Origin of the sequence: Streptomyces sp. NRRL B-1140 (assembly GCF_001280065.1) — a bacterium.
In the GTDB taxonomy this organism is placed as follows: domain Bacteria; phylum Actinomycetota; class Actinomycetes; order Streptomycetales; family Streptomycetaceae; genus Streptomyces.
In genome coordinates this window covers 223,802-281,472 of the sequence record NZ_LGEA01000125.1, presented here as the reverse complement: position 1 = coordinate 281,472, position 57,671 = coordinate 223,802, and the positions used below count along the sequence as shown (strand labels likewise).

41 protein-coding genes (2 of these 41 running past the window's edge) are annotated in these 57,671 nt (G+C 71.8%); 16 read left to right on the top strand and 25 right to left on the bottom strand.

Translation table 11 applies throughout. The annotated features are described in order from the left end of the window. A protein-coding gene (locus ADK65_RS31240) for a family 43 glycosylhydrolase (RefSeq protein WP_053674342.1) crosses the window boundary here: on the bottom strand, positions 1-3,707 show its 5' portion. The gene continues 1,510 nt to the left of window position 1, outside the view; only the first 3,707 of its 5,217 coding nucleotides appear in the window; its start codon is at positions 3,705-3,707; the stop codon falls past the left edge of the window. Between the two features lie 267 nt (positions 3,708-3,974). On the opposite strand from ADK65_RS31240, the gene ADK65_RS31235 reads away from it, so the two are divergent. Beyond that, positions 3,975-5,879, top strand: coding sequence for an SMI1/KNR4 family protein (locus ADK65_RS31235; protein WP_053674369.1), 1,905 nt, complete (start codon positions 3,975-3,977; stop codon positions 5,877-5,879). Between the two features lie 48 nt (positions 5,880-5,927). Here ADK65_RS31235 and ADK65_RS31230 read toward each other — a convergent pair whose 3' ends face one another. Then, positions 5,928-6,710, bottom strand: coding sequence for a class I SAM-dependent methyltransferase (locus ADK65_RS31230; RefSeq protein ID WP_053674341.1), 783 nt, complete (start codon positions 6,708-6,710; stop codon positions 5,928-5,930). 265 nt (positions 6,711-6,975) lie between these two features. On the opposite strand from ADK65_RS31230, the gene ADK65_RS31225 reads away from it, so the two are divergent. After that, positions 6,976-7,200 carry a hypothetical protein gene (locus ADK65_RS31225; protein WP_053674340.1) on the top strand — a complete coding sequence of 75 codons (225 nt, stop codon included), beginning with the start codon at positions 6,976-6,978 and terminating at the stop codon, positions 7,198-7,200. A 171-nt stretch (positions 7,201-7,371) separates the two neighbouring features. Here the strand turns inward: ADK65_RS31225 and ADK65_RS31220 are convergent, their stop codons facing one another. From ADK65_RS31220 to ADK65_RS31205, 4 genes are all read right to left on the bottom strand, one after another. Then, the gene (locus ADK65_RS31220; protein WP_078956233.1) at positions 7,372-8,355 is read right to left on the bottom strand and encodes a BtrH N-terminal domain-containing protein; all 984 of its coding nucleotides are present in this window, start codon (positions 8,353-8,355) and stop codon (positions 7,372-7,374) included. 50 nt (positions 8,356-8,405) lie between these two features. Further along, entirely contained in the window at positions 8,406-9,164 is a 759-nt protein-coding gene (locus ADK65_RS31215; RefSeq protein WP_053674339.1) for a DNA alkylation repair protein, read from the bottom strand. Between the two features lie 175 nt (positions 9,165-9,339). Beyond that, entirely contained in the window at positions 9,340-10,368 is a 1,029-nt protein-coding gene (locus ADK65_RS31210; protein WP_078956232.1) for a helix-turn-helix domain-containing protein, read from the bottom strand. 110 nt (positions 10,369-10,478) lie between these two features. Further along, positions 10,479-11,315 (bottom strand): alpha/beta fold hydrolase, encoded by an 837-nt coding sequence (locus ADK65_RS31205; protein WP_053674338.1) that lies wholly within the window; start codon positions 11,313-11,315, stop codon positions 10,479-10,481. A gap of 182 nt (positions 11,316-11,497) precedes the next feature. Between ADK65_RS31205 and ADK65_RS31200 the strand changes: the two genes are divergently transcribed. After that, a complete protein-coding gene (locus ADK65_RS31200) occupies positions 11,498-12,436 on the top strand; it encodes a phosphotransferase (protein ID WP_234353011.1) in 939 nt (312 codons plus the stop codon). A gap of 24 nt (positions 12,437-12,460) precedes the next feature. Here the strand turns inward: ADK65_RS31200 and ADK65_RS31195 are convergent, their stop codons facing one another. Then, positions 12,461-12,913, bottom strand: coding sequence for an Lrp/AsnC family transcriptional regulator (locus tag ADK65_RS31195; RefSeq protein WP_053674366.1), 453 nt, complete (start codon positions 12,911-12,913; stop codon positions 12,461-12,463). A 110-nt stretch (positions 12,914-13,023) separates the two neighbouring features. On the opposite strand from ADK65_RS31195, the gene ADK65_RS31190 reads away from it, so the two are divergent. The 3 genes from ADK65_RS31190 (at position 13,024) to ADK65_RS31185 (ending at position 16,540) form a co-directional block, all read left to right on the top strand. Further along, complete coding sequence (locus tag ADK65_RS31190) at positions 13,024-13,650, top strand: LysE family translocator (RefSeq protein WP_053674337.1); 627 nt, start codon at positions 13,024-13,026, stop codon at positions 13,648-13,650. A gap of 258 nt (positions 13,651-13,908) precedes the next feature. Beyond that, positions 13,909-14,088, top strand: a complete 180-nt coding sequence (locus tag ADK65_RS38715) for a hypothetical protein (RefSeq protein WP_159038845.1) — start codon at positions 13,909-13,911, stop codon at positions 14,086-14,088. Between the two features lie 55 nt (positions 14,089-14,143). Beyond that, on the top strand, positions 14,144-16,540 hold the full coding sequence (locus ADK65_RS31185) for a SpoIIE family protein phosphatase (protein ID WP_053674336.1): 2,397 nt from the start codon (positions 14,144-14,146) through the stop codon (positions 16,538-16,540). Between the two features lie 6 nt (positions 16,541-16,546). On the opposite strand, the gene ADK65_RS31180 is transcribed toward ADK65_RS31185, so the two are convergent. Continuing rightward, positions 16,547-16,855, bottom strand: a complete 309-nt coding sequence (locus ADK65_RS31180) for an SDR family oxidoreductase (RefSeq protein WP_053674335.1) — start codon at positions 16,853-16,855, stop codon at positions 16,547-16,549. Positions 16,856-16,915: 60 nt separating this feature from the next. Then, positions 16,916-17,059, bottom strand: coding sequence for a hypothetical protein (locus ADK65_RS38710; RefSeq protein WP_159038844.1), 144 nt, complete (start codon positions 17,057-17,059; stop codon positions 16,916-16,918). A 62-nt stretch (positions 17,060-17,121) separates the two neighbouring features. Here ADK65_RS38710 and ADK65_RS31175 point away from each other — a divergent pair, with 62 nt between their 5' ends. Both ADK65_RS31175 and ADK65_RS31170 read left to right on the top strand, forming a co-directional pair. Then, complete coding sequence (locus ADK65_RS31175; RefSeq protein WP_053674334.1) at positions 17,122-18,435, top strand: ATP-grasp domain-containing protein; 1,314 nt, start codon at positions 17,122-17,124, stop codon at positions 18,433-18,435. A gap of 16 nt (positions 18,436-18,451) precedes the next feature. After that, a complete protein-coding gene (locus ADK65_RS31170) occupies positions 18,452-20,491 on the top strand; it encodes a CocE/NonD family hydrolase (protein ID WP_053674333.1) in 2,040 nt (679 codons plus the stop codon). A gap of 6 nt (positions 20,492-20,497) precedes the next feature. On the opposite strand, the gene ADK65_RS31165 is transcribed toward ADK65_RS31170, so the two are convergent. Beyond that, positions 20,498-21,433, bottom strand: a complete 936-nt coding sequence (locus ADK65_RS31165; RefSeq protein WP_053674332.1) for a phosphotransferase family protein — start codon at positions 21,431-21,433, stop codon at positions 20,498-20,500. A gap of 88 nt (positions 21,434-21,521) precedes the next feature. Further along, positions 21,522-24,224, bottom strand: coding sequence for a phosphatidylinositol-specific phospholipase C domain-containing protein (locus ADK65_RS31160; protein ID WP_053674331.1), 2,703 nt, complete (start codon positions 24,222-24,224; stop codon positions 21,522-21,524). 234 nt (positions 24,225-24,458) lie between these two features. Here ADK65_RS31160 and ADK65_RS39850 point away from each other — a divergent pair, with 234 nt between their 5' ends. The 4 genes from ADK65_RS39850 to ADK65_RS31140 all read left to right on the top strand — a co-directional run bounded on the left by ADK65_RS39850 (position 24,459) and on the right by ADK65_RS31140 (position 31,401). Beyond that, positions 24,459-25,421, top strand: a complete 963-nt coding sequence (locus tag ADK65_RS39850) for a helix-turn-helix domain-containing protein (RefSeq protein ID WP_053674330.1) — start codon at positions 24,459-24,461, stop codon at positions 25,419-25,421. 410 nt (positions 25,422-25,831) lie between these two features. Next, positions 25,832-27,307, top strand: coding sequence for a cytochrome P450 (locus tag ADK65_RS31150; protein ID WP_078956231.1), 1,476 nt, complete (start codon positions 25,832-25,834; stop codon positions 27,305-27,307). Beyond that, entirely contained in the window at positions 27,291-28,295 is a 1,005-nt protein-coding gene (locus ADK65_RS31145) for a (-)-alpha-amorphene synthase (RefSeq protein WP_053674329.1), read from the top strand. Before ADK65_RS31150 ends, ADK65_RS31145 begins: the two co-directional genes overlap by 17 nt. Positions 28,296-28,488: 193 nt before the next feature. Next, complete coding sequence (locus ADK65_RS31140; RefSeq protein ID WP_053674328.1) at positions 28,489-31,401, top strand: ATP-binding protein; 2,913 nt, start codon at positions 28,489-28,491, stop codon at positions 31,399-31,401. Between the two features lie 67 nt (positions 31,402-31,468). Here ADK65_RS31140 and ADK65_RS31135 read toward each other — a convergent pair whose 3' ends face one another. Further along, positions 31,469-34,897: an NACHT domain-containing protein gene (locus ADK65_RS31135; RefSeq protein WP_234353009.1), complete on the bottom strand. Its 3,429-nt coding sequence runs from the start codon at positions 34,895-34,897 to the stop codon at positions 31,469-31,471. Between the two features lie 244 nt (positions 34,898-35,141). On the opposite strand from ADK65_RS31135, the gene ADK65_RS31130 reads away from it, so the two are divergent. Further along, on the top strand, positions 35,142-36,233 hold the full coding sequence (locus ADK65_RS31130) for an SGNH/GDSL hydrolase family protein (protein ID WP_234353008.1): 1,092 nt from the start codon (positions 35,142-35,144) through the stop codon (positions 36,231-36,233). 26 nt (positions 36,234-36,259) lie between these two features. Here ADK65_RS31130 and ADK65_RS31125 read toward each other — a convergent pair whose 3' ends face one another. From ADK65_RS31125 to ADK65_RS31090, 8 genes are all read right to left on the bottom strand, one after another. Further along, entirely contained in the window at positions 36,260-37,741 is a 1,482-nt protein-coding gene (locus ADK65_RS31125; protein WP_053674327.1) for an MFS transporter, read from the bottom strand. A 374-nt stretch (positions 37,742-38,115) separates the two neighbouring features. Continuing rightward, positions 38,116-39,519, bottom strand: coding sequence for a cytochrome P450 (locus ADK65_RS31120; protein WP_053674326.1), 1,404 nt, complete (start codon positions 39,517-39,519; stop codon positions 38,116-38,118). A gap of 131 nt (positions 39,520-39,650) precedes the next feature. Beyond that, on the bottom strand, positions 39,651-40,757 hold the full coding sequence (locus ADK65_RS31115) for an NAD(P)/FAD-dependent oxidoreductase (protein ID WP_053674325.1): 1,107 nt from the start codon (positions 40,755-40,757) through the stop codon (positions 39,651-39,653). 166 nt (positions 40,758-40,923) lie between these two features. Continuing rightward, positions 40,924-42,087: a substrate-binding domain-containing protein gene (locus ADK65_RS31110; RefSeq protein WP_053674324.1), complete on the bottom strand. Its 1,164-nt coding sequence runs from the start codon at positions 42,085-42,087 to the stop codon at positions 40,924-40,926. 47 nt (positions 42,088-42,134) lie between these two features. Further along, the gene (locus ADK65_RS31105; RefSeq protein WP_053674323.1) at positions 42,135-43,187 is read right to left on the bottom strand and encodes an ABC transporter permease; all 1,053 of its coding nucleotides are present in this window, start codon (positions 43,185-43,187) and stop codon (positions 42,135-42,137) included. After that, positions 43,184-44,737, bottom strand: coding sequence for a sugar ABC transporter ATP-binding protein (locus ADK65_RS31100; RefSeq protein WP_053674322.1), 1,554 nt, complete (start codon positions 44,735-44,737; stop codon positions 43,184-43,186). The genes ADK65_RS31105 and ADK65_RS31100 overlap by 4 nt, the downstream gene beginning before the upstream one ends. An 89-nt stretch (positions 44,738-44,826) precedes the next feature. After that, complete coding sequence (locus ADK65_RS31095; protein ID WP_053674321.1) at positions 44,827-47,892, bottom strand: SpoIIE family protein phosphatase; 3,066 nt, start codon at positions 47,890-47,892, stop codon at positions 44,827-44,829. A gap of 144 nt (positions 47,893-48,036) precedes the next feature. Beyond that, on the bottom strand, positions 48,037-48,459 hold the full coding sequence (locus ADK65_RS31090) for a YjbQ family protein (RefSeq protein ID WP_053674320.1): 423 nt from the start codon (positions 48,457-48,459) through the stop codon (positions 48,037-48,039). A gap of 169 nt (positions 48,460-48,628) precedes the next feature. On the opposite strand from ADK65_RS31090, the gene ADK65_RS31085 reads away from it, so the two are divergent. Next, entirely contained in the window at positions 48,629-49,705 is a 1,077-nt protein-coding gene (locus tag ADK65_RS31085) for an NAD(P)-binding domain-containing protein (RefSeq protein ID WP_053674319.1), read from the top strand. A 21-nt stretch (positions 49,706-49,726) separates the two neighbouring features. Here the strand turns inward: ADK65_RS31085 and mltG are convergent, their stop codons facing one another. Next, positions 49,727-50,578 carry an endolytic transglycosylase MltG gene (gene mltG / locus ADK65_RS31080; RefSeq protein ID WP_053674318.1) on the bottom strand — a complete coding sequence of 284 codons (852 nt, stop codon included), beginning with the start codon at positions 50,576-50,578 and terminating at the stop codon, positions 49,727-49,729. Positions 50,579-50,621: 43 nt separating this feature from the next. Then, positions 50,622-52,424: an ABC transporter ATP-binding protein gene (locus ADK65_RS31075; protein ID WP_053674317.1), complete on the bottom strand. Its 1,803-nt coding sequence runs from the start codon at positions 52,422-52,424 to the stop codon at positions 50,622-50,624. An 86-nt stretch (positions 52,425-52,510) separates the two neighbouring features. On the opposite strand from ADK65_RS31075, the gene ADK65_RS31070 reads away from it, so the two are divergent. Next, complete coding sequence (locus ADK65_RS31070) at positions 52,511-52,960, top strand: MarR family winged helix-turn-helix transcriptional regulator (protein WP_053674316.1); 450 nt, start codon at positions 52,511-52,513, stop codon at positions 52,958-52,960. A 249-nt stretch (positions 52,961-53,209) separates the two neighbouring features. Here the strand turns inward: ADK65_RS31070 and ADK65_RS31065 are convergent, their stop codons facing one another. The 3 genes from ADK65_RS31065 to ADK65_RS31055 form a co-directional block, all read right to left on the bottom strand. Then, positions 53,210-54,682 carry a cation:dicarboxylate symporter family transporter gene (locus tag ADK65_RS31065; protein ID WP_053674315.1) on the bottom strand — a complete coding sequence of 491 codons (1,473 nt, stop codon included), beginning with the start codon at positions 54,680-54,682 and terminating at the stop codon, positions 53,210-53,212. 173 nt (positions 54,683-54,855) lie between these two features. Further along, positions 54,856-56,460 carry a peptide-N4-asparagine amidase gene (locus ADK65_RS31060; protein WP_053674314.1) on the bottom strand — a complete coding sequence of 535 codons (1,605 nt, stop codon included), beginning with the start codon at positions 56,458-56,460 and terminating at the stop codon, positions 54,856-54,858. Positions 56,461-56,502: 42 nt separating this feature from the next. Next, the gene (locus tag ADK65_RS31055; RefSeq protein WP_053674313.1) at positions 56,503-57,234 is read right to left on the bottom strand and encodes a L,D-transpeptidase family protein; all 732 of its coding nucleotides are present in this window, start codon (positions 57,232-57,234) and stop codon (positions 56,503-56,505) included. 337 nt (positions 57,235-57,571) lie between these two features. Here ADK65_RS31055 and ADK65_RS31050 point away from each other — a divergent pair, with 337 nt between their 5' ends. Next, a protein-coding gene (locus ADK65_RS31050) for an ABC transporter transmembrane domain-containing protein (RefSeq protein ID WP_053674312.1) crosses the window boundary here: on the top strand, positions 57,572-57,671 show its beginning. The gene runs 1,706 nt beyond the window's last position; 100 of the gene's 1,806 nt are visible here — the first part of the coding sequence; the start codon lies at positions 57,572-57,574; its stop codon lies beyond the right edge, outside the window.

Sequence of the window (57,671 nt, the reverse complement as noted above, 5' to 3'; positions counted from 1 at the left end):
ATGTTGGCGTCGGCGCAGAAGTAGAAGTAGTACTTCCCGTCCTTCTCGGTCATGGCCGGCGCCCAGGCCCTGCTGTCCGCCCAGTCGACGTCCGGGCCCAGGTCGAGGATGACGCCGTGGTCCTTCCAGTGGACCAGGTCCTTCGAGGAGTAGGCCTTGAACTGCGTGCCGCTCCAGCCCTCGAAGCCGTCGGTCGTCGGGTAGAGGTAGAAGGTGTCGCCGAAGCGCACGATGTTCGGGTCGGCGTTCAGACCCGGCAGGACCGGGGTCTTCATGATCAGCGCCGAGACCTTCCAGGTGCGCTTCCTGCCGTCCGAGCCGGTGACCTCGTACGTCACCGGCTCGGTGAAGTCACGCACACTGCCGGAGGCGGGGCTGATCATCGCGCCCTCGGCGAGCGTGAACTCCGGTGCCAGGGTGGTGAGGTCGGTGTCCGCCTTCATGGGCAGGGTGATCGTGCCGGCCGCGTTGTCGACGAGCGCGTCGACCTTGAGCGCCGGGTGCGTCACCTTGGCGATGCCCGCGGTGTTGCCGCTGAGTCGCATGACCTCGGTGCCCGTGAGGGCACGGTCGTAGATGCGGAAGTCGTCGACCTCGCCGCCGAAGTAGGGGTCGGCCGCGTACAGGGAGCGGCCGATGTAGCCGCTGTGGTCCTTGGCCGCGCTGTACAGCTCGGACGGCTTGACGGTGGTCGTCGTGCGGGCCGCCTCGATGCCGTCGGCGTACAGGACCATCGTGCCGGTGGCGCCGTCCAGCGTCACCGTGACGTGCCGCCACTGGCCGGGGGTGAGCTGCGAGCCGGCCGTGAGCTTCGACTCCGCCGACCAACTCGCCTTCGTGATGGCCGAGTAGAGGCTGGAGCCGCCGTTGGACGGGGTGGCGAACAGGTACGTGTCGCTGTCGGGTCCGAGTCCGAACAGCCACTGGAAGCTGCTGCCGCCCTTCCACTTGGCGTACGTCGACACCGTCACGCTGCCGGCGTTCTTCAGCACGCCGTTGGGAATCCTGACGTAAGGCGAGTCGGAGCCGCCGGACATCCTGAACGAGCCGCCCTCGACACCGGTGCCGAAGTCGGGCGTGCGGACGTACGTGCCGTGGTTTCCGTGCCCGCTGGAGTCACGGGCGATGGTGCCGCCCGTTTCGTCGAAGTCGTAGTGCAGCAGGAGGTCGGCCGGGACGTCCGGTCCCTCGTCGGACACGGTGACCTCCGCCCGGACCGGGATCGCGGCGCCGCCGGGCAGGCTGCCGGTGACGGTGAAGGTGCCGGGCTGGGCGTACTTCGACGCCGGCACGTCCTCCCAGTCGACGGAGACGGGCCGCATGGCGCCGTCGGCGTACTCGGCGATCACCGTGGCCGGCAGGACCGGGGCGTCGCCGACCCGGGTCTTCACCGACACGTCCTCGACGCTCTTCACGATCTGGTCGGGCTGGTAGGCGCGCAGCAGCCGGTCGTACTCGGCCTGGGTCACCGGCAGCACGGTGCCGTGGCGGGGCTTGGCCGGCAGGTCGTAGCCGGTGGAGGGGGTCCAGGTGCCGGAGTCGAGGTCGGTCGTCTCGAAGGGGATGTAGCCGCGGCCGCCGAACTCGTCGAGGAACGCGTACCACTTCTCCTCGGTGTTGGACTTGAACACCAGTGGCCCCTCGGCGGCGTTCATCGCGCCCTTGCCGATGCCCTCGGCGACCGGGGTCCAGGACGGGTCCAGGATCGAGTCGCTCTTCTCCTGGAAGATGAACTTGCTGTTGGGGGTCGAGGAGGTGTTGTTCCGCTCGTCCTTGGACAGGCGGTAGTACGTGCCGTCGTGCCGGATCATCGTGGAGTCGATGACCGAGTAGCCGCGGTCGATCCAGACCTTGGGCTCGCTGAAGGTGTAGAAGTCGCGGGTGGTGGCGTACATCATGCGGTTGTACGTGTCACCGGAGTGCTCGGCGTTGTCGTACAGCTTCGACGCCCAGAAGACGACGTACTCGCCTCGCTCGGCGTCGTAGAACGCCTCCGGCGCCCAGGTGTTGCCGGCGCTGTCGGGCGAGACCCTGACCAGGCGCTGGTTCGTCCAGTGCACCAGGTCGGTGGACTCCCAGACCATGATGGATTTGCTGCCGGTGCGCTGGGAGGCGTTCCAGTCGCCGTTGCCGTAGATCCTCAGGTCGGTGGCGATCTGGTAGAACTTGTCGCCCTCCGGGGAGCGGATGATGAACGGGTCGCGCAGGCCCTTCTCGCCGAGGGTGGAGGTGAGGACCGGTTTGCCGTCGTTCAGCTCGCGCCAGTGCAGCGGGTCGTCGCCCTTGCTGAGGGCGGCGTAGAGCTGCTCGCCGTCGGCGGTGCCCTCACCCGTGAAGTAGCTGAACATGTAGCCCTTGAGGGGCGCCGCGGCGGGCAGTTCGGGCACCTTGGCCGTCAGCACGCGCGTCGCCCGGGCCTCGCCCTTGGTGACGGTGGCGGTCAGTTCGACGGTGGTGGCGCCGTCGCCGTGCGCGGGTCGGTGGACCTCGCCGTCGGCGGAGACGACGCCCGGCTTCGCGGAGGACCAGGTGACGGCCGTGCCGTACGTGCCGCTCTCGGGCAGGGTGAGGTTGCCGCGGGCGTCGTCGAGGTTGTGGACCGTGAGGTCCTCGGCGGCCTGGCGGGTGGCGGCGTCGTCGTCCAGTGCGGGGCGGACCGTGACGTCGAAGGTCTTGGTGGCCGTCACGGTGCCCTTCTTCAGGGTCGCCGTGAGCGTGGCCCGGCCGTCCGGTGAGCCTGCCCCGGGGCGGGTCACCTTGCCGGCGGCGGACACCACCGACGGGTTGTCGCTGGTCCAGCTGATGGCGGAGCCGCCGGCCGTGCCCGTCCTGGGCAGGTCGAGGTCGGACGTGACGCCGCTGATGTCACCGAGGCTCAGGGCCTCCTTGTCGGCGGCGACGCCCTGCGTGGCGACGGGGAGGGAGAGCTGCTCGACCTCGGAGCCGGCCAAGGCCCGGTCGTAGACACGGAAGTCGCGGATCCGGCCCTTGAAGAGTTTGTCGGCGTCGTAGACGGACTTGCCGATGTAGTTGGCCTTGGTGATGCCGGATCCGATGGCCCCCGGCGTGGTGGTCACCGACGTGTTGCGGCCCACCTCGACGCCGTCCTCGTAGAGCACGCCGCTGGAGCCGGTCTGGGTGTAGGTGATGTGCTTCCACACGCCGCGGGCGAGGTTGTGGGAGTCGGAGGGCTTGGTGGTCTGCTCGGTCGACCAGTTGCCCGTCGCGACGGAGGTGCGGAAGGAGTTGCCCGTCGTGAACAGGTAGCCGTTGCCGCTGCCCGCGCTGGTGTTGCCGAAGCCGTAGAGGAAGTAGGGGGTGCTCTGGGCGGAGTCGATCAGCACGTCCAGGGAGACGGTGATCGCGTTCATGCCCTTCATGACGTCGTCCGGCACCTTGATGTAGGTGTCCGATCCGTTGAAGGCGAGACCCTGACCGGATGCCGACCAGTCGGCGGTTCCGCTGAGCGTGCCGTCGCGGCCGTGACCGGAGGCGTCGGTCACGGTGGCGCCGGTGCCGGCGTCGAGCTTGTACCACAGGGCCAGTCCCTCGGCGGGATCCGCCGCTTCGGGCGCCGGTGCCCCCGGGGCCGCCTGCGCGGAGACGGCGGGGCCGGCGAGGGCGAGCAGCATCGACGCGGCGGTCAGCCCGGCGAGGGGGCCCGCCAGGCGTCTCGCGCGGCTGCGAAGTCGTGCGACGTGCGTCATGTCGTGTGGGGTCCTCTGCTGAGGCATGGCTGATGACGGACAGGGCGGAGCGGTGCGCGTGGGGATGGCGAGACGACGGCAACTGATTGCCGTGGGCCTGGTGTTACGCGCAGATGAACGCGTGTTGCGAGAGTCTCAGCCGACGGTCCGGGCAGCGTCAAGAGGTTCCGAACAATGTCCGACAGGCCGAACAACTCCTCCGTGGTGATCCACCGCCGGGCGGCGGGTGGCGAGGCGTTGTCAGTGGCGGGTGGCAGCATCGGGCCCATGACCGACACCACGGCATTCGACTGGCGGTCCTTCCTGCTCCGGTGGAGTGGGGAGTGGGCGGATTCCCTGCCGGAGGACGAGACGCGGACAGCGGACGACGAGGCCGCACTGCAGGCACGCTGGCTGGGTTTCCCGCCCGCGTCCGAGGAGCGGATCGCGGCCATGGAGCAGCGCCTGGGCCGACGAATGCCGCCGTCGTACCGTGAGTTCCTCGCGGTCACCGACGGGTGGCGGCACGCCGGCGGGTTCGTGTGGCTGCTGGCGGGGACCGAGTCCGCGCGCTGGCACGACGACGCGTCCGGTCTCGCATGCACGTTCGAGGAGTATCTGGACGAGGATGCCGAGCCCGAGGAGCGGCGGGAGGCGGACATCTGGCGGCGCGGGCTGCAGCTCGACGTCGAGTCCGACGCCACCTACGTCCTCATGGACCCCGAGGACGTGGACGAGGACGGCGAGTGGGCCGTGTACACGTGGGCGAGCTGGCGTGCCGAGCCGCCCGAGCGGCACGCCGGCTTCGCCGCCTTCATGCTCGACGTGTACCGGGAGTTCCACAGCCTGCGGTCGCACGGGGGCGCGCAGGCACCGGTGTTCGAGAACGACACGACACGTGCGCTGGACGCGCAGGTGGCAGAGGCCCGGATCGAGGCGCTGCGCGGCGGCTGGGAGCGGGCCTTGGAGAGGCTGGACGAGGCCAAGGGGTACGGCAGACCGCGGGCCGCCGGGCTGGGGGACCAGATCCGCCGCCTGCTCGGGCAGACCTCCATGATTTCCTTCGACGATCTGGTGACGGATCAGCGGTACGTGTCCGAGCTGCTGCCGCCACTGGTCGCCGAGCACGCGGCGCACTCGTACCGGGGCGACTCCGGCTTGATGTTCCCTCTGCGGGGCGCGGACGAGGACGTGGTGTCACTGGCTCACGCGACGCTGGACCAGATGCGCGGCGGCACCTACCGGTACACGGCGGCCGGGCCGTTCGGGGAGGCGGTCGATCGGGCCCGGGAGTCGGCGCGCTGGGGCGACACCGACGGGGCGTGGCGGACACTGATCGACGCGGTGCCCCTGTGGGAGCCGCTGGGGCCGGATCACCTGGCGCCCCTGGGCTGGCTCGCCGACCCCGTGCTGAGGCCGCTGCTCACCCAGGAGCGGGGCCGGGAGCTGCTGTCCACGCCGAGGGGCGGGCAGTCGGGTGACACGCCGGCTCCGTCGGCCGGGCTCGACCCGGGCGGCCTGGCGTGGCTCGCGGAGCCCGACCCCGGCAACAACCGCACGTCCTACCGGTTCGTGCTGGTGGAGGGGGTGGAGCCGGAGGAGTTGGCCGGGCGTCTCGCCGACAGGGACGGGGGCGGGGAGGGCAGCCTGCTGAGCGCACCCATGACCTGGTGGGAGGCACACACCGCATGGCTGCGCGGCCGCAGGGAGTTCACCTCCTACGACGACAGGGCTCTCATGGCGGTCGGCCGCGCCGGCGCCGGCTGGAGCTTCGCCTTCGACGGCGATCCGGCCCCGTTCGACCACCGGCGGCTGGTCTCCCCGGCCGCGTCCGCCGCAGTGGGAACCCGCGCCGTGGTGGTGTGGAGTGGCCTGAGGGAGGGGCACAGAGAGCCGTTCTTCCACCTTTCGGTGGCGCGGGACGGCGCCGAGCAGTACTCCTTCACGTACACGGACGGAGAGATCCGTTCGAGCGGGGAGATACCGGCGGCGCTGGACCCGAACCGGTTCTTCGGTGCCCAGGAGGACGGGGCCGGAGTGGAGCGGTCGCTGCTGGCGGCGGTGGCCGGGGAGTTCGGCGTCCGTCTGCCGCGCCATGCCCTGGTGAACGGACGGCTGCACACGTTCGTCACCCGTTCATGGACGCGCCCGCCCGGGGACGGTGAGACGTACGCGGTGATCCGGGTGGGCTGAGGAGACGCTCCCCGGCAACCTGCGAGCCGGGGCGACCGCTGAGTGTGCTCAGCCGTCGCCCCTCGTGGCCACAACGGCCCAGGTGCGGTGCGGGACGTGGATCACGTCTCCGGGGAAACGCTCGTGCAGCACCCGGCCGAGGGCGTCGTCGAAGCGTTCCACCTCGTCCGGCGGCAGAGTGGCGCCGACTCCGGCACTGGCCCGGATCCGGCCCCGCCACGCCTCGGGCGGGTACGGCACGGTCAGATCGAAGGAGAAGGTCTCGATGCCGGTGAAGCCCGCGGTGGCCAGGTCGGTCAGCCAGCGCGGGTACAGGCCGGTGCCGCCGCCCAGGGTCCAGGAGGGGTTGAACGAGAGGATCAGCTCCTCGGTCGCCTCGACCACGTTGCCCGGCAGGGGCAGCCAGTCGAAGTGGGCGATGACCACCCGGCCACCGGGACGCAACAACCGCGTGATCTCGGCCGCGGCCTTCGGCGCGTCGAACCAGTGCCAGCACTGGCCGGCCGCCACCACGTCGTACGCCCCGTCCGGCAGCCCCGTCGACTCCGCCGAGCCCACCCGGTAGTCGGTCCGCACCCCGGCCTCCCTGTCGAGCTCCCGGGCCCGCTCGAGCAGCGGTGCCGCCGGGTCCACACCGGTCACCCGTGCCCCCGCCTGCGCGAACAGCCGGGCCAGGGTGCCGGTGCCGGTCCCGATGTCGAGCACGTCCTTGCCGGGGAAGGCGATGCCGTGCCGGTACAGGTGCGTGACGATCTGCGGTGGGAATCCGGCGCGGTGGCGGCCGTAGTCCTGCGCGGTGAGCCCGAAGTCAGGACGGAAACCGCTGGTCATGGGGGGCTCCTCAAAGGCTGTGCGTCGACGGGCACGGTCCACCCTGTCATGCCGGCGATCGTGGAGGGGAACGGACTTCTCCCGAAAGGCAGCCGCCCGTGTTCGCCCTCTGACGTGCCCGAAGCGGCGAACGGCCCGGCGCAGCGAGCAGGCGGGCGGGCAAGGGGGCCAACGCGGTGTTCCCCGGCTGTGTCGAGCGGCCGGGCCGTAGCGGTTCGGCCATGCTGGGCAGGTCGCGCCCGCTCTCCATCACAAGGAGCCCCGTATGCCCACGGACCCGCTCGGACGATTCCTGGCAGCTCTGGACCCGGAGCACCGCGAATCGATCGGCGCCAGGCCACGCCAGGAGCAGGAACGCCTCGCCGCGGCCTGGGAACGGGAGCTGGAAGCGGACGACGAGCTCGACACCCTCGACGAACTGTCGCCCGCGGCGGCGGAGGCCGAGGCAGCCCGCCGCGTCCTGGAACGCGGCGGCGACCGGATGGATTGATCACTAACGCCCTCTCCTCGGGCCCCTACCGGCCTTCGGGGGAATCCCGGGTCCGCTCCGCGGATCGGCGGCCGGTGGGTGGCACGGGGATGAGGTGCTGACGCCCTCCGATCCACCCGACTCGGCGCTGCCGCGCCTGGACGACGCCGCGTCGGTGTCGGCCGCCAGGGCTCAGGCAGGATCCGAGAGCCGCCGCATCAGGCGGTGTTCCTCCTCCGCGAGTTCATGCACCAGCGTCGACGCGCGTTCGACGGGGGCCCGGTCCCGGGTGGCTCCCGCCTCACGGAGGAGTGCCGCCACACGGGTCCATTTCCTCGACACCACGCGGTATGCGTCCGAAAGGTCGCCGTACTCCCCCGCACCGGTGAGCTCTGCGGTCTCGGCCAGGAAGTCCGCCCACAGGGTGCGGAAGAAACCGCCGCCGGTTCCGCCCTCCTCCATGATCGTGGAGATCTCGACGAGCGCCTCTTCCGGGGATTCGAGGCCGTCGATCCAGCCGGGCATGAGGTCGGCCGCTTTGTGCATCCCCTTGAATCCCAGATTGGAGATCGGTGGGTTCAGGAAGCTTTCCGCCGCCGCCTTGACGGACCGGCGGGCGGCCTCGCCGAGATCGGGCAGGGGGCCGTTCGGAGGGGCGATGGTGAACGAGAGGCTGCGTGAGCTCATCGGTCCCCGGGCGCTGCGCGCACGCGCCAGGGACGCGCCGGAGGCCCACTTCAGCCCCAGCGGCCTGGTCTCGACGAGGGCGAAGCGGTCGTCGTCGTAGCCGACGCAGGCCACGTAGTGGGCGGCGAACCGGTAGTCGTCCGTGGAGTAGTCGAGGTCGAAGCGGTCGAGCTTCAGACCGACCACGGTCCCCGCGTCGAGGTCCCGGAGCAGTTGCTCGCGGGCGCGCCTCGGTGAGGAGGTCTCCCTGACGGTCAGTCGAAGGCCGAGCGCCTCGGTGAGATGGGCGGTCAGTCGATCCGGCTTGATCCGGCCGCCGAGGAACGGCGTCGGCATCTGCTTGGTACGCCAGTAGGTGAAGGACAAGCCTCTGCCGAGGCCGAAGACGAGCGACTCCGGCAAGTCGATCCCGTGCTGCCGGAGAAGGTTGACCAGGGATGTCGATTCGCAGTGATGACCGACGTAGGGCTGCGCTTCGAGGAGTAACACGACGAACTTCTTTCTCTCTGGACGGTGGTCACCAACCGGTTTCGCCGACCTCACCCGTGGGTCCGCTTGCCCAGCGCCATCAGGGAAGCCCGCGTTTCCGGATCCATGTTCTCGACCGCGTAGCGGAAGGTATCGCGGGCCATTCGGGTGTGCCACGTGCTCAGGAACGCGGCCACTTCGTCCTGATGGACCTCGGCGGTGACCTTGAGCAGCCATCCGCAGCCCTTCCGCACGTACACGTCGCCGTCGTCCATGAGCCGGACGCAGTTGTCGAAGACGTGCGACAGGGGCAGTTCGAACACCGTCCGCCCCACGGTTCGCCGGACGAATTTCACGACGGCCACGTTCGCGGCGCGTCTCGCCCAGGGGGACCGGGACGCGACCCAGCGCCGCGTCCGCGGGATCCGGTCGAGGTGCCCGCGGAAGAACGGGTAGAGCAGCTTGAGACACAGGTCGTCGCACTGCGCCCAGTTGCAGACATACGTTTCGAGCCAGTACTCACAGCGGTCGAGGAGTTCGTCGCCCAGCCCGGCCCTCGCGACCTTGTGCAGCAGCGCGAACCCCAGCAGGACCTCCTCGTGGTGAGCCGCGCGTGACAGCACCTCTTCCGTCAGGGCCAGACAGGTCACCGGGGAGATGTCCGGCCGCTCACGGAGGTGGTCGTACGCGAGCTCGGCGACGGAGGCGTTGCTCACGCCCAGGGCGCGGATCTCCTGAGGGAAGTAGCGCTGTGTCCTTGCCGCGCGATCCGCGTCACCGCGCGCTGCCAGAGACGCCAGAAGGTCCCCGGCGGCGACTGCCACGTCCATTACCTCGATCCCTCCCTCACGGCGCTCCCTCCTCCACTGGCCGTATCATCGCGTGTCCGCTGACCAGGCCGTCGCCGGGTTCCTGGGCGCGTGGGGCGTGGGAGACGCCGAGCCGATCCAGTCAGGCCGCTGATGTCGCGTGCGGGGAGGCTGCTCAACCCGGGCCTCGGCGGACTCATGGGCAACGGGCAGGCGCGCCGGGACGTTCCCGCCCCGCAGCGTCCGGCAGTCCTTCGTCTCCCGCCTCCTCGCCGGGCAGCCCGTGGAGCTGCCACTCGCGGGGCGTCGTCCCGTAGGCCGCGCGGAAGGCACGGCTGAAGTGGCTGGGGCTCGTGAAACCCCAGCGTCTGGCGACGGCCGCGACCCCCTGCCCCCGGGCCGGTGAGCGCAGGAGATCGCGGCGGCACCGCTCCAGCCGCTGCGTCCGGATCCACTCCCCCACCGTCACGCCCTCCGACTCGAACAGCTTGTGCAGGTAGCGGACCGACATGAAGTGCGCCGCGGCGATCCCGGGCGGTGCCAGGCCGGGATCGGCGAGGTGGCGCGCGATGTGGTCCTTGACGCGCACGAGGGTGGCGGCGGCGGTCTCCGGGGCCTGGGGAACGAGGCGGCCACTCAGCTCGTCGATCAGCAGCGCCAGCAGGTCGAGCGCCGTGACCGCGAACTGGCGCCCGGCGATGGCGTCGAGATGCGCCGCTTCGCGTCCCAGCCGGGCGAAGTAGGCCCCCACCAGGGCGGCGCTGCCCTCCCGGGCGGAAAACGCCGTGGCGGTCAGCGCCCGCAGGTCCTCGTCACGTACCCGGAGATCATCGCGGGGGAAGTGGAAGGAGGTGAAGCAGAACGCGTTCTGCATCTTCTTCCGGAACATCCGGGAGGAGTCGGAGAGGGAGAAGTCGCCCGGCCCGATCCGGGCCTCCCGCCCGTCCTGCTCCTTGAGGGCGCTGCCCCGCCGCTGCAGGGTGAGGATGAGGAACTCCTTGCCGTCCTGGGCGATCAGCCGCCTGCTGCGGGTCACGACCTGCGGGCCCGCCTGCACCTGCGAGACCGCTAAGGAACCCAGCCGGTGGCTGACGATGCTGCCGGGCGACGGATCGCCCTCCAGGAGTCGCACATCGAGCGGGATGAAGGTCCGGGACACCGCGTGATGCCAGCGCTCCCCCCGGTCGGCCGCCGGCAGCGACGCGGTGGACAGGACGACGGACACTGAATTCCCCCCTGGACATCGTCAAGGCCGGCAGCGGATCCGCTGCCGGCCTTGACGATGTCACCACGCCGTCCCGGCGGGGTCCAGGAAGAATCGGAGAAAGAATCCGGTCACTTGGCCAGGAAGGCGAGCAGCGCCGCGTTGACCTCCTCGGCGTGGGTCCAGAGCAGACCGTGCGGTGCGCCCTCGATCTCCACGTAGTCCGCGGCCGGAAGGGCCTTGCGGAACGGGCGAGCGGTCCCCTCGACGGGCAGGATGCGGTCGCCCGTGCCGTGCAGGATCAGGGCCGGCACGTCGATCGCCGGGATGTCGGCGCGGAAGTCGGTGTACCAGGTCGCGGGCGCGGCGGCCGCGGCGAAGAAGCCGCCGCCCGCGGCGACGTCCCAGCTGTGCCGGACGGCCTCCTCGCTGATCCGCGTGCCGAGGTTCTCGTCCAGGTTGTAGAAGTCCTTGTAGAAATCCGTGTAGTAGGCGTACCGGTCGGCCTTCACCGCGGCGACGACCCCGTCGAAGAACTCCTTCGGAGCGACGCCGTCGGGGTTGTCGTCGGACTTGAGCAGGCAGGGCTCCAGGGAGGCGAGGAAGGCGACCTTGGCGACCCGGTCCGTGCCGTGGCGGGACACGTACCGGGCGACCTCGCCGGTTCCCATCGAGAACCCCACGAGGACGGCGTCCCGCAGGTCGAGGGTCTCCATCACGGAGTTCAGGTCGGCCGCGAAGGTGTCGTAGTCGAAGCCGGTGGTCGGCTGGGAGGACTGCCCGAAACCACGCCGGTCGTAGGTGATCACGCGGTAGCCGGCCTCGAGCAGGACGGCGCTCTGCCGTTCCCAGGAGTGCCCGTCGAGCGGGAATCCGTGGATGAGGACGACCGGCTGACCGGAGCCGTGGTCCTCGTAGTACAGGTCGATGGCGGTGGAGTTCTCCTGGCCCACGGTGATGTACGGCATGTGCTGCTTCCTCGTTTCCGAGCGGCTGGTGCAAGGGACACGGCCACGCTACGACCGGCCCGTACCCGCCAATTGCCTGACGGCGCACGGGCGTTTGACCTGTGGCGCACACGCGGGCCGCGCACCATGTCCGGGTGCCCTTCCGGGGCCGGCGTGACACCATCGGCGCCATGGAAGGGTTCATGACACCTGATCAGATGTCCGTCCGAACGTCCCGTGCCCTCGCCGCCGCCGTCGCCGCGGGGCGTGATCTGGGGCTCGACGTCGCCGACGCGAGGGTGATCTACGACGTGTTCTCCGTCGTGGTGCACCTGGCTCCGTCACCGGTGGTGGTCAGGGTGCCGACCGTGCTGCCGTCGTATGCCGACGCCGACTCCCAGTCCGCGCGGCAGCGGCAGGAGCTGGACGTGGTGGGGTGGCTCGCGGATCAGGGGCATCCGGTGATTCCGCCGAGTCCGCTCGTGCCGCGGGAGCCCGTGCGGTGCGACGGTCTCTCGATGACGTTCTGGCAGTTCGTCGAGCTGGACCAGAGCCACGAGCCCGACTACGCGCACCACGCCGGGCTGGTCGCCGACCTGCACGCCGCGCTGCGCGCCTACCCCGGCGAACTGCCGTTCCTGACGGCGGCCGAACCGCGCTTCGTCACCGAGGGACTCGCCGTGCTGGAAGGGCGCCCCGATCTCCTGGAGCCGGCCGATCTCGACCGGGCCCGGCGCGAGTGGGAGGTGCTGGAGCCGGTGGTCGCCTCACGTGCGGGGTTCGAGGCGGTGTTCCCCGGGATCGAGTTCCAGCCGATCCACGGGGACGCCCCGGCCGCCAACATCGTCTCCGGCCCGGGCGGCGCGCTGTACTCCGACTTCGAACTGACCACTCTCGGGCCGGTCGAGTGGGACCTGTCGGCCTTCGGCCCCGAGTGCGAGGCCGCGTACGACGCCGCCGCCGGGCGCCTCGGTCTGCGGCGGCTGGACCCGGACGTGCTGCGGGTCGTCAACGCGGTGGGCATGTCCCGCGCGGTGGCCTGTCTCGCTCTCGCGCCGCAATTGCCCCTGCTGGTCGACGCACTCCGGCCGGCCGTGGAGAAGTGGCGGTCCATGCCGTTCGCCGGAGGGCTGGGCGGCTGAGTCCTGCTTCCCGCAGGGGTGCCCTCACCCGGGCAGCGGGCGGTCGTCGACGACGTGCTTCATGACGAGGGTGGAGTTGAGGCGCTGGACGCCCGGGAGCCGGGCGAGCTGCTGATCGTAGAGCTGCTGGAAGGCGGTCAGATCGGTGGCGGCGACGCGCAGGAGGTAGTCGGGGTCGCCGAACAGGCGCTGGGCCTGGAGCACGTGCGGGACGGCGGCCACCGCCTCTTCGAACGCGGAAACCGTGTCGGCGTCCTCCAGGCGCATGGTGACGAAGACGAGGGCTTCGAAGTTCAGGCCCACGGCGGCCGGATCCACCACCGCGCGGTAGCCCCGGATCGCACCGTCGCGTTCGAGGTCGCGCAGCCTGCGGTGGCAGGGCGAGACGCTCAATTGCACGCGCGCCGCCAGCTCGGTGACCGTGAGACGGCCGTCCAGCTGCAGCTCGGTAAGAATTTTCCGGTCCATGGCATCCATGAAGAAGATTCTGCCCCAGATCACACGATCAAGGAGAAAAGAAGGGAACACTTCCGGGCAGATCCGCCCTAGCCTTCCTCTCGCACACAGCACGTGAGAGGGAACGATCGATGGACACGACCACGCTGGCGGCCTTCCTGGCGGTGGATCTCCTGCTGGTATTCACCCCCGGCGCGGACTGGGCCTACGCGATCACAGCCGGTCTGCGGGACCGGTCGGTCGTGCCGGCCGTGGCCGGGCTGGTCGCCGGGTACGCGGGCTACACACTGCTCGCCGTGGCGGGACTGGTGGTGATCGTGGCGAGCTCGGGGACGCTGCTCACCGGGCTGACCGTGGCAGGCGCCTGCTATCTGGTGTGGCTCGGCTGGGGGGTGCTGCGGCAGCCCGCGGCCCTGACGGCCCCCGCGGAGGCGGTGGGCGCCGAGGGCACCTCCCGTGCCCGGGTCCTGCTCCGAGGGATCGGGATCAGCGGCCTCAACCCCAAGGCGCTGCTGCTCTACTTCTCCCTGTTCCCGCAGTTCATCGACCCCGCGGGCGCCTGGCCGGTCGCAGGCCAGACCGGCCTGCTCGGCTCGCTGCACATGACCGCCTGCGCCGTCGTCTACCTCACCGTCGGTGTCCTGGCCCGCACGGTTCTGAGAACCCGGCCCTCCGCGGCCCGGGCGGTGACCCGGGCGTCCGGGGCGATGATGATCGCCATCGGCGGGTTCCTGCTGGTGGAACGCCTGGCAGGCTGAGGGGCCCGCCGCCGCCCTCACCGGGGCGGCTCTCCACAGATCGGAAGTGCGCCCGGCATCTCGGAAGTGCGCCCGGCTGGAGCCCCCGGGGCAGTCCGGGCCGCGCGCCGCGCCCGGCGGCCGACCGGGAGGCCCTGACGGCGCGGCGGCGGGAGCCGGAGGGCACGGACCCCGCCGGGCAGACGCCACCCGCCCTGACGGCGCGGCGGCGGGAGCCGGAGGGCGTGGCCCCCGCCGGGCAGACGCCACCGGCCTTGCGTGCACCTGGGACCTCCGGGTCCACCGCCCGGTCCGCGGACCGAGGCGATCGTCGCGGGCGAGCCGGAGCGGGCCGTGCGCCTCGCCCGGGGCCGCGTCGAGGGGTTCGAGCAGCCGGTCCGGCCGTACGCGCTGGTCACAGTGGCGCCCGTCCGCAGACGAGCCGCAGCGAGCCGGTAGCGGGACAATCGGGTGCAGGGACCGAGTAGGCAGGTGCGGTACACGCGGAGGCACCGTGCAGGGACGCGTACCGGAGGACCTGGCGGTCGTCGTCGACGCCGGCGGGGTGATCATGGTGTGGAGCGACGGTGCCCGCCGCCTGCTCGGACACGAACCCGCCGAACTCGTGGGCCGGCCCGTCACCGACCTGCTCACCACCGACCTCCCCGAATCGACGCGGCGGCATGTGGCCGAGGGCCGGCCGTGGTCCGGCGAGGTGGCGCTGCTGCACCGGGACGGCGACCGGGTCGTGGTCCGGCTGCGGGGGACGCCGCTGCGGGACGCGGAGGGCCGTCGGCTCTGGCTCGTGACCGGCACCGTACCGGCGTATCCGCGGGCCGGGTACGGAACCCTGCCGCTGTGGGACCTCACGCTCGCCCAGCTCCCCGTGCCGGTGGCGGTCTACGACCGGGAGGCCCGGCTGGTCGGCGCCAACGACGTCATGACGGAGGTGATGGGCAGGTCCGTGGAGGAGATGCAGGGCCTGACCCTGTGGGAGATCGAGCCGAACCCGCCCTTCGACACCTATGACCGCCTCCAGCGGGAGGTCCTGCGCACCGGCGAGATGATCCTCCACGAGGAGCACGGCACGGCCCCGGGCGAGATCCGGCCGCACGCCTGGTCGATGTTCCTCTCACCGCTCAAGGACGAGTCCGGCATGGTCCAGGGCGTGTCGGCCACCGTGTTCGACACCACGGAGCAGTCCTGGGCCCGACGGCGGCTGGCGGTGATCAACGAGGCGAGTCTGCGGATCGGGAGCACCCTGGATGTGACCCGGACGGCCGAGGAGATGGCGGAGGTGGCCGTCACCGCGGGGTTCGCGGACTTCGTCACCGTGGATCTGCTGGAATCGGTGGCCAAGGGTGACGAGCCGGGACCTCTGCCGCCGGACACCCCGGTCGTGCTGAGGCGCAGCGCGCAGCGGTCGGTGCTGGAAGGCTGCCCGGAGTCGGTGGTGGCGCCGGGCGGCGTGATCCGCTACCCGGTGGGGACGCTGCCGTTGCGGACCCTGGCCGCCGAGCGGGGCGCACGGCACAGGCCGGGCGATCCGGATCTCCTGGAGTGGCTCGAGTCCTCCCCCGCCCGCGCCGCGACCGTGTCCAGGTATCTGATCCACTCCGTCATGATGGTGCCGCTGCGCGCCCGGGGCGTGACCCTGGGCATGGTGCACTTCCTGCGCCATCGCAACCCGGACGCGTTCAGCGAGGACGACCTGCTGCTCGCCGAGGACATCGTCGCCCGGGCCGCGGTGAGCGTGGACAACGCCCGCCGCTTCACCCGGGAGCGCCGCATGGCGCTGGCGCTCCAGCGCAGCCTGCTGCCCGAACGGCTTCCGGACCTGGCGGCGATGGACATCGCCTACCGCTATCTGCCGACCGGGGCCGGTGCGGACATCGGGGGCGACTGGTTCGACGTGATCCCGCTGTCCGGCACCCGCGTGGCCCTGGTGGTGGGCGACGTGGTCGGCCACGGCATCCACGCGTCGGCCACGATGGGCCGCCTGCGGACCGCGGTACGGACGCTCGCCGATGTCGATCTCGCCCCGGACGAGCTGCTCACCCAGCTGGACGACCTCGTCATCCGGCTCGACCGGGAGGAGGGCCCGCAGGCGCGCGGGGCGGAGGAGACGCCGGGGCAGGTCGGCGCCACCTGCCTCTACGCCGTGTACGACCCGGTGTCCCGTCGCTGCACCATGGCTCGCGCCGGGCATCCGCCGCCCGCGCTGGTCACGCCCGACGGCGGCGTACGGTTCCTGGACCTGCCGGCCGGGCCGCCGCTGGGCCTGGGCGGCCTGCCGTTCGAGGCCTCCGAGATCCAGCTGGAGGAGAACAGCCTGCTCGCCCTCTACACCGACGGACTGCTCGAGGCGCCCGGGCACGACATCGAGGCCGGTACCGCCCTGCTGCGGCAGGCGCTGAGCAGCCCCGCGGAGGCGTTGGAGGAGACCTGCGAGCGGGTGCTGCGCACGCTGCTGACCGGCCGGCCCGCCGACGACGTCGTGCTGATGCTGGCGCGGACGACCGTGCTCGACGCAGGGAAGGTCCGCACCTGGCAGCTGCCACCGGATCCCGCGGCCGTGGCCCGGGCACGCAAGATGGCGAGCGAGCAGCTGGCCGAATGGGGGCTCACGGAGGCCGAGTTCGCCACCGAACTGATCGTCAGCGAACTGGTCACCAACGCGCTGCGGTACGGCGGCGCACCCATCGAGCTGCGGCTGATCCGCGACGCGACCCTCATCTGCGAGGTGTCCGACGGCAGCAGCACCGCGCCGCATCTGCGCCGGGCGAGGGTCTTCGACGAGGGCGGGCGGGGGCTGCTGCTCGTCGCCCAGCTCGCCGAGCGGTGGGGCAGCCGCCAGACGGCCACGGGCAAGACCATCTGGGCGGAACAGCCCCTGCCCGCCGGGGTGTGAGCCGGGCTACCGCGTGTCCCCGATGCCGCCGGTCACCGCGATGACCTCGCCGACGGTGTAGCCGGAGTCGGCGTCGGAGGTGAGGTAGACGTGCGTAGGCGCGATCTCCTCGGGCTGGGCCGCGCGTTCCAGCGGGGCCTCGCCGCCGATGTGGGCGAGCCCGTCCGGCGGCACGTGCGGATCCGCTTCGTTGAGGGGCGTCCAGGTGGAACCCGGCGCGACCACGTTGGCCCGCGCCCCCCGCTTGGCCAGGTGCGTCGCGACGGACTTGGTCAAGGTGATCAGCGCCGCCTCGGACGCGGTGTGGTCGATCACCGTGGTGCTGCCCTTGAGGGCCTCCTCGGTCGTGGTAGGCGGCGTTGCTCACCAGGATGTTCAGGCCCCGAGTACCGCCACCGTCCGTTCGACGGCCGCTCGGCAGAAGCCCGGGTCGGTGAGGTCGCCGGGCAGCAGCAGACAGCGCCTGCCCTGCTCCTCCACCTCGCCGCGCGGTGCCCGAAGCGGAATGCCGGACGACACGAGGGGTACTCCGACGATCTTGCAAGCCGGCCTTCGGGCCGTTCGTCGTCGGAAGGAGAGCCGTGTCTGACGAGACGGTGAAGAACGTCTTCGTGATCGGGCTCGACGAGGCCAACCTGCCCACGCTCCAGCAGGTCCCAGGAGCCGACCAGCTGCGTTTTCACCAGCTGCTGACGATCGAGGAGCTCCAGGTCGGTGAGGTGGACCTGCCGGCACTGCTCGACAAGGCCCAGGGCGTGCTCGACGCGTTCGACGGCAGCATCGACGCGATCGTCGGCTACTGGGACTTCCCGGTCAGCACGCTCGTCCCGATGCTGAGCGAACGCTACGGCACGCGCAGCACCAGCCTGGAGTCCGTGGTCAAGTGCGAGCACAAGTACTGGAGCCGGCTGGAGCAGCGGAAGGCCACCGACCGGCATCCGCGGTTCGGACAGGTCGATCTGTCCGCCGAGCCGCCGCGCCCACCGGAGGGCGTGACCTACCCGATGTGGCTCAAGCCCGCCCTCTCGTATTCCTCCGAACTCGCTTTCGGAGTCGATGACGAGGAGCAGTTCGGAAGGGCGGTCGCCGAGATCCGCGACGGCATCTCCCGCATCGGCCGCCCCTTCGAGCACATCCTCGAACGCATCGACCTGCCGCCCGAGATGGACGGCGTGGGCGGCCGGGTGTGCCTCGCGGAGGAATCGATGTCCGGCGTCCAGGTCGCCGTCGAGGGCTACGTCCACCAGGGCGAGGTGACCGTCTACGGGGTCCTGGACTCCATCCAGTACCCGGACTCCTCCTGCTTCCTGCGCCACCAGTACCCCTCGATGCTGCCGCCCCCGGCCATCGCACAACTGCATGACGTCAGCGAGCGCGTGATGCGGCAGATCGGGATGGACTCGGCCACCTTCAGCATCGAGTACTTCTACGACCCGCGGACCCGGGAGATCAGCCTGCTGGAGATCAACCCGCGGCACTCCCAGTCGCACGCGGAGCTGTTCCGGTACGTCGACGGTGTGCCCAATCACCACTGCATGGTCCGTCTCGCCCTCGGCGAGGACCCGCACATGCCGCACGGCGAGGGCCAGTACACGATGGCCGCGAAGTGGTACCACCGCTGGTTCACCGACGGTGTGGTGCGCCGGGTGCCGGGCCCCGAGGAGATCGCCCGCATCGAGCGGGAGACCCCCGGCGTGCGCATCGAGGTGATCCCGGAACAGGGCGACAGGCTCTCGGAACTGCCCGGGCAGGACAGCTACAGCTACGAGCTGGCGCACATCTACACCGGCGGGGCCGACGAGGCCGAGCTGCGGAAGAAGTTCGACCACTGCGTGGCCGCCCTGGGCCTGGCCTTCGAGGACACCCCGGCCGAGAACGACGCCGCGCGAAAGTGAGGAGCACGACACTTCCATGCGTTACGTGACCAACCTGCCGTACGAGACGAAGGAAGAAGAGCACGTCACGATCCCGATGTCGGACGGGGTCCGGCTCTCCGCGCACATCTGGCGCCCCACCTCCTCGGACCAGGAGCCGGTGCCGGCGGTGCTGGAGTACATCCCCTACCGCAAGCGGGATCTGACGGCCGTACGGGACTCGATCCACCACCCCTACCTCGCCGGGCACGGCTACGCGTGTGTCCGCGTCGACCTGCGCGGCACCGGTGACTCCGAGGGTGTGCTGCGCGACGAGTACCTGGAACGGGAGCAGGCGGACGCCGAGGAGGTCCTGGCCTGGCTGGCGGAGCAGCCCTGGTGCGACGGCGGCACGGGCATGATGGGCATCTCCTGGGGCGCGTTCGCGGCGCTGCAGGTGGCGGCTCGCCGGCCGGCGAGCCTGAAGGCCATCGCCATCGCGTCCTTCACGGACGACCGGCACTCCGACGACATGCACTACATGGGCGGCGCCCTGCTGTCGGACAACCTGGCCGAGGCGGGCACCATGTTCGCCTACGGCACCTGCCCGCCCGACCCGGCCGTGGTGGGTGAGCGCTGGCGCGAGATGTGGCACGAACGGCTGGAGAACACCGAGCCCTGGGTGCTGGAGTGGCTGCGGCACCAGCGCCGCGACGACTACTGGCGGCACGCCTCGGTGTGCGAGGACTACACGAGCGTGCAGTGTCCGGTCCTGGCCTCCAGCGGCTGGGCGGACGGCTACTCCAATGCGGTGACCCGCTTGCTCGGGAACCTGGACGTGCCCCGTAAGGGGCTGATCGGCCCCTGGTCGCACAAGTTCCCCCACCTCGGGGAGCCCGGCCCGGCGATCGGCTACCTCCAGGAACTCGTGCGGTGGTGGGACCACTGGCTCAAGGGCGTCGACAACGGCGTCATGGACGGGCCGATGCTCCAGGCGTGGATGCAGGACAGCGTGCCGCCCTCCACCTCCTACGAGGAGCGGCCGGGCCGCTGGGTGGGCGAGCCGGACTGGCCGTCCCCGCACATCCGGCCCGTCACACACCCGCTCACGCGGCACACGATCGGGCCCGCGCAGGACGCGAACGCGCAGGCGTCCGAGGGCGGTGCGGCGATGACCGTGCGCTCGCCGCTGTCCGTGGGCCAGTTCGCGGGCAAGTGGGCCTCCTACAACGCGCCCCCGGACCTGCCCTACGACCAGCGCGAGGAGGACGGCGGTTCCCTCGTCTTCGACACCGAGCCGCTGACCGAGCCGGTGGAGATCCTCGGCTCGCCGAGCGTGGAGCTCGACCTGTCGGTGAGCGAGCCGGTCGCCATGGTGGCCGCACGGCTGTCCGACGTGAGCCCCGACGGCGCCGCCACGCGCGTCTCCTACGGCATCCTGAACCTGACGCGCCGTGACAGCACGGAGGAGCCGGAACCGTTGGAGCCGGGGCGGCGCTACCGGGCCACCATTCCCCTGAACGGTGTGGCGCAGGCGTTCCCGCCCGGCCACCGCATCCGGCTGTCCCTGTCGACGTCCTACTGGCCGCTGGCCTGGCCGGCACCGAAGCCGGCCCTGCTCAGCGTGCACGAGCACTCCAGCACCCTCACCCTGCCGGTGCGGCCGGTGGAGGAGCCCGACGAGGTGCCGTCGTCGCCCTTCGGCGAACCCGAGGGCACCGTCCCGCAGGCCACGACTCAGGTGACGCCGCGGGAGCAGCGCTGGGAGGTCAAGCGGGACCTGGTCGACTACCGCTCCGAGCTGGACATCGTGAAGGACCAGGGCACGGTCCGCTTCGAGGACATCGGTCTGGAGGCCGGCCGCCGCGCCCACGAGCGCTACACGGCGGTCGCCGACGACTTCACCTCGGTCGGCGGCGAGACCACGTGGACCATGAGGTTCACGCGGGACGACTGGGACGTCAAGGTGGTCACCGGCACCCGGCTCACATGCGACGAGACGGACTTCTTCGTCGACGCGACACTCGACGCGTACGAGGGCGACCGCCGGGTGTTCTCCCGCACCTGGAACGAGAAGGTCCCCCGCGACCTGCTGTAGCCGGCCTCACCGCAGCTGGGCGGCACACCAGCGGAAGTGCCCGTCGTGCGGCCCCCCGCCGAAGAGGTCGTACGTGATCAGCGCGTAGGCCTTCCGGTACAGGATCAGCTCCTCTTCGGCATGGCCCAGTTCCCGGGCGAAGAGACGGGTCAGCTCGGCGGTGTGGTGAGCGGCGTCGGGTCCGTACATGTCCCAGACGGCGGCCGTGACGGCGGCCTCGAAGGCGGGGTCGCCGGCGGTGGTGCAGAAGCCGAAGTCGAGGACGGCGACCGGGCGTCCGGCCTCGTCCATGTGGATGTTGGACGGCACCAGGTCGCCATGGATGACGCTGTCGGCCCGGTCGGGCAGCACCCGCAGCGCGGCGGCCGTGCGGGACACGACGTCCGCGAGTGCGGGCACGTGCGCGGCGAGGGCGTCCCCGTTCCGGCCGACGGCCCGTTCCACAAGGGCGGCGAGCGCGTCGGGGAAGCGGGAGTGGCCCTGCCACAGCGGCCGGTCGTCCCCCTGGACCACCAGGCGCCGCATGGCCTCGCTGCCCGGGACGGAGGCCAGGGCGCGCAGGACGGTGAGCAGGGCGTCGGTCTCGCTGCGGGGCAGGTCACGGGCGGGCGGCTCGCCGCCGTCCTGGTCCGAGCGCAACGGGCGCCCTCCCAGCTCGCGTTCGTAGCTGACGAGCACTCCGTCGTGCTCCTCGACATCGAGGATCTCCGGAGTTCCGAAGGGCAGGGCATGCGCGGCGACATCGGCGTAGAGCCGTCGGGTGAGGCCGAAGTCCTCCGGGGGGCGCCCATTCCAGACCTTGGCCACGGTCCCGTCACGGAGCCGGTAGACGGTCCCCTCCATTCCGGCGGCGAGCCGCCGGGCACGGGGATACCCGCGCCCGGCGAAGTACCGGACCCAGCGGTCGGACCGGTGCATGTCGGTGTCGGTCACGCCCGGCATTCAACCAGTGCCCCCCATCGGGTCGCCACGCCGATTCGGCGGCTTGTTCCACCGGTCCGGCGGCTCAACACGCCGTTCGGTTGCGGTTCTAGCCCGGGACCACCGTGTCGCTCATGCTCGGCTTCCCCTCACCCGACGCGTTCCAGGCGCAGACCAGGATCACGTACTCGTGACCCGCCGTGACCCCCGTGATCCTGGCGGAGCGGGCGGAGGCCGGGTAACCGATGATCCGGGAGTGGTTCTTCGGGGTGCTCTTGTCGTACACCCACACCGCGTACCGGACGATCGAGCCGCTGTGCGAGCCGGTAGGCGCCGACCAACGCACGTCGATCGAGCCCGCGCCGGCCGTCGCGGTCAACCCCGGCGGCCGCCCCGCCGTCGTCGGCGCCGCCTTGCCCCGGACCGCCGAGGACCACGAGGAACGGTTGGCCGCGCCGTCACCGGCGACCGCGCGGACCCGCACCTCGTAGGTGTGGCCGTCGTAGGGCTGGTCGGTGAACTGCCAGGACATGTCGTAGCGCGGAGCGCTCACACCGGGCACCACGTCCTGCCAGTCCGCGTTCGTGTCCGTAGTGACGTCACGCCACTGAACGTCGTAGGTGTGCGCGCCGAAGACCTTGTCCCAGGTGGCGGTGACACCCTGCTGGGTGCCGTCGAACTTCATGCCGGACGGCGTGGCGAGCGACCGGCCGGGTGCGCTGCCCGGTGCGTCGGGCGCGGCGGTACCGATGCCGAACTCCTTGTGCAGCACGGTGCCGAACGCCTGGGCGATGCGGTACTCGCCGAGGGCGTTGGGGTGCAGCCCGTCGTAGGTGGTGGCGCAGTCAGTGGCCTTCGGGTCGCAGCCCATCGCCTTGTTCAGGTCGGCCAGCTCCACCGGCGAGGCGCTGGTGCTCCAGCCGGGGGCCGCCTTGGCGAGGGCCGCGTTGTAGTCGCTGATGCGCTGAGGGAGGCCCGGGTTCGCGTCACCCAGGGTGGTCCGCTGGGGGACGTTGGCCAGGACGATCCGCACGTCCGGGTTGACCGCCCGCGCGTTGTCCACGAACTTCTTCATGGTGCCGACCAGATCGGCACCCGCCCCGTACCAGCCGATGTCGTTGAAGCCCAGCTCGACCAGGAGCAGGTCGGGCGTGCGTCCCTTGGCCTTCATCTCCTGCATCACCGGCTTGATGGTCGGCACGGTCCGGGTCAGTGAACGGCCCCAGAGGGCGTAGTGAGCCGAGCCGCCGGCGGAGAACCCGGCATGCACGTCCCCGGCGTACTCGCCCTGCACGCGCGGGTCGCCCGGAAGGGGCTCCGTGGGCTCGCCGCCGCCGCTCTCGCCCGGCACCGGCGGCCGCGGCGGCTGCGCGTCGGCCTGCTGCACGGTGCCCCGGTACGGTCCGACGAAGGTGACCGGCCACTTCTTGCTCCTGGCCCAGTCCCACAGCCGGTAGCGCCAGGTGTGGTCGCCCTCGTACCCGTGGCTGATGGAATCGCCGACCACCATGACGTCGCGGATGGCGGTGTGCGTCACGGAGTTGCGGGCGATGATCTCGTCGATGAGCTTGCCGCCGGGGAAGTCCATCATCATGACGCCCATGCGGTCCAGGTCAGGCCGCCCGCCGAACCGGTCGTCGCGTCCGGCGTAGAACTCCGGGCACCGGTCCTTCTCGGCGCGCAGACACTGGATGAGGAAGTTGTTCACACCGGTCGCCGTCGGTGTGCCGCCCGCCGCGGTGTAGGGGTGGACGCCGGCCCCGGAGCCGCTGGTGTAGTTCAGATACAGCGCGTCCTGCTCGTACTCGTGGTCCTTCTCACCGGGGCGGCTGCCGTCCCAGGTGCCGTTGGTCCGGCGCAGGTGCGCGCGGACCTTCTCCCACTTGTCGTCGATGTCGCTGATGGTGGACAGCTCGAAGTCGTCCTGCACGTACTCCTCGTTGGAGCCGCCGGACGGGTAGGGCTGCTCGAGCCCGTAGCCGCCGAAGATGCCGCCGCCGGTGTTCCGGTAGCCGAGGAGTACGACCTTGCCGCGTACCTCGCCGAGTGTCGGGACGCGGCTCGACTGGCTCTTGCCGGTGACCGAGGGGCCCCAGAACAGGTTGCCCCAGGCGGTCGACGGGGTGCTCTCGTCACCGTCCCCGGTGTACGAGCGGCCGTTCAGGTAGGAGTCGAAGATCTTCTTGCGCCACTCGTCGGTCCCGAATCCGTCGGCGTCCTTGCAGGAGAAGGTGGAGCCGGTGCACTCCGCCTTCAGGTTCATCAGGACGGTTTCGCCGGGGTGGTCGCTCAGGAAGTCGCGGGTGGCCTTCAGTACGTCGGTGAAGTTGGCGTACTGGTAGGTGGCGCCGTGGTGGACGGTGAACTTCAGCCCCTCGTCCCCCTTGTCGACCCGGACCCGGATGTCGAGCGCCCGGATGCCGGCGTCGAACTGGGTGGTCAGGGTCTTCGCGCTGAAGCCGTGGTTCTCCTGGGTCTGGGTGATGCTGGTGACGATGCCCGAGCACTGGCCCGTGTCCGGGTCCGGTGTGTCCCCGCAGAGCGCGAGGCTGTCATGGGTGCCGGGCACCGAGAGCCAGGCGAGACTGGTCCCGTCCGGGACGCGTGACATCCAGTCGACGTTGGCCGCGGAGGCTTCGGTGATGCTGCTGTAGTAGTCGTTCGCCCGGGCGGGGGTGGCGGAGAGGAAGACGCCGGAGACGGACAGCAGCAGGGCGAGGAGCACACCGAGCACGGTGCTTCTCGCCACCATCGCCGGCCGGCGCATCAGGAATCTTCGGGACGAGCTGGTCTGGCGTATGACGGTGATCATTTCCATCCTGGGGCGGATCGGTCGGACGGCAGGAGGGCCGCGCGTGCGCACGCGAGTCGTCCGGCGAGATGTGTGATGATCGTCTTGTCGGGCTCGCCGGTTGGTGATCGCAGCCTGCCCGGGACGGCCGTCCCGGGCCAGCCCGGACGGCCGTCCCGGGACGCTGGGACGTTCCGCACCCCCTGACCAGGCGGGATGCGGCCACAGGGGACACGGGGTGGGAGTGTGGGCGGGGTGAGGGCGGCGAGGGACGCCGATACGGCGGCCGGGCTGGGCGAGATGCTGCGCTCGTTGAAGGAGCGCGCGGGGCTCAGCTACGGCGCTCTCGCGGGCCGGCTGCACCTGAGTACCTCGACGTTGCACCGCTATTGCACCGGTGACTCGGTACCGGCCGAGTTCGCCCCGGTCGAACGCTTCGGCCGGATCTGCCGGGCGGACCCCGAGGAGCTGCTGGAGCTGCACCGGCGATGGGCGGTGGCGGACGAGGCGCGGCGAGGGAGGGGGGCGAGCCCGTCGGAGGGTGCGGAGGTGCCGGTGCCCGCGCCGGTACCGGTCGTCCAGAGCCCGCCGGCTGTCGCGGAGCCGACGCCGCGTGCCCGCCAACTCGTCTCGCGGTACGTTCTGCTGGGGGCCGCCGTGGTCGCCCTCAGCACCTCCGGAGCGCTGGCCATCGACCGGTTCCGCGCCGAGTCGGTGCCGGACCTGACGGCCCCGGCCATCACGGTGCCCGACGAGGAGGCCGGGGCGGCCGGAGGGAACGTCCCCCTTTCGGCGGCCGTCGTCCCGTCCGACGACGACTGCCCCCGGACGGACGGCACTCGGACCCGTCCCACGATGTTCCGCCTGAAGGTGCGAAGCACGGCGGAGGGGCCCGTGACCATGACCGCCATGGACGTCCGGGTGCTGTCCGCCGAAGCCCCGCCCGCCGACGTCACCTACGCGGACTGCCGAGGCACAGACACACAGCACCCGTTCGCCGTGGACCTGGACGCCCCCGAGCCCCGGGCCGTGAGCCCGGGGCGCGGCTTCCCGTACGAGGCGTCCGCCGAGACCCCCCTGGTCCTGGACGTCACCGCGCGCACGTCGAAGAGCGAGGTGCGCTGGTACCTGGAACTGAGGTGGACCCAGGGCACCCGCTCGGGCACGCTACGGATCGACGACGGCGGTCACCCGTTCCGCACCGGAGCGGTCAAGTAGCGCCGTCCTCACCGCCGCGAAGGGCGGCGGGACCGACGTGCTGATGGTGCACGAGGCATCCCCGCCGCCGTGTCCGCCGCCGGCAACGAGAGGGGCACGCGCAGGGCGCCGGCGAACCGGGGCCGGCTCGTGGAAGGTCGAGGGTCCGCCTGAAACGGCATTCTTCTCCGGATGCATGTACACGGAAAAGATGTGAGAGCTCGCCGACAGGCCTCAACTGCGGGAAAACATCGCCCGGGGCATGACGTGCTTCAGAAGTGATACACCCAGCGCTGCCCCGTGCACCCGTGCGCCCCCCTGGAGAAAGGGTTCACCAAGTCGGCCGCCCACCGGACTGGGCAGGACATGGGGCAGGCGCCGCATCGGTGAAACATCAACTTTCCCGGGTCGACTGAAGCAGGTGGAATTCCATGAACGGCTGCGTTCCCGAATCGGAGCAGGCATGGACGGTTGGTACTGCTCCAGGCATATTCCCATCCATCGGCCACGGTATCGCCTTGTTCCGCCGGCCGCTGGATTTTCTGAATTCTCTTCCCGCGCACGGCGATCTGGTCGAGATACGTCTCGGCCCCCGGCGGGCGTGGATGGTGTGTCATCCGGAACTGGTCCACCGCATGCTCCGGGACACCCGCACGTTCGACAAGGGCGGACCACAGTACGACCGGCTTCGGGCACTGATGGGTGACGGCGTCGTCACCTGCCCGCACGCCGCGCACCGACGTCAGCGCCGGTTGCTGCAGCCCGCCTTCCGTCCCGTCGGTGTCGCCGCGCGGACCGGCGTCATGGCCGAGGAGGCCGCGTCGCTGTGCCGGGACTGGCGCAGTGGGCAGCGGGTCGATGTCAGTGCCGCAACCCTGGGTCTGACGACCCGGCTGATCAGCAGGCTGCTGCTGTCCGACTCGCTGGATCCCGCCGCGACCGACGAGGTGCGGCACTGCCTCGCCGCCATCGTCCGGGGCCTGTTCGTGCGCACGGTGATACCGGTCGACGCCCTCTTCCGTCTCCCCACACCCGCCAACCGCCGTTACCGGCGGGCCGTGGAGCGGGTGCGCGAACTCATCGGCACGGCCATCGACGAACGCCGCCGGGGCACCCCCCGCGACGACCTGCTGGGACTCCTGCTGAACGCCGCAGCGGACGCGGACGGCGGGCCCTCGATCACCGAACGGGAGGTCCACGACCAGCTGGTGTCCCTCCTGCTCACCGGCTCCGAGAGCCCTTCCATGTGTCTGGCCTCCGCCTTCAGCCTCCTGGCCCGGCACCCGGAGGCGGAGCGGCGGCTTCACGCCGAGGTCGACACCGTCCTGGCCGGACGGTTACCGGACGCCGACGATCTGCCGCGTCTGGTCTACACCCGGGCCGTCCTCACCGAGACCCTGCGCCACTCCCCGCCCGGCTGGCTCTTCACGCGGGTCACCACACGGGAGACGGAGTTCGCCGGACGCCGGCTGCCGCGGGGAACCACGATCCTGTACAGCCCCTATCTCCTGCACCACGATCCCGCCTCGTTCCCCGAGCCCGAGGCGTTCCGGCCCGAGCGCTGGCTGGAGGGCGCGGCCGCCGCCCGCCCGCACGGGGCGCTGATCCCGTTCGCGGCGGGCAACCGCAAGTGCATCGGCGACCTGTTCTCCATGGCCGAGATGACGGTGGCCCTGGCGACGGTCGCCGGCCGCTGGCGGCTACGGCATCCGGCCGGGCGCGTCCCGCCACCGCGCCCCGGGGCGACGCTGGGACCGAGGTCCCTGACGATGATCTGCACATCACGGGCGCACGCATCGGGCGGCACCGCGCCGCACGGCCTCGCCCTCACGCCCGGCGCCGAGCGAGCGGCGTACGGGACGGAGAAGGCCCGGAGGGACGGTGACAACGGTGTCCACCACGCATGAGGAAAGGGCGGCCGTCGCGCGGGACGTGCTTCCCGCGTCCACCTTGGTGGAGCTGATCGACGCTCACCTCTACATGCCCTTCCCGTTCCGGCGCAGTCCGCACGAGGCGGCCGCCAGGGCGGGTGTCGACGAGTGGCTGCGCGCGACGGGGCTGAGCGACGAACCCGGCGTCCAGGCCATGATCTCCCGCACGCGCCCGGCCGAACTCGCCTCCTACAACAGCCCGGACGCGGATCCCGGCCTCCTGCGACTCGTCGCCCGCCAGATCGCCTACCAGTTCGTCTTCGACGACCGGGCCGAGGAGGTCGGCCGGCACCGGCCCGGCCGGTTGCTCCCCATGCTGGGCGAGAGCATCGCGATCCTGCGGGACGGCACACCGCCCAGCACTGTGCTGGGCGCGGCCCTGTCCGACCTCCACCGGCAGGTCCGCGCTCGCTGCACCCCCGCACAGGCGGCCCGCTGGGCTTGGAAGAGCCGCGAGTACGTGCACGGGCTGCTGTACGAGTCGGTGGCTCAGACCCATCCCTCGCCCCTGCACTCCGGGCTGTGTACGTCGATACGGTCCCTCACGGCCGGCGTCGAGCCCTTCCACCCGCTGTGCGAGGCCGCGCAGCCGTGCGAGCTCACCTCCGCGGAACTTCACCACCCGGTCATGCGGCAGCTGAGCCGGCTGTCGGCCGATGCCGCGGTGTGGATCCCCGACCTCTTCTCCGCGGTCAAGGAGCAGCGGTCCGGCGAAATGATCAACGTGGCGCTCGCCTACCAGCGGGCCCACCGGTGCTCCCTGCCGGTGGCCGTCACCCTGGCCATCCAGCAGATCAACCGCACGATCCGCGAGTTCGAGGGCCTCTACGCCGGGATCGAAGCCGAGTTGAGCCCTTCGGGCGTCGGCTACGTGAACGGCATGGCCGGCTGGATCCGTGGCTGTTACTACTGGTCCCGCACCGTGCCGCGGTACGCGGACGCGGCGGCTCCGGTCCTGCGATGAGAGGGCGCGTCGTCAAGGCGGTGGGCGGGTGCGCATTCGGGGCAAGATACCCGCCCGGCCCGCACTTCACGCGGTCGTAGCAGGTCGTTCACCCTTCTTCGTCGTGCTCGTTCCGGATTCCAAAACGGTGTCCGTCGGGAGGCGTACGCTCGCGCTGCCTCCCGATGGCCGACGACAGGAAGCGGTACGGCACATGGCGAACGAGCTGCGGCAACCCACGTCCGAGCCCCGGCCGTTGCTCGAGCGCCGCAAGGAGCTCCGCGCACTGGATACGGGCTTGCGGGGCCTGCGGGACACCGTCGAGGGCGTGCCTCAGGCACCGCGCGGTGGACTCCTCGCGTTCACCGGTCCGGCCGGGATGGGCAAGACCGCCCTGTTGACCGAGGCCCGCGCCCGGGCCCGGGATCTGGGGTTCACGGTGCTGTCGGGCCGAGGCGGTGAGAAGGAGCAGGAACTGGCGTTCCACCTGGTGCGGCAGGTCGTCCAGCCCGCGCTGGCGTCGATGGACGCGGAAGAGCTCCGTACCTTCCTGGGCGGCTGGTACGACATCGTCGCCGCCGCTCTCGGTCTGGTCGCCACGCCGAACGGCCATGCCCCGGACCCGACCGGGGTCAGGGACGGTCTCGACTGGGTGATGACGCGCCTGGCGGTGACGAAGGCGCCGGTCGTGCTGCTCCTGGACGATCTGCACTGGGCCGACGTGGAGTCGCTGACCTGGCTGGCCTCGTTCGCGCCACGGGCCCTGGACCTGTCGATGCTGATCGTGGTCGCCTTCCGGCCCGACGAACTGCCGCTCGAGGCAGCGGCCTTCGGCTCCCCGTCCGGCGACCTGGGGACCCGTCCCTTCACCCTGGCTCCGCTCAGTGCCACAGCCGTGGCCCGGATCGTCCGTGGCGAGGTCGGTGAGGACGCTGAGGACGCGTTCTGCGAGGAATGCTGGGAGGTCACCGGGGGAAGCCCGTTCGAGGCGGTGGAACTCTCCATCAGGCTCGGCGAGCGCAATCTGAGGGGCACCGGCGAGGATCTGCCCGCCATGCGCGACCTGGCCGCCGCGGTGAAGGGACCGGGACTGATCGAGCGGCTCCAGGGGTTCGGTCCGAGCACCGTCCGCTTCGCCTACGCCGCGGCCGTCCTCGGGCAGGCCATCCAACCGGAACTGGCCGCCCGTATCGCCGCGATCGGCAGCACCGCGGCGGCCGAGGCCACGGAGAAGCTGCGCGGCGCCCGTGTGCTGGCCGACGGCGACGTGCCCGGAGGGAATCTGGAGTTCCTCCACCCGCTGATCGCCACCACGATCTACCGGTCCATCGGGCCGAGCCTGCGGGAGGGGCTGCACAACTCGGCCGCGGAGGCCATCCGGGCGGCCGGGCTCGGCCCCGCCGCCGCGGCCCGCCATCTGCTGGAAGTTCCCTGCGAGGGCAGCGCCGAGGCCGTGGCCTGTCTGCGGGAGGCCGCCCGGGAGGCGCTGCACTCCGGCGCCCCGGAGGCGGCCCGGCGACTGCTGGACCGGGCCCTGCAGGAGCCACCGATGCCGCAGGAGCGCGCCGCGCTGCTGCACGAACTCGCCTGCGCGACCTTCCTCATCGAGCCGACGGCGACCGTCACGCATCTGCGTCAGGCGCTCGCGGAGCCGGGCATCGACCCCGAGCTGCGTGCCTCGATGGTGTACCGGCTGACCCAGGCGCTGGCCCACACCGACCGGATGGCGGAGGCCGCGACGGTGGCCGCGGACGAGGCGCGCCGGGCCGCCGCGCATCCCCGGATCCGGCTGCGGATGCAGGCCGACCACTTCGTGTGGAGCGCGTTCCGTACCGACGAGCCGGACTCGTCCGGCCGTTCGCGGAAGCTGGCCCGGCTCGCCGAGCGCCTGCCCGGGCGTGGTCCGGAGGAGCGCTACATCCTCGGGTCCCGCGCCTGGGACGCGATGATGTGCGGCGAGCCCCGCCAAAAGGCCCTCGCGTACGCCGAGAAGGCCCTGCGCGGCGGACTGAGCTGGACCCATGAGAACCACGGCTTCGAGGTGCCCGTCTCGGTCGCGCTGGTGTTCATGTACTGCGACCAGCCGCGACGTGCCGAGGAACTGTTCGCGAAGGGCATGGCCGAGTGCGAGTCGAAGGGCTGGCGCGGCTCCCACCTGGCCCTGGGCCAGACGCTCTCCGGGTACATCCGCTACCGCCGCGGCTGTCTGGCCGAAGCCGAGAACCTCGTGCGGGAGGGCCTGCGCATCGCCGACCGGGTGGAAGGCGCGGTGCCCGCCCAGTGGTTCGCCGTCGGCATCCTGATCCAGACGCTCCTGGCCCGCGGCCGCGTCGTGGCGGCACGCCGGCTCGCCGACACGTACCGCTACGGCGACGTCATCCCCAACGCCGTCATCTACCCCGACCCGCGCACCGTCTACGCCGAGCTGCTCCTGGCGGAGGGCCGGACCGAGGAAGCGGCCGCCCTGCTGACCGATGTCGGGGAATGGCTGGAGGGCCGGGAATGGCGCAACCCCGCGTGGTGCCCCTGGCAGCTGGGGCTGGCCTCGGCCCTGTCGCGCAGTGCTCCCGACCGGGCGGTGCACCACGCCAGGGACGCGGTGAAGCGGGCCCGGGACTTCGGTGCGGCATCCGCGATCGGCCAGGCGCTCCACACGCAGGCGGAGGTGACGGGCGGTGAGGCGGGGCTCGACCTGCACGCGCAGGCCGTCGACCACCTGCAGCAGTCGCCCGCGGCGTACGAACTGGCCCGTGCCCTGGTGGGCCACGGCGCCGCGCTGGCCCGCGACGGCCGTCTGCACCAGGCCGCCGACCGTCTCTACCAAGGCCTGGAGGGCGCGGTGCACTGCGGTGCCGAGGGCCTCGCCGCCCGGGCCAGGACGGAACTGTCCGCAGCCGGACTGCGACCGCTGCCCCTGCGCTACCCGCAGTCGGACACCCTCACCGCGCAGGAGCGCAAGGCCGCCGAGATGGCGGTGAGGGGTCGAGGCTCGGCGGTCGTGGCCAAGGAACTGCACCTCACCGAGGAAGGCGTGCGGCAGCTGCTCTCGTCCGTCTACCGCAAGATCGGCACGGACGCGGCGGGCCTTGCCGCGGCGCTGGAGTCGTTCCCCCGGCCGCGACCGTGACGGATGCCCGCCACGGGTGGGCCCCCGGGGCATCACGGACGGGCCTACGCGACCGTGGGGCGCCCGCTCACCGCGGCCGGGAGTTGTGCTGCGCCCGATGCCCCATCGACTCCCAGAACGCCCGCAGCTCCGCGATGTGCGTCCGGCGTTGCCAGGAAGCCTTGGGGTGCAGTCCGGAGCGGGAGTGGGACAGGAGGGTGGCCTGGGCGCGGCAGAAGGCCTCGCCGAGTTCGACACGCTGGCCGTCGAGGCCCTTGGGCGGGTACGGGCACAGTTCGAAGGCGCAGTCGTCGCGGCAGTTGGAGCCCGCCTGGGAGGAGGCCGTGCGAACGGTGGTACGGCCGGGGTCGAGCGGACTGCGGTCCAGGGTGAGGCAGGGCGGCAGGTCGGGGCGGGCGGTGTGCTGCAGTCGGCGGATGCGGTCGGTGGGCCAGTCGCCGCGTTCGGCCAGGTTGAGCAGCAGCAGCACGTCGGCGAGGAGCTGCTGGGCACTCGGGTGGAGGGCGCTCCAGCCGGTGGAGGGCGGGATCCAGAGGTTGTGCTTGCGCGCCTCGCCCCGGGACGTCTGGGAGCCGACGTGCGCGGCGACGCCCGACTCGTCGATCCACAGGAACCGTTCGGGCTGCCGGGTCTCGAGCGCCCACACGCACAGCTTCCCGGCCGCCGTCACGAAGGGGTGTTCGGGTTCGCCGTCCGGCCGGGCCAGCCATTGACGGACCTGCTGGGCGGGGTCGGAACCGTGGCCGCCCGAGGGGCGGGAGACCGTGGCGCCGTCGGGCAGGTCCCAGAGGGTCAGCGCGTGCAGCAGTGTCAGGCGGGTGAACCAGAAACGGGTGCGTCTGAGCATGTCCAGGGCCTGCTCACTGAGGTACTCGCGGGCTTCGGACCGAGCGTGCGGATGACGGTGCCGCCGGTTCGCCGCGTACTTGAAGCCCTGGGCCAGCGCCACTTCCACGTTGAGGTCGAGTCGGGCACGCGCGTCCGGGCTGTCCTCGGGGATGCCGACGCGGCGCACCCAGCTCTCCAGGAAGGCGTACGGCGTGTCCTGGTGCCGGTGGGTGGTGACCGAGCCGACGAGCAGCGGGACCAGCCAGGCGCACAGGGTGTTGTCCCGCCACTGCCGTTCCTCGGCCTCGCGGTCCTCGCGCTCCCGCCGGCGTTCCTGACGCCGCTGCTGCTCACGCTCCTTCAGTTCCCGCTTCATACGGGCGACCTGGCCCTCGCCCTGCCTGCGACGCCGGCTCTCGCATTCGCCGACGACCTCGGGCTGCTGGCCGCCCCACATCTCCTCCGCCCAGTCGGACTCCCGCTCCACCCGCCCGCTCTCGACCACCTGCGGTCCGCGCAGCCTGGGCTGGAGCGCCTCGAAGGCGAGGTCGCCACCGGCGCCGATCTCCTGCGCGATGGCGAGACGGACGGCGTACGAGGGCTCCAGGCGCGCGATCTCGAACAGTTCCAGGTAGGCGGGCCGGAGGGTCTGGCGCTGGGCGACACCGCGCATGGCCTCGCCGAACCGGGTCACGAGCAGGGCCTTGGCGGTTCGGAGCGTGTGCGGGTCGCGGGCCCGCAGTTCGGGCCAGGAGGTGCACAGCCGCATGGCGATCAGGTGCTGCTCCGGCTCGGCGTCGACGCTGTCGATCTCGAGGGCCGCCGCGTAGAGCTCCAGGGCCTTGCTGTGCAGGGTGCGGCCGAAGAGCGGGCGCGCCTCCTGTTTGTCGTCGTCGCCCGGTCCGCAGGTGCGGACCGACTGCGCCTGGCAGGCGGCCTCCATCAGGAGGTCGCGGGCGGCGCTCACCGGACACCAGCAGGTCCCGTCCGGGCCCACCGCGCCCGGCTCGTCGTGGACGCACGCGCCGTCCGGAAGCCGGGAGTGCAGCACCATGGCGATCAGCAGCTCCCGGCCCGGACTCCGCAGGGCCGCCGGGAAGAACGACCCCTCGCGTGGTTCGTCCGGGACGTCGGGGTGGATGACCGCGTTCAGAAAACGGGCGCCCAACTGGGCCTGGATGACGCTGTGCTGGAAGCGGACGCGGTCCCCGCCGAGCTCGACCAGCTCCATCCGGGCGCCCCAGTGGGCGGCGAGCCTGAGGTCGATCCCGCTGTCGCCGACCCTGCGGGCCAGTTCGCGGACGATCTCGGGGAAGCGGGAGGCGGCGGGGTCCTGCTCGTCGACGACGTCGGCGAACCGCACCTCGGAGGTGTCGAGGGCGAGGCCCACGCACGCGAGCGCGGACAGGTAGTGGACGGTCGAGCGGCGCTCCTCCGGGGAGAGCGGCAGGTGCGGCCGGAAGCGGCCGCTGATGAGGGCGCTGAGCCAGGTCTCGAACAGATGGAACCGCAAGGACGCCCGGTCGCCGCCCCTGGTCTCCACGGCCTCTTCCTCGGTGGGGACGCTGAGGGCCCGCTCCAGCAGGCCCTGCTCGTGCAGTTCGGCCGCGATCTCCAGATAGGTCGGGGCCTCCGCGATGCCGGCCCGCTCGACGATCCAGTCCAGCCGCTGGCGGTCCTCCCCGGCGCCTCCGGAGGAGATGTAGGTCAGGGCGGCCTCCTCGCTCAGCGGCTCCAGCTCGGTGAGGGATGCCTCCATGCCGCGCAGTGAGTCGTGCGGCCGGGAGGTGATGATCAGGGGCAGCCCCTCCTCGTTGGCCCGGCGGATGGCCAGGCGGATGATGGTGTCGCGCTCCTCCGTCAGGTCCGCGGCGGTGAGCGCCTCGTCCAGGCCGTCCGCGAGCACCACGATCCGCCCCTGCTGACTCAGCCTCCGCCACACCTTCTCCGCTTCCGCGGAGGACCGGATGTGACCCTGCACCTCTCGGCAGAAGCGCTCGAAGGCCAGCTCGCGGAAGTCAAGGTTCTGATCGGCGGCGCGCAGCCGCAGCGGCACCGGCACCGCCCCGCGTTCGGCGAGCCGCTGGGTCAGCAGCACCACCAGCGCCGTCTTGCCGGTGCCGATACCGCCGACGACGACGTGGGTACGGCGGAAGCGGCGGTCGCGCAGGTCCTCCATGAGGACGGAGCAGAGCTGGTCGCGACCCACGACCCGGCCGAAGATCCCGCCCGCGGTCTCCACGAGTTCGTGGGGGTCCTCCAAGGCCTTGCGCACGTAAGCCCAGCGCACGTGTCTGAAGCGGAAGAACAGATACGTGACGGTGGCCAGGGCGAGGGTGAGGAACGGCATGAAGAGCGACTGCAGGACAGCGCAGCTGAAACTGTCGTCACCGCGGCACTGCTTGCCGACCCACCGGACGGGCGAGTCGAAGCTGCTTTCCTGCGGCAGGCTGATGAGGGCCGTGACGGCCAGGAACAGCAAGAGCAGCGCCCCGGTGAACGTCAGCACCAGCAGTGCCACGTACGTGCCGTTCTTGCGGACCCGCCAGGTCCTGGTTTTGTCGTATCCCTGCCGCATCAGACGGCGCCGGTGCAGGGCGCCGCGGACACCGAGCCCGTCACGCAGCACTCGCCTGGGCCGCCGGGGCGGTCCTCCTCCGTCGCTCACCCTGTGAGGATTCCGCCGCGAGCGGCGATCCGGGCACCGGCGGCCTCGGATTCACCCGACGGAAGCGCCGCGGGCACCCGCCACCCGGGCGTATGGCGCCAGTGCCGCGCGAGCGGGGGCAGGGGTGCCCGCCCCTCGGATCCCCTCAGCGCCACGGCCCTTGACGCTGAACCGTTTCACTGCTTCCCTCGAACGGCTGCCTATGGGAGCGCTCCCAGACCACCCACACGTGAAGGGAAACCCCGTGCAGACCTCCCCCCACACCGTCCCGAGACGTGCCCTGCCGACCCTCCTCGCGGCCATGCTCCTGGCGTGCCCGCTCGCCTGGGCCGACGGTTCACCCGCGCAGGCCGCCGCTGTGCGGACCGGCTCCTCCGGCACCGCGGTGAAGGCCGCCGCCCCCGGGCAGCCGGGCGACCCGAACATCAAGTTCGTCGGCCGCTGGGACACCACCAGCTCGGCCACCGCCTACACCCCCTACTGGGCGGGCGCCTACTACCGGGTCGGCTTCACCGGCCGGACGGTCAAGCTGAAACAGCGCAACACGATCGACCTGTGGGCGCGGATCGACAACGGTCCCGTGCGGTTCTACGACGACGTCAAGGGGACGGTGGACCTGACCCCGACGGCCTTGTCCCCCGGCAACCACACGCTCCAGGTCAACTACCAGGTGGTGGCCGGGTCGTACAGGGGCGACGCGGTCTTCCAGGGGCTGGTCCTGGACGGCTCCGCGACGACGTTCGCACCGCCGGCCCGGTCCAGGACGATCGAGTTCGTCGGCGACTCGATCACCGTGGGCACGACGAGTTCGCAGAACGCCCGTACCGCGTACGGCTGGCTGATCGGGGAGCGGCTGGACGCGGAGCACACGCAGATCGCGCAGGGCGGGGCGTGTCTGGTCGCCTCGGCGGACGGATGCGTCGGGCTGGAGCGGCAGTTCACCAAGCTCGACCCGAACGCGGCAACCCCCGACTGGAACTTCTCCCGCTACCGGGCCGACGCGGTCATCATCAACCTCGGCACCAACGATGTCGGGCACGGGGTGAGCGCGGCACAGTTCCAGTCGGGGTACAGCAGCCTGCTGCGCAAGGTGCGGGCCGCGTATCCGCAGGCGTGGATCTTCGCTCTGGAGACCTTCCGGGGGCGGTTCGTCCCGCAGACCGAGGCCGCGGTGAAGGCCGCCGTCGCGGGTGGAGACGCCCGGGTCTCCTTCGTCGACACGACCGGCTGGCTGGGGTCGGGGGACCTGACGGACGCGGTGCACCCCAACGACCGGGGACACCGGGTCATCGCCGACCGGCTGGCGCCGGTCATCGCGGCGCGGATCGGTTCGTAGCGGGACTCGAGCGGCGGGGACGGGCCTCACATCGGGCCGGGGCCCGCTCCTCCCTTGAGGCGTTCCAGGTCGGAGGGGCGGACCTGGATGACGACCAGGGCGATCACGGCGGCGACGGCGGTGAAGATCGCGGCCATGATGAAGGCGGCCGAGACCCCGGCGGTGAGGACCTCGTCGGACCAGGGTTTGGGCAGTTCCCCGGTGCGTTGGAAGCGGATGCGCTCGGCCGGGGTCGCCTGCTGGAGGAAGTCCGGGACCTGCTGCTTCGCCTCGTTGGTGCTGGCGGTGCCGAACATCGTGACGAGGATGGACAGGCCGAGGGAGCCGCCGACCTGCTGGGTGGCGTTGAGGAGTCCGGAGGCCGCACCGGTCTCCGGCGTGGGCACATTGGACAGCGCCATGAGGGTCAGCGACACGAACTCCATGCCCATGCCCAGGCTGAAGACGAGCATCGGGCCGAGAACGCTGCCCGCGTAGGTGGAGTGAACGTCGGTCAGGGTCAGCCAGGCCAGGCCGGCCGCCGCCAGGATCGCGCCCACCACCATGAACGGCTTGGGGCCGTAGACGGGCAGGAACCGTGAGGCCAGTCCGGCTCCGACGGCGATGACCGCACTGACCGGCAGGAAGGCCAGTCCGGCCGCGAGTGGGCTGAACCCGAGCACGTCCTGCACGAAGAGGGTGAGGAAGAAGAACATGCCGAAGATGGCGGCGGCCAGGCACAGCATGATGCCGTAGGTGCCCGCACGGTTGCGGTCGGCGAACATGTGCAGCGGCGTGATGGGTTGTTTCGAACGCCGCTCGATCATGACGAAGACCGCAAGGACGACGACCGCCCCGGCGAACGAGGTGAGGGTCAGGGCGTCCCGCCAGCCTTCCTGTGCCGCTCTGATGAAGCCGTAGACGAGCAGCACCATGCCCGCGGTGGAGGTGAGTGCGCCGGCGATGTCGAAGCGCCCGGGGTGGCGTTCGGACTCCCTGATGAAGCGCGGTGTGGCGAGCACGATGAGCAGGCCGATGGGCACGTTGACGAACAGCACCCATCGCCAGTTCAGCCACTCCACCAGCATGCCTCCGGCGAGCAGGCCTATCGCGCCGCCGCCGGCCGAGACCGCGGCGAACACCCCGAAGGCGCGGTTGCGTTCCGGCCCCTCGCGGAAGGTGGTGCTGATCAGGGCGAGGGAGGTCGGGGAGGCGATGGCGCCGCCCACGCCCTGCAGGGCGCGTGCGCCGAGGAGTTGGCCGGAGTTCTGGGCGAATCCGCCGAGCAGGGAGGCGAGCGCGAAGAGCAGCACGCCGAAGATGAAGACGCGCCGCCGGCCGAGGATGTCGCCGGCCCGGCCGCCGAGCAGCAGCAGACCGCCGAAGGTGAGGGTGTAGGCGTTGACCACCCAGGACAGGCTGGTGGTGGAGAAGTCCAGCGCACTCTGGATGTGCGGCAGCGCGATGTTCACGATGGTGATGTCGAGGACCACCATCAACTGGCACGAGGCGATGACGAGAAGTGCCATCGTGTTGCCGCCACCACCGGATTCCCTGGTGGTGGTCGCCTGTGGTGAAGCCGGCTGCGGGCTGCTGCCTGCGGTGTCCACCGTTCGACGGTACGCCCGGCCTCCGCACCCCACCACTCGATCACCGTGGGCCCGGCAGCGGCTGATGCGGGGGCGGCGGTGCGTCAACCCCCGGGTCCGCGCCGGACGCGGGAGCCGGTCCGCCGCGCGAGGTGGAGGTGCTGCGGCCGGCCGACGCGGGGTGATCGCCGGCGGGTGGGTGCGGACCGTCGCCGCAGGGCGGGCGCGGCCGCGCGGCGATCTCCCCTCGCGCCCTGTCCCGGGCGCGTGGGGAACGCCGGTGCGGCCCGGGCGTTCGGCTCGGTCCCCGCGGTTCAGCGGCCGCCGCGGATGAGGCCCGTCAGATACCGCCACAGCGAGGAGCGCTGCCGGGCGGACGGGTCCGGCAGGACCTGCTCGGCCACCCCGGGCGCGGGGTCGTCCGTCCACGGCCTCGGGGGCGGCGCGGAGGCGAGTTCGTAATGCACGGGCAGGGAGCGCAGACCGCGCATGAACGGCGAGGAGCGCCACGGCAGTTGGTCGGCGGGCAGGGCGAGGTCGAGGTGGTCGAACCGCTCGAACAGGCGCCCCACCCCGGCCGCCGCGACCGCCGAGGCGAGCTCCCGCGCCGGACACTGTCGTGGTCCGGCTCCCCAGGACAGGTGGGCCCGGGTGCTGATGGTGGTGCCCGAGGCGACGTGATCGGCGAAGAGCGGGTCGGCGTGGGCGGCGCCCGGGGAGACCCACACGGGGTCGCCGGCCCGGATCGTGTAGTTGCCGAGGGGGGTGTCGCGGGCCGCGAAGCGCGGGACGAAGTTGACCAGGGGCGGCTTGCGCATCACGACCCGGTTCATGCTCTCCCTGACCATCCCGGCGGACAGGCTGGCGCGCACGCTGCCCTCACCCGAGATGACCTCCACGACGGTGTTGGAGATGAGGATGCCGACGTGGTCGGACGTCATGCCGAGCAGCATGAACAGCTCGCGGGCGAGCTGGTCGAGCGAAAGGTCCGGGTGGGCGGCCAGCAGGTACGAGGGGAAGTCGTCGCCCGGCTTCTGCAGCTTCAGCGCGGCCAGTTCGGCCAGTGTCGCCAACAGGCGCTCCAGCGCGGCCTCGGCGTCCTGGCCCGCGTCGAGCACCCGCCACATGTCCATCAGCGCGTCGTCGCCCTGCGAGCCGGGGAAGCCCAGCAGATGGCTGGCGACCATCAGCGGCAGCGGCCGTGAGAACTGCGCGGACAGGTCCGCCACACCCGTCCTGCCGCCCTGCCCGACGAGTGTGATCAGTTCGTCGGCGTAGGCGGTGACGGCGGCCTTCAGGCGTTTTGCCTGGGGGTGGCGGGGGTCCTGGAAGGGCTTGAGGGCGACGTCCCACGCGGTGCGCAGCGGCCGGTAGCCGGGCCCACCCTGGATCAGGATGTGATTGACCTCCAGGGAGGGTCCGAGCGGCCAGTCGGCCGGCACCCGCCCCTCGGTGCGGGCCCGCCAGTTCTCCAGGCCCTTGGGCCAGCCGTCGTCGTCCTGGAGCACCTGGAGCGATTCACGGTAGCCGAGGACCAGCCAGGCCGGCACTCCCAGCAGATCCACCGGCGCGACCGGGCCGTGCTGCTGCCGCAGCCGTTCGTACACGAGCGCGGGACGCGTCTCGTAGTCCCTGGTCAGCAGCGGTTCGGGAGCGAGCGTCTCCAGCCCTGCGTCCCGCAGGTCCACGGATCCGCCGTCATCCCGCTGGGATTCCATCCTCTTGCCACCCTCCGACACGCCCTGTACCGGCACACCATCAGCCGGTAGCCGAAACGGTGGGGACCCTACCCCAGGCCGAACTCGCGGGTAACGACCGGGGGTGGATGGCGGGGGCGGCCCGGTACGGGTCAGGCGGCCGTGTACCCGAGTTGACGGCGCATGTAGGGCGTCATGAGGCTCTTGGCCTTGGCCAGGGTGGTGGTACGGCTGCCGAGGACAGCGGATTCGCCGCCCGGCACGGGCAGCACGGTCAGCCCGTCGGCGGACCCGAAGGGCACGATGAGCGGGGTGCGCCGGATCGGGCGGTAGAGGCGCGGGTCCTTGCGGTGCCTGCCCGGACTCTGCAGGTACGTACGGATGTTGTGGGCGGTTGTGTCGGCCTGGGCGAGGGCGGCCGGTGTGACCTTGAGTTCGCTGACGTCGTTCACGTCGCCGACGGCGAACACGTCCAGCCTGCCCTCCACCCGGAGCGTCCGGTCCACCTTCACGCGGCCGGCCGCGTTGAGCCAGTCACCGTGTCCGGCCAGGCGCAGCCAGAGCGTGTTGGGGGTGGTGCCGGTCGCCCAGAAGGACAGGTCGGCCTCGACGACCGTGCCGCGGGCGTCGCGGTAGGTGCCGAAGTCGGTGCCGGGCGACATGAAGGAGTCGAGCAGCACCTCGACGTCGTGGGACTCCAGCCAGGCGAGGGCCTTGCGCCCCGGGCGGGCGTTGCCCGCGGAGTCGAGCAGCGCGGACCCGGAGTGGGCGAGGGTGACCCGGGCGTCCGGGCGGGCGAGGCGGATCTCGGCGCTGAGTTCGACGCCGCCCGGGCCGCCGCCGACGACCAGGACGTGCTCGGCCGTGGCCACGTCGCGCTGGTGCTCGGCGAACGACGTGGCCGCTTCCTCGGCGGTGGTGCCGGTGAAGCGGGCCGGCTCGGGGTAGTCGGCGCCGGTGGCGATCACGACCACGTCGTACGGCAGCCGCTCGCCGGTGGCGAGGACGACCTGCCGCTCGGCGGTGTCGATGCCGACGGCCTTGCCGGTGACCAGGCGTCCGTGACGCAGCAGCCGGTCGTAGGGGATGAAGGGCGTGTGCGTCCACGCGGGGTGCACCCCGGCGCGCAGGGAGGCGACGCGGTGGAAGAAGACCTCCTTGCGGTCCACCAGCGTCACCCGGGCCGTACCGTCGAGCCGCCGGGCCAGCCGGACACCGGCGTAGCCGCCGCCGATCACCACTACGTCGCCGTCGTACACACCGAGTCTCCTGTGCGAGGTGGGGGGAGCGAGGGCCGCCGCGGACGGGCCCCGCTCGGATCGACCCCCGACGGCCACTCGACTGACGCGACAGTAGCGCTTGAGAATTAAAGGAATCCCGAGGTTCCGTGCATGTTCCGTGAAGGGATCGGCACCTGAAGACCCGTCATTTCCCCCAGATCGCGCGGTAGGCCTCCCGGTAGCCCGAGGGGTCCCAGGCCGTGGTCCCTTCGCTGTTGTCGGCCGTCGCGATGTGCACGGGAGCCACGTACCCGCTGTCGGGGCGGCCGGAGAAGGCACGGTTGAACTCGTCGACGATCTGCCAGCCCTGGAGGGTCAGCGGTTCGGGCACGGTGGCGGCCTGGTACTGCTCGCTGTTGACGCGCTGGAAGGCGGACGGGTCGCCGTCCCCGGCCCCGATGTTGAAGGGCGGGCCGGAGCCCTTCTCGCCGGCGGCGCGGAACGCGGGGGCGGCGTCGGCGAAGTACAGGTCGTTGATGGCCACGGAGTGGGTCCAGCGGTCCTGGAAGCGCGAGAGCAGGGAGGAGATCTCCCGGGGGGTACGGCTGCTCGCGTCGGGGATCGGGATGTTCTTCACCGAGAGCAGCTTCACGTCCTGGCAGTCGGCCAGGGCCTCGCGGATCAGGTCGGACTTGTTCCGGGCGAAGGGGATCGACGCGTCGGTGATGAGCACGACCCCGGCTCTGCCGTTGGAGTCGGAGATGATCCACTGCGCGCTGATGCGGGCCACGTCCTCGACGCGGGTGGTGACGTTGGTGAAGAGGTCGGGCCGGCTGCTGGGGCCGGGGTCGGGGACGGCGTGCCAGCCGATCAGTGGGATGCGCTGGGCGTTGGCCCGGGCGGTCTGCTGGGCCGTCGAGTCGGGATCGAACCCGCCGATGACGATGCCCGAGGGCCGCAGGGCGACGGCTTCGCTCATGGCCGCCTGGATACCGGCCGGGGTGCCGCCGCCGTCGATCACCCGGACGTTCCAGCCGATGGCCCGGGCGGCGTCGCGCACTCCGTTCGCCGCGCCCGCCACGCCGGGGTTCGTCATGGTCTGGGCGACGTAGACGAGGGTCTTGCCGGACACCGCGCGGGGGCCGCTGGTGGGTCCGCCCCAGGGGATGTCGGTCCGCTCCGCCCGGGCCACGGTCTCCCGGGCCCGGGTGAGGACGGCGGGGCAGCCGCTCGGGCCCGCCGTGCTCTCGTCGGCGTCGTCGGAGGAGCCGCGTTCGCAGCCGGTGAGGGCGGCGGCCGTGGCCAGCAGGGCGCAGGAGGCGAGCCGTGCGGCGCGGACTGCGGGGGCGGCCTTGCGGGTGTGGTGCACGGGGAAGCTCCAGTGAGGGGATCGACGTGGCGGGGCGAGCCGCAGGGTCAGGGCGGGGCCGTGCCGCCCTCCCGTTCGGGAGGGGGCGGGGGCGGCGCGGCGGGCGTGTCGCGGGCCGCGCCGCCGCGCAACCGGCGGCGGGCGGCGTATCCGGCCAGGCCCACGGCGATCAGCAGGGTGCCGCCGTTGAACAGCGGCACGGTCCAGAACTCGGCGCCCAGCTGCGCGATGCCGGTGAGGCCGACGGCGAGGACGGCGACGGCGACGACGGTGCCGAGGGCGTTGGGCCGGCCGGGTTTGATCGCCGTGGAGCCGAGGAGGGCGCCGACGAAGGCGGGCAGCAGGTAGTCCAGGCCGACGCTCGGGTTGCCGATCTGCTGCTGGGCGGCGAGCAGCACCCCGGCGAAGCCGACGATCAGGCCCGAGGCGGCGAACGCGTGGACGGTGTACTTGCGGGTGGGAATGCCCACGAGGTCGGCTGCGCGCGGGTTCGACCCGACCACGTACAGGTACCGGCCGAGCGGCAGCCGCTCCAGCACCAGCCAGAGGACGGCCGCGAGGGCGAGCACGTAGAAGGCGGGGACCGGCAGGCCGAGGAACGAGGAGTCGTAGAGGTCGGTGAAACCGGGGGGCAGGCCCTGCGGGCCGGGGACGATCCGGCTGCCGTCGGTGATCCAGCCGGTCACCGCGTACATCATGCTGCCGGTGCCGAGGGTGGCGATGAAGGAGTCGATCCGGCCGAACTCGACGATGACGCCGTTGAGGACGCCCACGACCAGTCCTCCGGCGAGCACGGTGAGGCAGGCGAGCGGCCAGGGCCAGCCCTCGTGGACCACGAGCTGCAGCACCATCACATGGGCCAGGCCCAGGCCGTAGCCGATGGAGAGGTCGAACGCGCCGGTGACGACGGGCACCATGGCGGCGAGCGCGAGGACCGCCGGGATCGACTGGTTGGACAGGATCGAGTCGAGGGTGTCCAGCGTGGGGAAGGTGTCCGGCAGGGCGAGGGAGAAGGCCAGGTAGAGCAGGGCGGTGAGGGCGAGCAGGCCGTAGGCGCCGATGTGGTGGCCGCCGGGCCGGCGCCGGGGCGGGGGCGTCACGGGTGCCCGGCCGGGGACGGGGGCATGGCCGAGGCCGCCCGGGTCAGCCCGGCGACGGTGAGCGCGGGGCCGCTCAGCTCGGCCGTCACGGCTGCGCGCACGAAGACCAGCGTGCGCCGGCACACGGCCGCCACCTCCTCGAAGTCGGTCGAGAGCAGCAGCACCGCGAGGCCCGACTCCAGCGCCTCGTGGAGGAGGCGGTGGATCGCGGCCTTGGCGCCGACGTCGACGCTCGCGGTCGGCTCCTCCAGGATCAGCAGCCGCAGGTCCGTGCGCAGCCAGCGGCCGAGCATGACCTTCTGCTGATTGCCGCCGGACAGCGTGGCGATGGGCGTCTCGCTGTCGCGGGGGCGCACCGAGAAGCGGTCCATGAGGGCGGCGGCCCGGGCGCGTTCGGCGCGGGGGCCGATCCAGCGCGGTGCGGGCGGGCCTCCCACGCGGGGGTTGGCCAGGAGGTTCTCCCTTACGGACAGCTCGGCGAGGCAGCCCTCCCGCAGCCGGTCGCCCGGCACCAGGCCGACTCCGAGGGCGACGGCCTCCGCGACCGTGCGGGGGTGGTACGGCCGTCCGCACAGCACGGCCCGCCCGTCGAGGAGGGGGCGTGCACCGGCGAGGGCGCGGCCCAGGTCCATGTGCCCGGCGTCGGAGAGACCGACCAGACCGAGGATCTCGCCGGCGGCGAGTTCGAAGGTCACGGGCCCTGCCCGGGCGGTCCGCACGCTGTCGAGGGCGAGGACGGGGGTTTCACCGGCTGCCGGTCCGGCAGGGCGGTGGGCGGCCGGTTCCTCCGCTTCGCCGACGATGTCGTGGACCAGACGCGCGGGGCTGTGGTCGGCGAGCCGGCCGTGGCTGACGAGCCGGCCGTCGCGCAGGACGGCGAAGGTGTCGGCGACCCGGTAGACCTCGTCCAGGCGGTGGCTGACGTAGAGGACCGCGTGCCCTCGGTCGCGCAGGTCGTGCAGGACGCGGAAGAGCCGGTCGCAGTCCGCGGCGGGCAGGCGGGCGGTCGGCTCGTCGAGGACGATGAGCCGGGCGCGTGCGGCCAGGGCCCGGGCGATCGCCACCAGCGAGCGGTCGGCCGGCGCGAGATCGTGGACCGGCGTGTCCGGATCGAGGTGTGCGGCGACGATCCGCAGGGCCTCGACACAGCGTGCGCGGGTGCGCCGCCAGGAGATCAGCCCGGACCGGCGCCGCCCGTACCCGGCGGTCAAAGCGATGTTCTCGGCCACCGTCATCCATTCCACGAGGCCGAGGTCCTGGTGGATGAAGGACATGGCCCGGCTGGCGGTGGGGCTGCCGAGGGGTTCCCCGGCGACGGTGACCTGCCCCGCGTCGGGGTCGTGAACCCCGGCGAGGATCTTGATGAGGGTGGACTTCCCGGCGCCGTTGGGCCCGAGGAGGGCCAGGACGCTGCCGGGATGGACGTCGAGGTCGGCCCCGGCCAGCGCGACGGTGCCGCCGAACCGCTTGCTGAGTCCGCGGATCCGGACCAGGGGTACCGGCCCGAAGGGCGAAGCCGTCTCCGGGGGCGTGTCGGGAACGTCGCGCACGCGATCAAATTACAGCATTCCGGGCATTTTCCATCCTGCCGCGGCTCCGACCGGGAATGGCCTCCCCCGGCGCACCGCCGATGGTCGCCTCACCCGGCGTCGAGCCCGCACTCGGCCCAGATGACCTTGCCCTCGGGCAGGTAGCGCGTGCCCCAGCTCTGCGACAGCTGCGCGACGAGGAACAGACCGCGGCCGCCCTCGTCCGTACTGGCCGCCCGGCGCAGGTGCGGTGCGGTGTTGCTGGCGTCGGAGACCTCGCAGATCAGGCTCCGGTCGTAGAGCAGCCGCACCCGGATGGGCTCGGCGCCGTGCCGGACGGCGTTGGTGATCAGCTCGCTGAGGATCAGCTCCGCGGCGAACCCGGTCTCGTCGAGCCCCCGGTCGGACAGCCACCGGACGGCGGACGCCCGTATCTCGCCGACGAGGGCCGGGTCGGCGGGCAGCTCCCAGGTGGCGATCCGGTCGGGGTCCAGGGCGTGCACGCGGGCGACGAGCAGGGCGATGTCGTCGTGCGGGTGTGCGGGCGCCACCGTGTCCAGGACCGCCTGGCAGGTCTCCTCGGGGGCGCGCCCGGGGTGGGCCAGGGCCTCGCGCAACTGCTCCAGGACCACGTCGACGTCGCGGTGCCGGTCCTCGATGAGCCCGTCGGTGTACAGCACGAGCTGGCTGCCCTCGGGAAGACCGACCTCGACGGCGTCGAAGGGCAGGCCCCCGAGACCGAGTGGAGGGCCGGCCGGCAGGTCGGGGTAGGTCACGGTGCCGTCGGGGCGGACGAGCGCGGGGGGCGGGTGGCCGGCGCGGGCCATCAGACAGGTCTGGGCCGCCGCGTCGTAGACCGCGTAGAGGCAGGTCGCACCGATGACACCGGCGCCCTTGCCGTCGGGGTCCTCCCGGTCGAGGCGGCCCACGAGGTTGTCCAGGTGGGTGAGGACCTCGTCCGGCGGGAAGTCGAGCTCGGCGAAGCTGCGGGCGGCGGTGCGCAGCCGGCCCATGGTGGCCGCGGAGAGCATGCCGTGACCGACGACGTCGCCGACGAGGAGACCGACCCGGGCGCCGGGCAGGGGGATGACGTCGTACCAGTCACCGCCCACGTCCGACTCGGCGGGCAGGTAGCGGTGGGCGACCTCGACGGCGTCCTGGTCGGGCAGGCCGTGCGGGAGGAGACGGCGCTGGAGGGCCAGAACCATGGTGCGTTCATGGGTGTAGCGCCGGGCGTTGTCGATGGACAGGGCGGCGCGGGAGGCCAGTTCCTGGGCGAGGGAGCGGTCGTCGTCGCCGAAGGAGCCCTCCGCGCGGTAGAAGCAGGCGACGCCCAGGACGACACCGCGGGCGAGCAGGGGCACGGCGATGAGCGAGTGCACGTGAGCCAGCAGCCTTGAGGTGGGCTCGGGGTCCTGGGCGAGCCAGCCCTCGGCGGCCTTCAGGTCTGGTTCCAGCACGGCCTCGCCGCTGCTGAGGCAGCGCAGCTGGGGCGTGGCCGGGCCGAAGTCGATGCGCTTGCCGGCCGGTGTGAAGGGCAGGCCTTCGCGGAGGCCGTGGACGACGGTGCGGCGCAGGTCGGCGAGGGGGTCGGCGGACTCCTCGCCGCGCAGCACCGCGTCGGGCAGGTCGATGGTGACGAAGTCGGCCAGTCCGGGGACCGCTGTCTCGGCCAGTTCCTCGGCGGTGCGACGCACGTCCAGGGTGGTGCCGATGCGGGTGCTGGCCTCGGACAGCAACTCCAGACGCCGGCGCGCCGCGAGGGCATAGGCCCCCACCTGCGGCTCCCCCAGCATCACCAGGCCCCGGGCCGGGAAGGCCGCCTCGGACTGCCGCTCGCCCACGGCGCCCCTGCCGCCGTGGGCCACGAGAGCCCCGTCGGGCTCGACCGCGCTCGGGGCCCCGTCGCCCGGGACAGCAGCACCGGGCTCGGCGGAACGCCGGTCGCCCCCCGCCGCGGCAGCCCCGTCGGCCCTCGGCGCACGGTCCGCCGTGGCGTGCCCGGCGGGGGGCGGGTCGCCGCCCGTGGGGACGGTTCCGTCGGCGCCTGTGGCCGCGCGGAGCCCGTCGGTGCCGTCCGGGCCCGCTGTTCCACCGTCTCCGTCGGGCGTCGGCACGGCGGGGCGGGGGGATGCGGTGAGGTGACCGGCCGGCAGGCTGAGCGCCGGGCGCGTGGCCGAGAGTGGGACGGCGGGGGCGCCGAGACCGGACAGCTCGTCCGTCTGGTGGGGTATGACGAGCGGCTCCCTCACCGGGAAGTCCGGCAACAGGGCCTCGATGGCGAACCCCCGCACCCCGGAGCCGCTCGTCACCGGATGGCTCACCAGCGTCACCCGCCGGCCGTCGGGCAGGGTCACCTCGACGGCGCCGCGCTGCGCCCCGGAGATCAGTTCGGCGGCCTTCTCCCGGAGGATCGCCTGGTCACTGGGGTGGAACTGGTTCGCCAGCGCATCCAGCGCCATGCCACGGCGCGGACCGGCCGTCCCGGCCCCGGCGGCCAGGTACGTCCGCAGCAGGGCCTGCTCGCGCGAGGAACTCTGCCCCAGCAGCCGCCGCTCGATGCCCTCGGCGGCCCGGCGGATGGCGACACCCAGCGCGGGCCGCTCGAAGGTACGCGGATAGCCGAGGCACAGGACGCCCTCGATGCGCCCGCTGAGCGGGTCCCGGACGGGCATCGCCACACAGGCGTTCTGCTGGGAGCGCTGCGCGAAGTGCTCGGCGCCGTAGACCCGGATGAGCTGCCGTTCCGCCAGGGCCAGCCCGATGCCGTTGGTGCCGGCGACCTGCTCGGCGAACACGAAGCCCGGGACGACCTGGATGGCGGGCAGGCTCCGGGCCATCGACGGGTCCCCGAAGCGGCGCAGCAGGACCGTCCCGTCGGCGTCGGCGACCGAGATGTTGACCTGACTGCCGGCGAACGTGGACTGCAGCCGGTCGAGGACCGGCACGGCCGCCCGGACGATCCGGCCGCCCGCGTCGAAGTCCTCCCGGTAGGGCAGGTCGAGGGTGTCCGGCGACAGTCCGAGGGACCGGCAGCGCTGCCAGGAGTTCAGGATGGACGTCCGCACGCCCGCCTCGACGGGCTCGCCCTGGAGAAAGAGCTCGCGCAGACTGGCGGGCCCCGTGCCGTCCGTCGCACGCCCCGCCGGCCTGGGTTCCTCGCCGGACCGAACCACGCTTCGCCTCACTTGCGCCCGCGATAATCCGCTGCTCGGAAGAGAATCTGGCATTGATGAGGATACGGGCATTACGGGCGGGCGTCACGGCGCGCCGGGTCACGTCGGCCCCACGGCCGGGCGCGGGGGGCGGCGAGACCGTGCTCACCCCAGAAAACTCAGGCGCACCTTCCGTTCCGGGTTGTCCTTGTTGGTGTCCACCAGGCACACCGACTGCCAGGTGCCGAGCTCCAGCCGGCCTCCCAGCACGGGGAGGGTCGCGTGGGGCGGTACGAGGGCGGGCAGGACGTGGTCGCGGCCGTGGCCGGGGCTGCCGTGCCGGTGCTGCCAGCGGTCGTCGGCGGGCAGCAGGCTGTGCAGCGCGGCCAGGAGATCGTCGTCGCTGCCTGCACCGGTCTCCAGGACGGCGATGCCGGCCGTCGCGTGCGGCACGAAGACGTTGAGGAGGCCGTCGCGGCCGGCCGCCGCCTCACGCAGGAAGGACTCGCAGTCGCCGGTGATGTCGAGGACCCTCTCGGCGGCACCGGTGCTGACGTTCAGGATGCGGGTGGTGAAGACGTCTGACATGCCCCCATCGTGACGCACGCGCAGACGTTCGGCGGGCAACCCCCGAGCAGGAGATCACCGATGCCTTCACGGTGTCGAAGCTCATCCCCCGCGAGGTCGACTTCGCCGACTTCCCGGGCACGCGGTCCACGGCGGGAAGATCCACCACCCCGGAACGGTTAGTAGAAACGTGAACAACACGCGCGAGGTCGAGGTGGTCGTCATCGGCGCAGGTCAGGCCGGTCTGGCCGGTGCCTATCACCTGCGGCGATCCGGTTTCGAGCCGGACCGCGACTTCGTCGTGCTGGACCACTCCCCCGGCCCCGGCGGTGCCTGGCAGTTCCGCTGGCCGTCGCTGACGTACGGCAAGGTGCACGGCATGCACGCACTGCCGGGCATGGAGCTCACGGACGCGGACGCGTCACGGCCGTCGGCCGAGGTGATCAGCTCCTATTTCGACCGCTACGAGCGGACTTTCGACCTGCGGGTCAGGCGCCCGGTGGACGTACGGGCCGTGCGCGAAGGGCCAGGCGGACGACTGCTCGTGGAGACCTCGGACGGCGTGTGGGCGGCGCGGGCGCTGATCAACGCGACCGGCACCTGGGACCGGCCGTTCTGGCCGCGCTATCCGGGCCAGGAGACCTTCCGGGGGCGGCAGTTGCACACCGCGCAGTACCCCGGCCCCGAGGAGTTCGCCGGGCAGCGGGTCGTAGTGGTGGGCGGCGGCGCCTCGGGCACCCAGCACCTGCTGGAGATCGCCTCGTACGCGGCGGCCACCACCTGGGTCACGCGGCGCCCGCCCGTCTTCCGGGAGGGGCCTTTCGACGAGGACGCGGGCCGCGCGGCGGTGGCGCTCGTCGAGGAGCGGGTACGGCGGGGACTGCCGCCCCGCAGTGTCGTCTCGGTCACCGGGCTGCCGCTCAACGACGCGATACGGCAGGGCATCGAGGACGGAGTGCTGGACCGGCAGCCGATGTTCGACCGGATCACTCCCACCGGTGTGGAGTGGGCCGGCGGGCGGCACCTCGACGCCGACGTCATCCTCTGGGCCACCGGCTTCCGGCCCGCGATCGACCACCTCGCTCCGCTGCGGCTGCGCGCCCCCGGCGGCGGCATCCGCATGGAAGGCACGCACGCGGCCGCCGACCCCCGCGTCCACCTCGTCGGCTACGGCCCTTCGGCCAGCACCATCGGAGCCAACCGGGCCGGACGCGCGGCCGTACGGGACATCAGGCGACTGCTCGAGCGCGAGCCGGCTGCGGCATGAGCGGGCGACGCCACGGGGTGGTCACCCGGCCGGCCGGGCCCCGCTCTTCTTGCTCTGCGCGTTGAACTCCGCGACGTTGCGCTGGTGTTGCCGGTAGTCCGCCGTGAACCGGGTGTCGCCCGGACGGACGGTGACGAAGTACAGCCAGTCGCCCGCGGTCGGGTTGACGGCCGCGCGCATCGCCTCCTCGCCCGGGCTGCCGATCGGCGTGGGCGGCAGGCCCATGCGCTGGTACGAGTTGTACGGGCTCTCGATCCGGGTGTCGCTCTCGGACGTGCGGAGGGCCGAGCGGTTGAGGGCGTAGTTGATGGTGGAGTCCATCTGCAGGGGCATACCGCGTTCGAGGCGGTTGAAGATGACCCGCGCCACCTTGCCCATGTCGGCCCGGGTGGCCGCCTCGGCCTGGACGATGCTCGCGATGGTGACGGCCTGATACACGTTCATGGCGTTGCGCTGCGCCCCGGCGGCGATGGGCGCACCGTTGAACTTCGCGTTCGCGGTGTCGACCATGAGCGCGAGGAGCTTGTCCGGAGTGGTCTTCGCCGGGAGCGGATACGTGGCCGGGAAGAGGTAGCCCTCCGGGTTGCCCTCGGCTTCGTTGGGCAGTTTCAGCGCGGCCTTGTCCAGGGACTTCCTCGTACTGCCGGCAGGCAGGGCGAGGGCCTTGTCGATGGCCGCGTAGATCTCGCTCGCGCGCAGGCCCTCCGGGACGGCCAGGGTCGTGGGCCGGCTCTCCTCCTTCGTCCCGGGCCGCAGGGTGAGCAGCGGCACCGCCACGGCGGTACCGACCACGACGGCTCCGGTCGCGACGAGGGCGATGCGGCCCCGGCGCGTCAGTCGAATCGTGCTCCGTGGCGGAGTGTTCTTCTCCATGCGGGCACGGTAACCCGCATATCGTCATAAACCCGGCATATTTTCATCTTGTCGGTTCCAGTTGGGCATCCCGGCGTACGAGGGCCGCGTACCGGCCGCCCTCCTCCATGAGGTCCTCGTGCGTACCGCGTTCGACCGCGCGTCCCGCGTCGAGGACCACGATCTGGTCGGCCCCCCGCACGGTGGACAGCCGGTGGGCGATGGTGAGGGTGGTGCGGTCGGCCGACAGGGCGTCGATGGCGTCCTGGACGGCCGCCTCGGTCCGGGTGTCCAGCGCACTGGTGGCCTCGTCGAGGATGAGGACCGGCGGGTCGCGCAGGATGGTGCGGGCGATGGCCAGCCGCTGCTTCTCACCGCCGGAGAAGCGGTGGCCGCGCTCGCCGACGACGGTGTCGTAGCCGTCGGGCAGGGCCACGATGTGGTCGTGGATCTGCGCCGCCTTCGCCGCCTGGTGAAGCTCCTCGTCGGTGGCGTCGGGCTTGGCGAAGCGCAGGTTCTCGGCGACCGAGGCGTGGAAGAGGTACGTCTCCTGCGAGACGACGCCGACCGCGCGCGCCAGGGTGTCGAAGTCGAGGTCGCGGACATCAGTCCCGTCGAGGGTGACGCGGCCGCCGGTGACGTCGTAGAGCCGGGGCACGAGGTAGCCGAGGGTGGACTTGCCGGCACCGGTGGGGCCGACGATCGCGAGGCTGCCGCCGGCCGGGACGGTGAGGTCAATCCCGTCGAGGACCGGGCCGCCCTTGTCGTCGTAGCCGAAGGAGACGTTCTCGAAGCGGACCTCGCCCTTGATCCGGTCGAGGCGCACCGGGTCGGGGCGTTCGGTGATGTCGATCGGCAGGTCGAGGTACTCGAAGATGCGCTGGAAGAGCGCGAGCGAGGTCTGGATCTGCACCCCGGTCGACAGCAGGCTGACGGCCGGGCGGAACAGGCCCTGCTGGAGCGAGACGAAGGCGACGATGGTGCCGATGGAGACCGCAGGGCCGCCCAGTTGGAGGGCCATGCCGGCGGTCCAGTAGATGACGGCGGGCAGGGCGGCCATGACGATCGTGATGACGGCCATGCGCCACCGCCCGGCCATGTTCGACCGGACCTCCAGGTCGACGAGCCCCTCGGACTCCTCGGCGAACGACTTGGTCAGCGAGTCCGAGCGGCCCATCGTGCGGCCGAGCAGGATGCCGCTGACGGAGAGCGACTCCGTGACGGTGGCGGCCATGGCGGCCATCTGCTTCTGGCGCTGGGTGGTGATCTTGCGCCGTTCGTTGCCGACGCGACGGCTGATCCAGACGAACACCGGCAGCAGCAGCAGGGAGACGACCGTCAGGCGCCAGTCGAGGGCGATCATCGCGACGATCGTGGCGACCACGCTGGTGACGTTGGAGACCAGGGAGGTCGCGGTGGAGGTGACGGTGGCCTGCATGCCGCCGATGTCGTTGGCGATGCGGGACTGCACCTCGCCCGTGCGGGTGCGGGTGAAGAAGGCCAGGGACATGCGCTGGAGCCGGCCGTAGACGGCGGTCCGCAGATCGTGCATGACGCGCTGGCCGACCGTCGTGGAGATCAGGGTCTGGAGGACCCCGAAGACGCTGGTGAGAACGGCGCTGAGGATCATGCCGAGGGCGAGCAGGCTGAGCAGGCCCGTGCGCCCCTCGGGGATCGCGACGTCCAGGATCTCCTTCAGCAGGAAGGGCGTGGCGACCGAGACCAGGGACGCGGCGCCGACCAGCAGGCCGACGATCGCGAGACGGCCCCGGTAGGGGCGGAAGAGGCCGAGGATGCGGCGGACCTGCCGGGGCTGCTCCTTGGAGTCGGCCGGCGGGGTCCAGGAGGCTTCACGGTCGGGATGCATGGGCTCCTACGAGGGATGCGGGGGATCGGATCACAGCTCATTGTTACCTGTACTCACAATGAACAGCATCCTGATAATGTTCCCGCATGACCACGTCCGATCCCGACGGTCTGCTCGCCGAGCAGTTGCTGCGGCTCACCCGCCGGGTGCATCGCATCCAGAAGCGCCATCTGGAGCACCGGGAGCTCGGCATCACCCCGGCCCAGTCCCGGCTGCTGCGCACGCTCGCGCACTGGGGCTCGCCGCCGCGCATGGCCGATCTGGCCGAGCGCCTGGAGGTGGTGCCGCGGGCCGTGACGACGCTGGTCGACGGTCTGGAGGCGAGCGGCAAGGTGCGGCGGGTCCCGGACCCGGCGAACCGGCGGGTGATCCGCATCGAACTGACGGACGACGGCCGGGGCGCGCTGCGCGAGCTGCGGGCGGCACGCAGGTCGGCCGCGGAGGAGATCCTCGCCCCGCTGACGGAGGATCAGCGCGAAGCGCTCGGAGGGTTGCTGGACACGCTCATCGACGGGACGCCGGCGCAGTCCTGCTGACGGGCGTCAGCCACGTCAGCGAACCACGGCACGGCCCAGGCCACCGGCGGGAGCAGGACAGCGGACACCGGCCACGGCCCAGCCGACCGACAGGAACACGGCCCCGGACATCGGCACAGCCCCGCCGGCCGACCGGCGGGACCATGCCATCGACCCCGGCTCGCCCCAGCCGGCCGCGGGGGCACGGCAGCGGGCCGCGGCCACCGCTCGTCCTGCCGGTGCGGTGGGCGCGGCCCGTCGCCGTTTCGGTCAGCCGGCCTCGGGGGCGGGTGCGGGTGCGGGCTCCTTGAGGTCCTCGGTCTTCTGGGCCGGGATGCCCGGCACCGGAGCCGCGGTACCGGCCTCGGCGGCGGCACCCTTGTGGATGCCGGCCGGCACGAGGGCGCCCTCCGCGCCACCGGCACCCTTCCCGGCGTCGTCCGGCGCCTGGGCGCCCTCCCCGTCCAGCGTCCTCTTCGCCTGCGCGATGTCCAGGGCCCCCTCCCAGCGGGACACCGCGAAGACGGCGACGCAGTTGCCGAGCAGGTTCGTGACGACGCGCATCGAGTCCATGATGCGGTCCACTCCGAGCAGCAGTGCGACGGCCCCGGCCGGGATCGCCCCGAGGGACGATGCGGTCGCCGAGAGGGCGAGGAACGCCGAACCCGGAATACCCGCCATGCCCTTGCTGGTCAGCATCAGCACCAGGACGACGGTGATCTGCTGGCCGAGGCTGAGATCCACACCCACCGCCTGGGCGATGAACAGCGTGCCGATGGACAGGTACAGCGAGGCGCCGTCGAGGTTGAAGGAGTAGCCGGTGGGGAGCACCAGCCCCACGGCGTCGTCGCGGGCGCCCGCCCGGCGCAGCTTCTGCATGACGCGGGGCATCACCGACTCGGTCGACGCGGTACCGAGCGCGAGCAGCATCTCCTCGCGGATGTAGCGCAGGAACTTCCACAGGCTGAGCCCGGTGACGGCCTTCAGGGCGATGGCGAGCAGCGCGACGAACAGCGCCGCGGCCACGTAGCAGAGCACGATGAGCTTGGCGTACGTCCTCATCACGCCCAGGCCGTAGTTGCCGACCAGGTGGGCCATCGCACCGAACACCGCGAGCGGGGCCAGCCGCATGATGAAGCCGACGATCGCGAAGATGATCTCCTGTGCCTGCTCGATCGCGGGCAGGATCTTCGGCACCTTGGTGTGCCCGAGGTGCAACAGCGCGGCGCCCACCAGGCAGGCCAGGATGAGGACTTGGAGCAGTTCGTTCTCGGCGAAGGCGCCCAGGAAACTCTGCGGAAGCGCGTTCAGCACGAACTCGGTCGTCGTGGGCAGATGGCCACCGCCCGTCGTCTCGTTCACCGCCGCGGTGTCCAGCGAGGACGGGTCGACGTTCATGCCCTTGCCGGGGCCGACGACGTTGGCGGCGACGAGACCGATGACCAGGGCGGCGGTGGAGGCGATCTCGAACCAGACGAGGGCCTTCACGCCGATCCGGCCGAAGGCCTTCAGGTCACCGGCCTTGGCGATGCCGACGACGACCACGCAGAACACCAGCGGCGAGATCACCGTCTTGATGAGCCGCGTGAAACCATCGCCGAGCGGCTGGAAAGCCGTGGCCGTGTCCGGCCACAGCTTTCCGACGACGATTCCGAGGACGAGTGCGCAGCAGACCTGCGCGAAGAGCGAGGTGCGCAGGGTGCGGGCGACGCGTCGCGGGAGGGACGGTACGGACGGCGGCACGAAGCCTCCTAGGGGGACGGAACACAGAGAAGCCGGAGGGGACTTCTGTGATGCGGAACGGAGATTCCACTTCCGACACCCTGAAGGCTGTCTTGATCGCGCACAAGACCGCAACGTTTCAGCCAGGTAAAACGTCGTGAGTGACACACGTCACACATACTTCGCAAGTCGCCTCAGCAGCGGCGCCGGTTCTCCGTGAGCACCCCCTGCGCGGTGGTCAGGGCGCGGTCGTAGCAGCCGCGCGAGCCGTACAGCCGGTAGCGCTCGCTCGTGGTGCCGACCGCGTGGCGCTGGTCGCGCGGCACGTTCGCCGTGTAGGTCGCGTCGCCCGTGTACGAGTCGTCGAGCCGTGACCACGCGGTACGCCGCCCGCCGTTCGTCCCGACGACCGTGGCGCGGTCGCCGAGCGTCAGGACCGTGCGCAGGCGGTCGCCCGCGCCGAGGGTGGTCGTGCCGTCCATCGTGTACCTGCGGTGAGTGCGCGTGGTGCTCGCGCCGACGGTCACCGACTCGTCGTCGGTCCAGGTGGCTTCGAGAGCGTCACGCGTCTCGCCGTCGGTCCAGTGGTGCGTGGACTTTCCTGTGAGTGCACGGCTGACGGTGGTCCTGACGCGGCCGTGCGAGGTGTCCACGTAGCCGCCGACGGTCAGCCGGTGGACACCCTCGGCGTCCACCCGGTGCTCCGAACCCGGCGTGTACCGCGATGAGTCGGAGAGGTCTTCCGCCTTGTGTGCGGTGAGCTTCCCGGTGACCCGCTCGCTCCGCTCGTCCTGCCAGAGGAGAACGTTCACGGGCGTGCTCCAGCCGCTCCGCCCCTCGGGCACACCGACGACCGAGACCTCGACGCGGTGTGGTCGGCCGTCGTTGAGGATGCCGACGAAGGGGGTGAGGTCGTAGGTGATCGGCGTGATGTCGAAGGCGCGCGGGCCCGGGATCACGTACCAGAGGAAGGGGTTGGACCAGCCCCCGGTCCACACCGTCGGGAACGGGGCCGCGATGCCGGCGAGCCGGCCGTCCACGCTGATCTGCACCTCCCGGTAGGGGCCTTGACCGGCCTTGCAGGAGTAGGGCGCCGGATCGGGCACTGTCAGGTACCAGTACTCCTCGCAGCCGCCGCCGGACCCGGTCGCGTACACCTCGGCGAGGATGCGCTCACTGTTCTGCGGGGTGGTGAGGACCGAGCCGCCGTCGAGGGTGAGGACCCGGTCGGGGCTCCTCGGATCGGGGCGTCCCCGGTAGAACGTCAGAGTGACCTTGACGTCGAGGACGCCGGTGTAGGTGTCGTCGACGACGTTCCCGATGAGCATCTCGACGTCCCGGCTCCTGCGGAAGGTGTCGCCGTAGCGCGTGACGTCCTTCTCCACGGACCACTCGATGCCGTCGGGTGAGGGCTGCGGCGTCGACGTACGGAAGATCTCGACGCCGCCGACGCGGAGGTAGCCGAGCCGGTCGTACTGACGCCCCTTGACCTTGCCGTCGAGCCGCAGCACCACCTTGCTCCAGCGGTCGCCGCAGCCCCCGGGCGGGGTGTAGGTGCCGCGGTACGGGGTGAAGTCCCGGAACTGCGCCTGCGCGAGGGTGACTTCGCAGGACGTGCCGGCGGGCCTCGCGACGGGCGGCGCGGCCGTGACCGGGTCGTGCCAGTCGGTGCCGAACTCGGCGGGGACCGCGGCCGCACGGGCCGGAAGGTCCGCCGCCCCGGCGGGAGCGGTGCCGAGGAGGGTGCCCGCCACAAGGGTTGCCCCGGCGAGCATGGACATGACGATCCGTCTCTTCATGGGCGGTGTTCTACGGGGCGTCGGCCACCCGCGCAATGAGGACTAGGCCGCCAGGTCCGCCCGGTCCCCCATGACCACCACCGGCCGCTGTCGCGGGTCGAGCGTGCGCAGCAGGTGTTTCATCGCCGGCTTCGGCACGCTGACGCATGCCGACGTGCCGCTGCCGTGGTCCATGTGCAGCCAGATCCCGCCGCCCTTCTTCTGGCCTTCGGGGCGGGTCTGGTCGTTCGGCGGGGTGCCCTTGACGCGGTTGTAGTCGATGGCGATGACGTAGTCGAAGTCGTGCCAGTACGACTTCGGCCACCAGCGCGGCGCGGCGAAGGCCGCGGAGCGGCTGTACGGGAGTCCGGAGCCCGGGTCCGGCAGCACGCCGCCTGCGTCGCTGAGGGTGAACACGCCCACGGGGCTGCGGTCGTCGTCCTCGTGGTGGTCCGTGGTCCAGCCCTTCTTGCCGTTGTGCCCGGCCCAGCCGCGCTCCCGCTGCCAGGTCGAGCCGTGTTTCGTGTAGAGCACGACCGTGGAGTCGGCGGAGTCCTTCCCGTCGCCGTAGACCGCGACGACCTGGCGGGCGGCGGACGGGATCCGCCGTCGGAGCCGCTCGCCGACGCCGGGGATGCGCGTCGGGGCGGCCGTGGCCGCGGGGGTGCGGGTCGCCCGGCCCGCGGCATCCGTACCCCCGGTGCCCTGCGGGCTGCCGCAGGCGGCCAGAGCCGTCAGGAAAGAGGCGAGGGCCGCCGTCGCGGCCACCGATCGTCGTACGCCACGAGTGTGCATCGCTCCATGGTCGCACCGGGGTCCGGACGGCCGGCTGAGCCCCGGGCCGTGGATGAGCGAGGTGTGCCAGACCGTTGCCCGGACGGAGCGTCACACCAGCTTGCGCCTGACGCCTGCCCGCCGGTCCCGCACGCAGGACGGCCGATTCCGCACGGCTGCCGACCGGTCCGCACGCAGGACGGCCTGTTCCGTGCGGTGGACGGAAAACCGTTTGCCTCCGGCCGCGTCGCGACGCGAACCTGTCACGGTTTGGTGCCTCCACCGGCGGCCGCCCTCCCCTCCTGCCGACCCGCCTCCCCACCCGTTCGCCCCCCCTGACACGAGCCACTGGGACGTCATGCAGATTCAAGACCTTCCGTACCCCGACCCGGGTGTGCCGGACGCGAGTTCAGGCCCCCGCTTCCTGTGGTGGCTCTTCCGGAACCAGCTGGGCGGTC

What these genes read in the sequence shown, in the direction of transcription:
- ADK65_RS31235 (WP_053674369.1), top strand. Translation starts at nt 3,975, where the DNA reads ATGACCGACACCACGGCATTCGACTGGCGGTCCTTCCTGCTCCGGTGG.
- ADK65_RS31230 (WP_053674341.1), bottom strand. Translation starts at nt 6,710, where the DNA reads ATGACCAGCGGTTTCCGTCCTGACTTCGGGCTCACCGCGCAGGACTAC.
- ADK65_RS31225 (WP_053674340.1), top strand. Translation starts at nt 6,976, where the DNA reads ATGCCCACGGACCCGCTCGGACGATTCCTGGCAGCTCTGGACCCGGAG.
- ADK65_RS31215 (WP_053674339.1), bottom strand. Translation starts at nt 9,164, where the DNA reads ATGGACGTGGCAGTCGCCGCCGGGGACCTTCTGGCGTCTCTGGCAGCG.
- ADK65_RS31205 (WP_053674338.1), bottom strand. Translation starts at nt 11,315, where the DNA reads ATGCCGTACATCACCGTGGGCCAGGAGAACTCCACCGCCATCGACCTG.
- ADK65_RS31200 (WP_234353011.1), top strand. Translation starts at nt 11,498, where the DNA reads ATGACACCTGATCAGATGTCCGTCCGAACGTCCCGTGCCCTCGCCGCC.
- ADK65_RS31195 (WP_053674366.1), bottom strand. Translation starts at nt 12,913, where the DNA reads ATGGATGCCATGGACCGGAAAATTCTTACCGAGCTGCAGCTGGACGGC.
- ADK65_RS31190 (WP_053674337.1), top strand. Translation starts at nt 13,024, where the DNA reads ATGGACACGACCACGCTGGCGGCCTTCCTGGCGGTGGATCTCCTGCTG.
- ADK65_RS31170 (WP_053674333.1), top strand. Translation starts at nt 18,452, where the DNA reads ATGCGTTACGTGACCAACCTGCCGTACGAGACGAAGGAAGAAGAGCAC.
- ADK65_RS31165 (WP_053674332.1), bottom strand. Translation starts at nt 21,433, where the DNA reads ATGCCGGGCGTGACCGACACCGACATGCACCGGTCCGACCGCTGGGTC.
- ADK65_RS31160 (WP_053674331.1), bottom strand. Translation starts at nt 24,224, where the DNA reads ATGATCACCGTCATACGCCAGACCAGCTCGTCCCGAAGATTCCTGATG.
- ADK65_RS31150 (WP_078956231.1), top strand. Translation starts at nt 25,832, where the DNA reads ATGAACGGCTGCGTTCCCGAATCGGAGCAGGCATGGACGGTTGGTACT.
- ADK65_RS31140 (WP_053674328.1), top strand. Translation starts at nt 28,489, where the DNA reads ATGGCGAACGAGCTGCGGCAACCCACGTCCGAGCCCCGGCCGTTGCTC.
- ADK65_RS31125 (WP_053674327.1), bottom strand. Translation starts at nt 37,741, where the DNA reads ATGGCACTTCTCGTCATCGCCTCGTGCCAGTTGATGGTGGTCCTCGAC.
- ADK65_RS31120 (WP_053674326.1), bottom strand. Translation starts at nt 39,519, where the DNA reads ATGGAATCCCAGCGGGATGACGGCGGATCCGTGGACCTGCGGGACGCA.
- ADK65_RS31090 (WP_053674320.1), bottom strand. Translation starts at nt 48,459, where the DNA reads ATGTCAGACGTCTTCACCACCCGCATCCTGAACGTCAGCACCGGTGCC.
- mltG (WP_053674318.1), bottom strand. Translation starts at nt 50,578, where the DNA reads ATGGAGAAGAACACTCCGCCACGGAGCACGATTCGACTGACGCGCCGG.
- ADK65_RS31075 (WP_053674317.1), bottom strand. Translation starts at nt 52,424, where the DNA reads ATGCATCCCGACCGTGAAGCCTCCTGGACCCCGCCGGCCGACTCCAAG.
- ADK65_RS31070 (WP_053674316.1), top strand. Translation starts at nt 52,511, where the DNA reads ATGACCACGTCCGATCCCGACGGTCTGCTCGCCGAGCAGTTGCTGCGG.
- ADK65_RS31060 (WP_053674314.1), bottom strand. Translation starts at nt 56,460, where the DNA reads ATGAAGAGACGGATCGTCATGTCCATGCTCGCCGGGGCAACCCTTGTG.
- ADK65_RS31055 (WP_053674313.1), bottom strand. Translation starts at nt 57,234, where the DNA reads ATGCACACTCGTGGCGTACGACGATCGGTGGCCGCGACGGCGGCCCTC.